At 45.1% G+C, this 55,853-nt stretch carries 60 protein-coding genes and 3 pseudogenes (1 of these 63 running past the window's edge); 35 read left to right on the top strand and 28 right to left on the bottom strand.

Going from position 1 to position 55,853, the window contains the following annotated elements; translation table 11 throughout:
* From AC0IYG_RS03675 to AC0IYG_RS03660, 4 genes are all read left to right on the top strand, one after another.
* A protein-coding gene (locus tag AC0IYG_RS03675) for a DMT family transporter (RefSeq protein ID WP_471709677.1) crosses the window boundary here: on the top strand, positions 1–606 show its 3' portion. Its footprint begins 333 nt before the window's first position; 606 of the gene's 939 nt are visible here — the last part of the coding sequence; its start codon lies off the left edge, out of view; it ends in the stop codon at positions 604–606.
* 101 nt (positions 607–707) lie between these two features.
* Complete coding sequence (locus AC0IYG_RS03670; protein ID WP_471709676.1) at positions 708–1,346, top strand: thioredoxin family protein; 639 nt, start codon at positions 708–710, stop codon at positions 1,344–1,346.
* Between the two features lie 28 nt (positions 1,347–1,374).
* Positions 1,375–1,572: a type II toxin-antitoxin system HicA family toxin gene (locus AC0IYG_RS03665; protein ID WP_471709675.1), complete on the top strand. Its 198-nt coding sequence runs from the start codon at positions 1,375–1,377 to the stop codon at positions 1,570–1,572.
* Positions 1,569–1,961: a helix-turn-helix domain-containing protein gene (locus AC0IYG_RS03660; RefSeq protein WP_471709673.1), complete on the top strand. Its 393-nt coding sequence runs from the start codon at positions 1,569–1,571 to the stop codon at positions 1,959–1,961. Before AC0IYG_RS03665 ends, AC0IYG_RS03660 begins: the two co-directional genes overlap by 4 nt.
* Positions 1,962–1,972: 11 nt before the next feature.
* Here AC0IYG_RS03660 and prfA read toward each other — a convergent pair whose 3' ends face one another.
* Positions 1,973–3,046: a peptide chain release factor 1 gene (prfA, locus tag AC0IYG_RS03655; protein WP_471709672.1), complete on the bottom strand. Its 1,074-nt coding sequence runs from the start codon at positions 3,044–3,046 to the stop codon at positions 1,973–1,975.
* A gap of 137 nt (positions 3,047–3,183) precedes the next feature.
* Here prfA and AC0IYG_RS03650 point away from each other — a divergent pair, with 137 nt between their 5' ends.
* The 4 genes from AC0IYG_RS03650 to AC0IYG_RS03635 are packed head-to-tail and all read left to right on the top strand — an operon-like array spanning position 3,184 to position 4,926.
* On the top strand, positions 3,184–3,765 hold the full coding sequence (locus AC0IYG_RS03650) for a hypothetical protein (RefSeq protein ID WP_471709671.1): 582 nt from the start codon (positions 3,184–3,186) through the stop codon (positions 3,763–3,765).
* A 45-nt stretch (positions 3,766–3,810) separates the two neighbouring features.
* Positions 3,811–4,008, top strand: coding sequence for a hypothetical protein (locus tag AC0IYG_RS03645; RefSeq protein WP_471709670.1), 198 nt, complete (start codon positions 3,811–3,813; stop codon positions 4,006–4,008).
* Positions 4,005–4,274, top strand: coding sequence for a type II toxin-antitoxin system RelE family toxin (locus AC0IYG_RS03640; RefSeq protein WP_471709669.1), 270 nt, complete (start codon positions 4,005–4,007; stop codon positions 4,272–4,274). The genes AC0IYG_RS03645 and AC0IYG_RS03640 overlap by 4 nt, the downstream gene beginning before the upstream one ends.
* 52 nt (positions 4,275–4,326) lie before the next feature.
* A complete protein-coding gene (locus AC0IYG_RS03635) occupies positions 4,327–4,926 on the top strand; it encodes a hypothetical protein (RefSeq protein WP_471709668.1) in 600 nt (199 codons plus the stop codon).
* Here the strand turns inward: AC0IYG_RS03635 and AC0IYG_RS03630 are convergent.
* Positions 4,921–6,441, bottom strand: a complete 1,521-nt coding sequence (locus AC0IYG_RS03630; protein ID WP_471709667.1) for a GH3 family acyl-acid amido synthetase — start codon at positions 6,439–6,441, stop codon at positions 4,921–4,923. The two genes, AC0IYG_RS03635 and AC0IYG_RS03630, sit on opposite strands and share 6 nt — an antisense overlap.
* 127 nt (positions 6,442–6,568) lie before the next feature.
* On the opposite strand from AC0IYG_RS03630, the gene AC0IYG_RS03625 reads away from it, so the two are divergent.
* The gene (locus AC0IYG_RS03625) at positions 6,569–7,474 is read left to right on the top strand and encodes an SAM hydrolase/SAM-dependent halogenase family protein (RefSeq protein ID WP_471709666.1); all 906 of its coding nucleotides are present in this window, start codon (positions 6,569–6,571) and stop codon (positions 7,472–7,474) included.
* 17 nt (positions 7,475–7,491) lie between these two features.
* On the opposite strand, the gene AC0IYG_RS03620 is transcribed toward AC0IYG_RS03625, so the two are convergent.
* Together AC0IYG_RS03620 and AC0IYG_RS03615 are read right to left on the bottom strand one after the other, a co-directional pair.
* A complete protein-coding gene (locus AC0IYG_RS03620) occupies positions 7,492–8,367 on the bottom strand; it encodes an aldo/keto reductase (protein WP_471709664.1) in 876 nt (291 codons plus the stop codon).
* A gap of 33 nt (positions 8,368–8,400) precedes the next feature.
* Entirely contained in the window at positions 8,401–8,757 is a 357-nt protein-coding gene (locus AC0IYG_RS03615; RefSeq protein WP_471709663.1) for a DNA gyrase inhibitor YacG, read from the bottom strand.
* A gap of 241 nt (positions 8,758–8,998) precedes the next feature.
* Here AC0IYG_RS03615 and AC0IYG_RS03610 point away from each other — a divergent pair, with 241 nt between their 5' ends.
* Positions 8,999–9,346, top strand: a complete 348-nt coding sequence (locus tag AC0IYG_RS03610) for a single-stranded DNA-binding protein (protein ID WP_471709662.1) — start codon at positions 8,999–9,001, stop codon at positions 9,344–9,346.
* Between the two features lie 48 nt (positions 9,347–9,394).
* On the opposite strand, the gene AC0IYG_RS03605 is transcribed toward AC0IYG_RS03610, so the two are convergent.
* The gene (locus AC0IYG_RS03605; RefSeq protein WP_471709661.1) at positions 9,395–10,879 is read right to left on the bottom strand and encodes a xylulokinase; all 1,485 of its coding nucleotides are present in this window, start codon (positions 10,877–10,879) and stop codon (positions 9,395–9,397) included.
* A 308-nt stretch (positions 10,880–11,187) separates the two neighbouring features.
* On the opposite strand from AC0IYG_RS03605, the pseudogene AC0IYG_RS03600 reads away from it, so the two are divergent.
* The 3 genes and pseudogenes from AC0IYG_RS03600 (at position 11,188) to AC0IYG_RS03590 (ending at position 14,162) form a co-directional block, all read left to right on the top strand.
* A pseudogene (locus tag AC0IYG_RS03600) lies at positions 11,188–12,652 on the top strand (M28 family peptidase).
* Between the two features lie 9 nt (positions 12,653–12,661).
* Positions 12,662–13,471 carry a 4-(cytidine 5'-diphospho)-2-C-methyl-D-erythritol kinase gene (gene ispE, locus AC0IYG_RS03595; RefSeq protein WP_471709660.1) on the top strand — a complete coding sequence of 270 codons (810 nt, stop codon included), beginning with the start codon at positions 12,662–12,664 and terminating at the stop codon, positions 13,469–13,471.
* A 79-nt stretch (positions 13,472–13,550) separates the two neighbouring features.
* Entirely contained in the window at positions 13,551–14,162 is a 612-nt protein-coding gene (locus AC0IYG_RS03590; RefSeq protein ID WP_471709659.1) for a cytochrome c oxidase subunit 3, read from the top strand.
* A 4-nt stretch (positions 14,163–14,166) separates the two neighbouring features.
* Here AC0IYG_RS03590 and AC0IYG_RS03585 read toward each other — a convergent pair whose 3' ends face one another.
* The 5 genes from AC0IYG_RS03585 to ettA all read right to left on the bottom strand — a co-directional run bounded on the left by AC0IYG_RS03585 (position 14,167) and on the right by ettA (position 20,753).
* Positions 14,167–15,378 (bottom strand): TCR/Tet family MFS transporter, encoded by a 1,212-nt coding sequence (locus tag AC0IYG_RS03585; protein ID WP_471709658.1) that lies wholly within the window; start codon positions 15,376–15,378, stop codon positions 14,167–14,169.
* Between the two features lie 74 nt (positions 15,379–15,452).
* Positions 15,453–17,024 carry an OmpA family protein gene (locus AC0IYG_RS03580; RefSeq protein ID WP_471709657.1) on the bottom strand — a complete coding sequence of 524 codons (1,572 nt, stop codon included), beginning with the start codon at positions 17,022–17,024 and terminating at the stop codon, positions 15,453–15,455.
* Between the two features lie 19 nt (positions 17,025–17,043).
* Entirely contained in the window at positions 17,044–17,640 is a 597-nt protein-coding gene (locus AC0IYG_RS03575) for an LOG family protein (RefSeq protein ID WP_471709656.1), read from the bottom strand.
* Between the two features lie 39 nt (positions 17,641–17,679).
* A complete protein-coding gene (locus AC0IYG_RS03570; protein WP_471709655.1) occupies positions 17,680–19,062 on the bottom strand; it encodes a UDP-N-acetylmuramate--L-alanine ligase in 1,383 nt (460 codons plus the stop codon).
* Between the two features lie 23 nt (positions 19,063–19,085).
* Positions 19,086–20,753 carry an energy-dependent translational throttle protein EttA gene (ettA, locus tag AC0IYG_RS03565; protein WP_471709654.1) on the bottom strand — a complete coding sequence of 556 codons (1,668 nt, stop codon included), beginning with the start codon at positions 20,751–20,753 and terminating at the stop codon, positions 19,086–19,088.
* Between the two features lie 70 nt (positions 20,754–20,823).
* Between ettA and AC0IYG_RS03560 the strand changes: the two genes are divergently transcribed.
* Positions 20,824–22,104 carry a DUF349 domain-containing protein gene (locus AC0IYG_RS03560; protein ID WP_471709653.1) on the top strand — a complete coding sequence of 427 codons (1,281 nt, stop codon included), beginning with the start codon at positions 20,824–20,826 and terminating at the stop codon, positions 22,102–22,104.
* Positions 22,105–22,122: 18 nt separating this feature from the next.
* On the opposite strand, the gene AC0IYG_RS03555 is transcribed toward AC0IYG_RS03560, so the two are convergent.
* Positions 22,123–23,151 carry a LacI family DNA-binding transcriptional regulator gene (locus AC0IYG_RS03555; RefSeq protein WP_471709652.1) on the bottom strand — a complete coding sequence of 343 codons (1,029 nt, stop codon included), beginning with the start codon at positions 23,149–23,151 and terminating at the stop codon, positions 22,123–22,125.
* A 277-nt stretch (positions 23,152–23,428) separates the two neighbouring features.
* Here AC0IYG_RS03555 and AC0IYG_RS03550 point away from each other — a divergent pair, with 277 nt between their 5' ends.
* The 5 genes from AC0IYG_RS03550 to AC0IYG_RS03530 all read left to right on the top strand — a co-directional run bounded on the left by AC0IYG_RS03550 (position 23,429) and on the right by AC0IYG_RS03530 (position 28,459).
* Entirely contained in the window at positions 23,429–24,040 is a 612-nt protein-coding gene (locus AC0IYG_RS03550; RefSeq protein WP_471709651.1) for an RNA polymerase sigma-70 factor, read from the top strand.
* Positions 24,041–24,049: 9 nt separating this feature from the next.
* Positions 24,050–25,246 carry a mannonate dehydratase gene (uxuA, locus tag AC0IYG_RS03545; RefSeq protein WP_471709650.1) on the top strand — a complete coding sequence of 399 codons (1,197 nt, stop codon included), beginning with the start codon at positions 24,050–24,052 and terminating at the stop codon, positions 25,244–25,246.
* Positions 25,246–26,670 carry a glucuronate isomerase gene (uxaC, locus tag AC0IYG_RS03540; RefSeq protein WP_471709649.1) on the top strand — a complete coding sequence of 475 codons (1,425 nt, stop codon included), beginning with the start codon at positions 25,246–25,248 and terminating at the stop codon, positions 26,668–26,670. Before uxuA ends, uxaC begins: the two co-directional genes overlap by 1 nt.
* Before the next feature lie 78 nt (positions 26,671–26,748).
* Positions 26,749–27,744, top strand: coding sequence for a PfkB family carbohydrate kinase (locus AC0IYG_RS03535; protein WP_471709648.1), 996 nt, complete (start codon positions 26,749–26,751; stop codon positions 27,742–27,744).
* Positions 27,745–27,793: 49 nt separating this feature from the next.
* Positions 27,794–28,459 (top strand): bifunctional 4-hydroxy-2-oxoglutarate aldolase/2-dehydro-3-deoxy-phosphogluconate aldolase, encoded by a 666-nt coding sequence (locus AC0IYG_RS03530; RefSeq protein WP_471709647.1) that lies wholly within the window; start codon positions 27,794–27,796, stop codon positions 28,457–28,459.
* 33 nt (positions 28,460–28,492) lie between these two features.
* Here AC0IYG_RS03530 and AC0IYG_RS03525 read toward each other — a convergent pair whose 3' ends face one another.
* Positions 28,493–29,644 (bottom strand): DUF748 domain-containing protein, encoded by a 1,152-nt coding sequence (locus AC0IYG_RS03525; RefSeq protein ID WP_471709646.1) that lies wholly within the window; start codon positions 29,642–29,644, stop codon positions 28,493–28,495.
* Positions 29,645–29,762: 118 nt separating this feature from the next.
* Between AC0IYG_RS03525 and AC0IYG_RS03520 the strand changes: the two genes are divergently transcribed.
* Positions 29,763–30,482, top strand: a complete 720-nt coding sequence (locus AC0IYG_RS03520; protein ID WP_471709645.1) for a DUF3784 domain-containing protein — start codon at positions 29,763–29,765, stop codon at positions 30,480–30,482.
* On the opposite strand, the gene AC0IYG_RS03515 is transcribed toward AC0IYG_RS03520, so the two are convergent.
* From AC0IYG_RS03515 to AC0IYG_RS03485, 7 genes are all read right to left on the bottom strand, one after another.
* Positions 30,475–32,001, bottom strand: coding sequence for a tagaturonate reductase (locus AC0IYG_RS03515; RefSeq protein WP_471709644.1), 1,527 nt, complete (start codon positions 31,999–32,001; stop codon positions 30,475–30,477). The genes AC0IYG_RS03520 and AC0IYG_RS03515 overlap by 8 nt on opposite strands.
* A 105-nt stretch (positions 32,002–32,106) precedes the next feature.
* Positions 32,107–34,638 carry an endopeptidase La gene (gene lon / locus AC0IYG_RS03510; RefSeq protein WP_471709643.1) on the bottom strand — a complete coding sequence of 844 codons (2,532 nt, stop codon included), beginning with the start codon at positions 34,636–34,638 and terminating at the stop codon, positions 32,107–32,109.
* 133 nt (positions 34,639–34,771) lie between these two features.
* Positions 34,772–35,221, bottom strand: coding sequence for a DUF6702 family protein (locus AC0IYG_RS03505; RefSeq protein ID WP_471709642.1), 450 nt, complete (start codon positions 35,219–35,221; stop codon positions 34,772–34,774).
* Positions 35,222–35,292: 71 nt separating this feature from the next.
* A complete protein-coding gene (gene rseP, locus AC0IYG_RS03500) occupies positions 35,293–36,609 on the bottom strand; it encodes an RIP metalloprotease RseP (protein WP_471709641.1) in 1,317 nt (438 codons plus the stop codon).
* Between the two features lie 151 nt (positions 36,610–36,760).
* Entirely contained in the window at positions 36,761–38,584 is a 1,824-nt protein-coding gene (locus tag AC0IYG_RS03495) for a MutS-related protein (protein ID WP_471709640.1), read from the bottom strand.
* A complete protein-coding gene (locus tag AC0IYG_RS03490) occupies positions 38,584–40,395 on the bottom strand; it encodes an ABC transporter ATP-binding protein (RefSeq protein WP_471709639.1) in 1,812 nt (603 codons plus the stop codon). The genes AC0IYG_RS03495 and AC0IYG_RS03490 overlap by 1 nt, the downstream gene beginning before the upstream one ends.
* A 92-nt stretch (positions 40,396–40,487) precedes the next feature.
* Positions 40,488–41,570 (bottom strand): acyltransferase family protein, encoded by a 1,083-nt coding sequence (locus AC0IYG_RS03485; RefSeq protein WP_471709638.1) that lies wholly within the window; start codon positions 41,568–41,570, stop codon positions 40,488–40,490.
* Between the two features lie 228 nt (positions 41,571–41,798).
* On the opposite strand from AC0IYG_RS03485, the gene AC0IYG_RS03480 reads away from it, so the two are divergent.
* From AC0IYG_RS03480 to AC0IYG_RS03460, 5 genes are read left to right on the top strand one after another with little or no spacing between them, the layout of a single operon-like run.
* The gene (locus tag AC0IYG_RS03480; RefSeq protein ID WP_471709636.1) at positions 41,799–42,368 is read left to right on the top strand and encodes an RNA polymerase sigma factor; all 570 of its coding nucleotides are present in this window, start codon (positions 41,799–41,801) and stop codon (positions 42,366–42,368) included.
* Positions 42,349–43,794 carry a porin family protein gene (locus tag AC0IYG_RS03475; RefSeq protein ID WP_471709635.1) on the top strand — a complete coding sequence of 482 codons (1,446 nt, stop codon included), beginning with the start codon at positions 42,349–42,351 and terminating at the stop codon, positions 43,792–43,794. The genes AC0IYG_RS03480 and AC0IYG_RS03475 overlap by 20 nt, the downstream gene beginning before the upstream one ends.
* Before the next feature lie 43 nt (positions 43,795–43,837).
* On the top strand, positions 43,838–44,350 hold the full coding sequence (locus AC0IYG_RS03470) for a QcrA and Rieske domain-containing protein (protein WP_471709634.1): 513 nt from the start codon (positions 43,838–43,840) through the stop codon (positions 44,348–44,350).
* Between the two features lie 16 nt (positions 44,351–44,366).
* The gene (locus tag AC0IYG_RS03465) at positions 44,367–45,254 is read left to right on the top strand and encodes a DUF5777 family beta-barrel protein (protein WP_471709633.1); all 888 of its coding nucleotides are present in this window, start codon (positions 44,367–44,369) and stop codon (positions 45,252–45,254) included.
* 10 nt (positions 45,255–45,264) lie between these two features.
* Positions 45,265–45,825, top strand: a complete 561-nt coding sequence (locus AC0IYG_RS03460) for a YceI family protein (protein ID WP_471709632.1) — start codon at positions 45,265–45,267, stop codon at positions 45,823–45,825.
* 13 nt (positions 45,826–45,838) lie between these two features.
* Here the strand turns inward: AC0IYG_RS03460 and AC0IYG_RS03455 are convergent, their stop codons facing one another.
* The 4 genes from AC0IYG_RS03455 to AC0IYG_RS03440 all read right to left on the bottom strand — a co-directional run bounded on the left by AC0IYG_RS03455 (position 45,839) and on the right by AC0IYG_RS03440 (position 48,713).
* On the bottom strand, positions 45,839–46,579 hold the full coding sequence (locus AC0IYG_RS03455) for a beta-galactosidase small subunit (protein ID WP_471709631.1): 741 nt from the start codon (positions 46,577–46,579) through the stop codon (positions 45,839–45,841).
* 131 nt (positions 46,580–46,710) lie between these two features.
* Positions 46,711–47,544: a beta-galactosidase domain 4-containing protein gene (locus AC0IYG_RS03450; RefSeq protein WP_471709630.1), complete on the bottom strand. Its 834-nt coding sequence runs from the start codon at positions 47,542–47,544 to the stop codon at positions 46,711–46,713.
* Complete coding sequence (locus tag AC0IYG_RS03445; RefSeq protein WP_471709629.1) at positions 47,534–47,971, bottom strand: glycoside hydrolase family 2 TIM barrel-domain containing protein; 438 nt, start codon at positions 47,969–47,971, stop codon at positions 47,534–47,536. The genes AC0IYG_RS03450 and AC0IYG_RS03445 overlap by 11 nt, the downstream gene beginning before the upstream one ends.
* Positions 47,972–48,017: 46 nt before the next feature.
* Positions 48,018–48,713: a sugar-binding domain-containing protein gene (locus AC0IYG_RS03440; RefSeq protein ID WP_471709628.1), complete on the bottom strand. Its 696-nt coding sequence runs from the start codon at positions 48,711–48,713 to the stop codon at positions 48,018–48,020.
* Positions 48,714–49,167: 454 nt separating this feature from the next.
* Here AC0IYG_RS03440 and AC0IYG_RS03435 point away from each other — a divergent pair, with 454 nt between their 5' ends.
* The gene (locus tag AC0IYG_RS03435) at positions 49,168–49,497 is read left to right on the top strand and encodes a type III pantothenate kinase (RefSeq protein WP_471709627.1); all 330 of its coding nucleotides are present in this window, start codon (positions 49,168–49,170) and stop codon (positions 49,495–49,497) included.
* 42 nt (positions 49,498–49,539) lie between these two features.
* Positions 49,540–49,863 (top strand): type III pantothenate kinase, encoded by a 324-nt coding sequence (locus AC0IYG_RS03430; RefSeq protein ID WP_471709626.1) that lies wholly within the window; start codon positions 49,540–49,542, stop codon positions 49,861–49,863.
* A gap of 64 nt (positions 49,864–49,927) precedes the next feature.
* Here AC0IYG_RS03430 and AC0IYG_RS03425 read toward each other — a convergent pair whose 3' ends face one another.
* Together AC0IYG_RS03425 and AC0IYG_RS03420 are read right to left on the bottom strand one after the other, a co-directional pair.
* Positions 49,928–50,077, bottom strand: a complete 150-nt coding sequence (locus AC0IYG_RS03425; RefSeq protein WP_471709625.1) for a gamma-glutamylcyclotransferase — start codon at positions 50,075–50,077, stop codon at positions 49,928–49,930.
* Positions 50,078–50,091: 14 nt separating this feature from the next.
* Positions 50,092–50,340 (bottom strand): gamma-glutamylcyclotransferase family protein, encoded by a 249-nt coding sequence (locus AC0IYG_RS03420; protein WP_471709624.1) that lies wholly within the window; start codon positions 50,338–50,340, stop codon positions 50,092–50,094.
* Positions 50,341–50,478: 138 nt separating this feature from the next.
* On the opposite strand from AC0IYG_RS03420, the pseudogene AC0IYG_RS03415 reads away from it, so the two are divergent.
* From AC0IYG_RS03415 to AC0IYG_RS03380, 8 genes and pseudogenes are all read left to right on the top strand, one after another.
* Positions 50,479–51,950: pseudogene (locus AC0IYG_RS03415) on the top strand (TonB-dependent receptor).
* A 109-nt stretch (positions 51,951–52,059) separates the two neighbouring features.
* Entirely contained in the window at positions 52,060–52,395 is a 336-nt protein-coding gene (locus AC0IYG_RS03410; RefSeq protein ID WP_471709623.1) for a hypothetical protein, read from the top strand.
* A complete protein-coding gene (locus tag AC0IYG_RS03405; protein WP_471709622.1) occupies positions 52,323–53,354 on the top strand; it encodes an Nramp family divalent metal transporter in 1,032 nt (343 codons plus the stop codon). The genes AC0IYG_RS03410 and AC0IYG_RS03405 overlap by 73 nt, the downstream gene beginning before the upstream one ends.
* Before the next feature lie 127 nt (positions 53,355–53,481).
* A complete protein-coding gene (locus AC0IYG_RS03400) occupies positions 53,482–53,703 on the top strand; it encodes a twin-arginine translocation signal domain-containing protein (protein WP_471709621.1) in 222 nt (73 codons plus the stop codon).
* Entirely contained in the window at positions 53,669–54,169 is a 501-nt protein-coding gene (locus AC0IYG_RS03395) for a Gfo/Idh/MocA family protein (RefSeq protein WP_471709619.1), read from the top strand. The genes AC0IYG_RS03400 and AC0IYG_RS03395 overlap by 35 nt, the downstream gene beginning before the upstream one ends.
* Positions 54,084–54,362: a hypothetical protein gene (locus tag AC0IYG_RS03390; protein WP_471709618.1), complete on the top strand. Its 279-nt coding sequence runs from the start codon at positions 54,084–54,086 to the stop codon at positions 54,360–54,362. The genes AC0IYG_RS03395 and AC0IYG_RS03390 overlap by 86 nt, the downstream gene beginning before the upstream one ends.
* A gap of 116 nt (positions 54,363–54,478) precedes the next feature.
* Positions 54,479–54,688 (top strand): hypothetical protein, encoded by a 210-nt coding sequence (locus AC0IYG_RS03385; protein ID WP_471709617.1) that lies wholly within the window; start codon positions 54,479–54,481, stop codon positions 54,686–54,688.
* Positions 54,661–54,789, top strand: a complete 129-nt coding sequence (locus AC0IYG_RS03380) for a hypothetical protein (protein ID WP_471709768.1) — start codon at positions 54,661–54,663, stop codon at positions 54,787–54,789. The genes AC0IYG_RS03385 and AC0IYG_RS03380 overlap by 28 nt, the downstream gene beginning before the upstream one ends.
* Before the next feature lie 219 nt (positions 54,790–55,008).
* Here AC0IYG_RS03380 and AC0IYG_RS03375 read toward each other — a convergent pair whose 3' ends face one another.
* From AC0IYG_RS03375 to AC0IYG_RS03365, 3 genes and pseudogenes are all read right to left on the bottom strand, one after another.
* A complete protein-coding gene (locus AC0IYG_RS03375; RefSeq protein WP_471709616.1) occupies positions 55,009–55,293 on the bottom strand; it encodes a Uma2 family endonuclease in 285 nt (94 codons plus the stop codon).
* Positions 55,274–55,408 (bottom strand): hypothetical protein, encoded by a 135-nt coding sequence (locus tag AC0IYG_RS03370; protein WP_471709773.1) that lies wholly within the window; start codon positions 55,406–55,408, stop codon positions 55,274–55,276. The genes AC0IYG_RS03375 and AC0IYG_RS03370 overlap by 20 nt, the downstream gene beginning before the upstream one ends.
* A 182-nt stretch (positions 55,409–55,590) precedes the next feature.
* Positions 55,591–55,853: pseudogene (locus tag AC0IYG_RS03365) on the bottom strand (acetyl-CoA carboxylase biotin carboxylase subunit); the annotation flags it as partial.

Genomic DNA, 55,853 nt, shown 5'->3' with positions numbered 1-55,853 from the left:
ATTTTCCTGGCATTGCTTTCCTGGCTGCTGATCGGTGAAACGCTCAATTCCCGGGAATGGGCGGCCATTTTTGTCGGATTTATGGGCATACTTTTCGTTTTCCGTCCCGACCTGTCCATTTCCTTACGCGACAATGCGCTAGGGCTTGGAAATGCATTGCTGACTGCTATTTCTTATTTGTCTATCAGGCAGTTAGGCATTGTTTACGACACGCGTGCGATCATTCTCTCGTTCATGCTGAGTGGCATTGTAATGCCCATTATTTCCATGCTCGTCGGAACTTATTATCCCATGGAACACCTCGATTTCCTCATCGGGACTTTTCGTTGGCCAACCGATGGATTTCAATGGCTGGGATTTTTAGCATTAGGATTAACAGCCTTGATGGGACAGCGAATGTTAACCCAATCTTTTACATTTGACAAAGCGGGCCGCGTGGCTGCGATTGGTTATTCCAATATTCTTTTCTCCGTTTTGATTGGTTTTTTGATGGGAGAAGCCATTCCATCGTTATCCATGCTAACCGGCATGATCCTGATTGTAGCGGGAGGAATAATGGTTTCTTTTGCCAAAAAGACGGTGATCGTCGCTGATAAAGCGGAGTAAGGTTCAACATTCTGCTGCTTATGGTTTCAGATTAGGCTGAAATTTTTGAGCTTACGATTAATTTTAGAGAAATGCTGTTTTAGTTAAACAAGCGAAAGGCTATGAAAAAATCGATTCTGACCTGCACCATTGTCCTGATCACATTCGCGCTCATCACCGGATTTCGTTCAGACACCACTTCACGCGCAGAAGGCATTCAATGGATGACGATTGAGGAAGCGTATGCCAAAATCCAGCACGAGCCAAGGAAAGTCATGATTGATGTTTACACCGACTGGTGCGGCTGGTGCAAAGTGATGGATCGCGAAACTTTCAAAAATAGAGCGGTCGTCGATTATGTCAATCGTAAATATTATGCAGTAAAACTCGACGCTGAACAAAAGAAGGCAATCACGTTGGGCAACAAAAAATTCGAATTTCAGCCCGAAGGCAATCGAGGCATACATCAGCTCGCATTGGCATTAACCAATAACCAGCCCAGCTATCCCACGACCGTTTTTCTTGATGACAAGTTCAATATGATCCAGCCTCTTCCAGGTTACATGAAAGCAAAAGAATTCCATCAGGTTATCACCTTCATCGGCGAAGATTACCACAAAAAAGAAGCCTTCGACACCTACAGGCCAAAACCTACAATTCGTTGTTTGCAGCGAAGTAAAGGCTTTTACACTTTATTTACTCAGTTCCATCAAAGTAAAATTAACTTTTTCAGGAGCCAATTGGTAATGATTTCCAATTGACTTCTGGTAATATATTTATTACTTTTGCATGAAGTCAACTGAGTTGTTCAGGCTGTTTGTAAAAGACGGCTGGTTTGAAATAAGACAAAGTGGAAGCCATAAAATCGTGGGACATCCTGAGAAGGGAGGACAGTTAATAGTGCCTTTTCATGGCAGTAAGGAAGTGAAAAAGGGTTTGCTGAATGCATTATTGAAGAAAGCCGAAATAAAAACGAACAAGCGATGAAAAAGCCTTTGATTACAATGGAGATCGTGAAGGAGGATGTTGGCTATAGCGCATTTACTTCTTTCAGAAAGAAATTTATCGGCACGCAAGGCGATGATTTTGAGGAGCTGAAAAAAAATATTGTAGAAGCCGTCAACCTCGCCTTTCAAAAGGAAAATCTGACTTACTCAATCCAAGAAATCGATTTGAAACCGGACTTGCAAAGTTTTTTCGCGTTTTATAAAGTGCTTAATGTAAAGGCATTGAGTGAGCGCATTGGGATGAACCAAAGTTTGCTTGCACAATACATTAGCGGCACCAGAAAACCTTCTGCCACCCAAACGAAGCGAATTCTTTCGGGCGTGCAGCAAGTTGGCAAAGAGTTAGCCTCGATACAGTTTCTAATTTAATTCGAAAGGATTTAAACCGTTTCCCCTTCCTGCATTCTTTCTGCGTTTTCGGCGATGCGCAATCTTTCGATGAATTCGCCAATGTCGCCTTCCATTACTGCGGGAAGGTTATAGACTGTGTAGCCAATGCGGTGATCTGTGATGCGGCTTTGCGGATAATTGTAAGTGCGGATCTTATCGGAGCGGTCACCGCTTCCTACCATTGATTTTCTTTGAGAACTGATGGCATCATTGTGCTCTTTCAGCTTAATTTCATACAATCTCGAACGCAAAACGCTCAATGCGCGGTCCTTATTTTTTAGCTGTGAACGCTCATCCTGGCAACTTACAACCAGTCCCGAAGGAATGTGTGTCAATCGAACAGCAGAATAAGTCGTGTTAACCGACTGTCCACCTGCACCGGATGACTGGAATGTGTCAACCCGGACATCATTCATATTAATCTGAACATCAACCTCTTCTGCTTCTGGCAAAACCGCCACAGATGCAGCCGAGGTGTGAATCCGTCCTTGCGATTCGGTCTGTGGAACGCGCTGGACGCGGTGCACACCCGATTCGAATTTCATTTTTCCGTAAACATCCTCGCCTTCAACTTTGCAGATAATCTCTTTGTAACCGCCGTTTGTCCCTTCCGTAAAGTCCATAATCGATGAACGCCAGCCCATTTTTTCAAAAAAGCGCTGATACATCCGGAACAAATCGCCCGCAAAAATCGCAGCTTCATCTCCGCCGGTTCCGCCTCTTACTTCAAGGATAATGTTGCGGCTGTCATTTGGATCTTTTGGAATAAGCAGTTCTTTGATTTCCTGTTCAAGCTTTTCCAGTTTGGGAGTCAGATCGTCCAGCTCCTCTTTTGCCATTTCGCGCAGTTCCTCGTCCTTTTCAGTCGCGATCAGTTCCTTGGTTCCGGCAATGTCTTTTTGCAGCTTCAATAAAATGCCATATTGTTCCACAATCCGTCCCAGATCTTTGTATTCCTTACTTATTTTGGAATAGCGGCCAGAGTCCGAAACGATTTCCGGTTGTATAATTTGTTGCGAAACTTCTTCGAAACGTTCTTTTATAGCTTCTAATTTATCGATCATCTTTATTGAATATCTTTGGCACCACGTATTCGGGGCACAAAGATACGCATTTTAGATAAATGAAGGTTTTGAGATAAGAGTGCCTTTGTGAATTACAAACCTTTGAAATCTGTTGAATTGATATAAACTGAATGGAAATGAAACGAATGTTGTGTTGCGTGGTGCTGACCCTGATAATGGCCGGGTGTGATATGGGTAACCGCGTTGAAAATACGAAGGCTTTGTCCAATGAAATAAAAGCGTCGCAGATCAAGCGGGTAACTCATACGCAGCTGATTTATTCGGCTGATGCATGGGGAAAAAAGATCGCGCAGATTGCTGAAAAGTCTTTAACCAGTGAATTGGAAAAGCATCCTGAAAAGGCAGGTGAAGTGTGTAAAAATCTGGGAGAAATTCCGGTAATCGCAGCGCTGCAAAAGGAATACGGCGTAAAAGTTGAATTGCTGGGCATCGACGATCTCAAAAATCAGCAGCTTGCCGCGAAGGAGCGCGAAGTGTTGGATGCGTATTTATACAGTGCCAAAAACAAAGCCGCAGCGAGTGACAATCTCCAGCAATTAAGCGATACATTGCTCGTGTACAACGCCCCCGTCCCTTCCGAAAGCCTTATTTGCAAATCATGCATGCCCAACGCCGAAACCTCATTCGCAGTTTGGAGACTTTTATTCAATAAAAAGGACATTATCAGAAAGCTGGACGCGAAGCAGTTGAAGGATTGATATCTTCGTTTAAACACTTATTTTTAGCATAACTAAAAAGGTTTTATGGAAACGATTGTAATTCAAAGCGATTCTAAAACGATTAAAATGTTGAAGAATCTGGCAGAAAGAATGGGTGAAAAGGCCACTATTTTTTCTGAGGCCCAAATGGAAGATTTTGCTTTCGGTCAAATGATGAAGAAGGCAAAGACGGGTAAATCAGTAAGCCGCGATGCTGTTATGAAAGAACTTCGTGACAAATGAGGGTCGTTTTTGACAAGTTTTTTATTAAAAGCATCCGAAAATTAAAAGATACGGTTACGAAGAAAAAACTTGAAGAGGTCATTATTAAAGTCGAACAAGCGCAAACGGTTCGTGAGATTCCTAATCTGAAAAAGATGCAAGGGTTTGACAATTACTATCGGATACGACTTGGCGATTATCGCGTTGGCTTCGAAGTTGAAGAAAAAGACACCGTTCGATTCATTATTATCTCGCATAGGCAAAGCATATATGATGAGTTTCCTTAAAGAACGGAATGATCTTTTTAGGAATGAGAATTAATTAAATGTTAAACGTGCAATGCAAGCTTCAAAAAACCCGGATAGTGACCTCAGTGCTTTTAAGACTAATAAGACGATTCCGAAAGTGATTGAGAATGAGGTTTTGAAGGCTTTGTCGTTTTATCCGGAGTTGAAAGAGACGCAGATTGACTTTGTTTTTAAGCGAAATATCAAGCGCTCCGTGATGCAGGCCCAGCCCAAAATAAGCACAATGTTCGGGACAAACAGGGGCTATAATATCAACATTAGTGCACTTTTCAAGCTAACCACAACAGCGATTCCAATTCACCAGATTCCGGCCGACATTATGGTCGGGTGGATAGGGCACGAGCTGGGGCATATTATGGATTATGAAAACCGGAGCGTGACGGGTATGATGCGGTTTGGAATCGGTTACTTGCTTTCTTCAACCTACATTAAGCAAGCCGAACGCGTGGCGGACACATTTGCTGTGAACCACGGATTAGGAAGCTATATTGTTAAAACAAAGCACTTTATCCTTAATCACGCGAGCCTTTCTGAGAAGTATAAAAACAAAATCGCCAGGCTCTATCTTTCGCCTGACGATATTATGGAACAAGTCCGGAAATTGGAAGCTGCGCAGCAGCAAAACCTATAAGCTCTTGTCAACAAAAGCTGCGAATTCCAGGAAATCTTCTTCCTTCATCACTCTTGGAATTTTCACTTGTCCGCCCAGTTTCTTGGTTTCTTCGCTCCATTTATAAAATATTTCCTCCGGGATCAGCACGGTTTCAACGCCTTTAAGCGCCCGTCCTCTTGCCACATTGTAGTTCTTGTTGTTTTCGCGAAGCGTCTTATCAAGGGACTCGGCAACTTTTGCGTTGTCCGGAAATTTGTCACAGCTCAAAAACCACTTATGGATATATTCCTCTCCCCGGTGAACGGCTGCGACGATGAATTCTTTGATCACCACATCATATTCATGCTCAATCACACGCAATGCATCATTCATCTGATTGACAGAAAGTTGTGAACCGACAACATTCAGAAAATGCTTTGTCCGACCTGTGATCTTGATCTCGGCTCTTGCTTTATCAGTAATTTTTACCGTGTCGCCGATCATGTAACGCCACGCGCCGGAAACGGTGGAAATCAGCAGCACATACTCGACATCTTCCTCAGCATTGGCAAGGGAAAGGACTTTCGCTCCGGCTTTTACCAAGCCATTTTCATCCACATGATCACCGTCAAAAGGCACAAATTCGTAAAAAATGCCATTATCCGGAAAAAGGGCCATTGAAGTCGTATCCGGGCGTTTTTGAATCGCTATAAAGCCTTCCGAAGCAAGGTAAGTGTCAATGTAAATGAGCGGGTGAGCCAGTAATTGTTCGAGACTTTTTTTGTAAGGTTCGAAAGCGACGCCGCCGGTTGTGTAAACCATCAGATTGGGCCAGATGTCATGAATGTTGTTCAGCTTGTTATAGCTTATAATTTCTTTCAACATTAATTCAACCCACGAAGGAATTCCTGAAATGCATCCAATGTCCCATTTTGGGGCTTCTTCGGCTATTTTCCTGACGCGCTGATCCCAGTCCGCGATGTCTGCAATTTCTTTTCCGGGCTTGTAAAATCCACCGAACCATGTTGGCAAATTGCTCGCGCTGATCCCGCTGATCTCACCTTCCTGATGATCGTCTTTTTGAATCAAAGAAGTGCTGCTGCCGAGCATTAAAATTTGTTTGGTAAAAAAATCACCCGGCAGATTGAACGCATTAATGTTCGTTATTTCCGAAATTCCCGCCTTACGGATTGCAGTGAGCATATCTTCGGTAACCGGAATGTATTTGCTGTTGCTTGTGGTCCCGCTGCTTAATGCGAAATATTGCTGTCCGCCCGGCCAGGTAACATTCTGGTGGCCTTCCAATAAATAATGCCACCATTCTGCAAACATTTTGTCATAATCATGAACCGGAACTTTCTCCTGAAATGCGGAGATGATATCTTCGTTTTTCAACATTTCCGAAAAGCCGTAAGCCTTTCCGAACGCGGTGAGTTTTGCCGTTTCCAGCAGTTTTTGTAAAACTTCTTTTTGTGCTTCAACAGGATCAGGATCAGAAGTAATCAGCCCTGTAAAATCAATTGCCTTTTTGATAAGTTCTCCAATAACTGCCATTCGTTGTTTGTGCTTTGTGGATGTAATGAATGTTCTTTCAGCTGCATTTTAAAAACCCATGCCACCCAGTAAATTTGTATTTTTCATATCTTCCGCGATGACTTCTATGCCTTTAAATAAATTCAAGATGAATCGTTTTTTATCCAAACTAGTGATTGCATTGTTGCTGGTTTTCAAACTGCATATCAGCGCATTTGCACAAAACAACATTCTGGTTTTTCAGTCCGATTTCGGTTTGAAAGACGGAGCCGTTTCAGCGATGAAAGGCGTCGCTTCCGGCGTTTCTCCTAACTTGAAATTATACGATGTCACGCACGAAATCCCGGCTTATAACATTTGGGAAGCAGCTTATCGGTTAGTGCAAACAGCCCCTTACTGGCCAGCAGGAACGGTTTTCGTTTCGGTCGTAGATCCGGGAGTTGGCACTGATCGAAAATCGGTGGTTATGAAATCAAAGTCAGGACATTATTTCGTGACACCGGATAACGGAACGCTTACACTCGTGGCAGAGCAGCTCGGAATTCAGGAAGTGCGGGAGATTGATGAGGCTGTTAACCGGCGCAAAAATTCAAATGAATCTTACACTTTCCACGGCCGTGACGTTTATGCATTTACCGCAGCGCGTTTGGCGGCTAAGGTCATTGCATTTGAGCAAGTTGGGAAAAAGCTTCCCGAAGCAATTGTTTCAATTCCTTATCAGAAATCATCATTTGAAAATGGTCATGTTAAGGGCGGAATTCCGATCCTAGACATTCAATATGGCAATGTTTGGACAAACATTGGAAAAGAGGTTTTTAACAAACTAAATGTAAAGACCGGAGACGATGTCCAGGTGCAGGTTTTTAATCAAAAACAGAAAGTATACGAAGGAAAAGTGCGTTATGTAAACACTTTTGGAGATGTGAAAGAAGGCGAAGACGTTGGTTATTTCAACAGTCTGCTCAACTTTTCGCTCGGCATTAATATGGGAAGCTTTGCTGAGAAATATAAGGTGCAAAGCGGAAATGAGTGGAGTATCGTCCTGACAAAATAGGACGATACTCGCGATAATTATTGGCTTACAACCTGGTAGATTTCGTACCAGTCTTCATGATTTAATTTAATATCCGATGCGCTGGCGCCGTTCCTGATCCTGGTTTCAGAAAGTGATCCGATAATAGGCAATGTGCCCAGTTTCATCAGCCAGGCCACAGCAGTCTGCTCAATGTTCGCATCATATTTCTTGCTGACCTCTTCCAGCTTCGCTCTCAAACGAACGGCTTTTTCATCAGTTCCATTTAATATTTTGCCACCTGCAAGCGGTGCCCACGCCAATGGTTTGCTGAAACTTTGTTTGATAAAATCGATCCGACCATCTTCAATCGCCGTCGTGTTCATCAAATTCAGCTCAATGTGATTGGTTACAATCGGAATCCGCAGGTAAGAAGCCAGCAACTGATGCTGAAATACAGTAAAGTTTGCAACGCCGATATGCTTGGTTTTTCCTGATTTAACAATCTCCGCAAGCGCAGTCGCCGTTTCCTCGGGATCAGAAAGGAAGTCGCTTTGGTGCAGCAGAAAAATGTCCAGATAATCTGTTTTAAGCCTTTTTAAAGAGCCGTTAATGCTGTTTACAATATGATCTCTGGACGTGTCATAGTAAGTCAGCGACTTATTAGTTGACTTCCTGATGCCGCATTTGCTGAATAAAACAATGTCCTCCCTTTTGAAAGATTTGGTCTGGATTACTTTACCAAAATGCTCTTCAATGGCCGTGTTACCATAAACATCCGCGTGGTCGAAGGTGTTAATGCCCAGTTCCAGGCAAAGATTGACGGTTTTTTCAATTTGAGATGTGGTTTGAGAACCTTCATCCGTCCATCTCCAGAAACCATAAATCGCTTCGGATACTTTGGGGCCAGAATCACTTAGACTAACTTTTTTCATTGGGTGGATTTTTGAATGCTGGTGCAAAAATATCTATTTATCCAGACGTTTATCTTTTACGATCAGATAAAAATCGTTTTCCAGTTCCAGATAGCCATAATCATAAACAAAATGATAAATGCTTCCCTTTTGCGTGGGACGGCGGCTGGTAATGAGACTAAAATCAAAGCCCTTGCCAATCAGCGTGCTTTTTGTTGTCTTCGATTTTTCTTCCGGACATAATTCTTCCAGGATCCGGCGGTTTTTCCGAAGCTGGTTGTTCATGTTCCTGATCAAATTATAAGAATCTGAATTTAACCGGTTATTGTAGCTGTTCCGGCACATATCCGAGCAGAATTTCTTGTCTACCCGTCCCATCAGTGGTTTCCCGCATTCCAGGCAATTTTTCATTGTTCAAAGTTTAATCTACGCCAGTAGGAGCAGATGAGTGTGTATACGTAATCTCGGCTTGCAATATAGCAAAATTCCAATTCTTAGCATTAACAACTTATTTTCCATTTGCAAACGGCTGCAAACGTTTTTACCTGACTGTAAATAGTTAATAACCGACTCGTTAATCGGCAATCATTCACATTTGTATCGTCGGTTGAGGGCAATCGACATTAAATGAACATTCACTATAAAAAAGCAAATGATGAATTCAGTAAAATTGATTGGACACGTTGGACGTGAGGTGGTTGTAAGAGAGTTCGAGGGTGGGAGAGCAGTTACATTTTCGCTGGCAACCAACGAAACTTACACGAATAGAAATAAGGAAGAGATCAAATCCACGGACTGGCATTCCATCATTGCGTGGGGAGCATTGGGCGAGCGTTGCGAAGCGCTATTGGACAAAGGCAAGCTCGTGCAGGTGGAAGGAAAGCTGAGTTACCGCCAGTATGTCAACAAGGAAAGTCAGAATGTAAGGGTTGCGGAAATCCAGGCATTTAAAGTCGATGAAGTTGCCAAGAATGGGGCGATCATTTCTGAACGTGCATAAAAAGTTTCGGTCTTAATAATTACCTGACTATTAAGACCGAAAACACTTTTATAAGCTTTTTTCTAACGCATCTTTCCAGTTGCCGTATGCCTCTTTGGTTGTTTCAATCAAAGCTGCATCCGGTTCAATGGTGCGCAATGCAGATAGTCCGACAAATGCTTCTGACCTGTTTTTGTAATAACCAAGACCGAAGCCTGCTGCGCGGGCAGCGCCTTGTGCACCGTCTGTATTGTATAACTCGACGGTTGCGCCAGATACATTGGCAAAGGTTTCACGGAAGACAGGGCTTAGGAACATGTTTGCTTCGCCTGCGCGGATATTTTTCAACGAAACACCAACGGTTTCCATGATTTCCATTCCGTAATACAATGCAAACACAATGCCTTCCTGTGCAGCGCGGGTGTAATGGTTCAGGCCGTGGCGGCTGAATTGTAAGCCTTTGAATGTGCTTCCCGGATCCTGGTTTTCAAGCATACGCTCAGCGCCGTTGCCAAAAGGAAGACAATATAAGCCGTCGGCTCCAACAGGTGCTTGTGACGCCAGCTGGTTCATTTCCGGATAAGAAACATTGCCCTGGAATAATGAGTTTCTGAGCCACCCGTTTAGGCTGCCTGTGCCATTTACGCACAGCAAAACTCCATAACGTGAAGCCTTGGAAATGGGATTAACGTGCAGAAAGGTGTTAACACGTGATTTTGCATCGAATTTAACCTGATCGCTTACGCCGTAAACGACGCCCGAAGTTCCGGCTGTTGCTGCCACTTCTCCGGGTTCTAGCACATTAAGCGAAAATGCATTATTAGGCTGATCACCAGCTCGATATGTTACCGGAATGCCAGCCCGCAGGCCGAGTGCCTCTGCTGCCAAAGCGGTAACTTTGCCTTGCTCAGAGAATGTAGGCAATACCTCCGGCAAAATGTCAGGGCTAAATCCGAAATAATCAAAAAGGAAATCCGCTGGGCGTTCATTTACAAAATCCCAGAAAATTCCTTCTGACAATCCGGAAGGCGTTGTAACCACTTCGCCAGTCATGCGGGCAGCCAGGTAATCGCCGGGAAGCATAAACTTATGGACTTTTGCGTATACATCGGGCTCATTTTCTTTAACCCAACCCAATTTTGAAGCAGTGAAATTGCCCGGAGAATTAAGCAAATGCGGAAGGACATATTCTTCGCCGATTGCCTCCATTGCCTTGTTGCCAACTTCCACTGCCCGGCTGTCGCACCAGATAATCGAAGGTCGCAACACATTCAAATCTTTATCAACCACAACCAAACCATGCATTTGATAAGAAATCCCGATTGCACCCACATCTTCGGGAGAAATGCCAGCTTTTTGAATCACGGCCTTAGAAGCCAGACATGCATTTTGCCACCAAAGTTCTGGTTGCTGCTCCGCATAGCCCGGCTTGGGCGCTGCAATGGTCATTTCCCGCTCAGGATAAAATGCAGAGGCAGCGACTGCGCCGGAATCTGCGTGGATCAAACATGCTTTAACGGACGAACTGCCTAAATCAAATCCAAGGAAATACATTGTTATTATATGTGATTAAGATTACGGTAATATCAGATACTGGAAGGAAAAGTACAAAATTGCTGCTTAAAAAAGGAAAAACAACATTTTAAGTGTAAATGTTACACTTAAAATATATTTCTGTCGAATTACTTTTAAGTTGAGAAATAAAAAAGAAATTTAGTACCGGAAAATTCACTATTTTAAGGAAGATATTGAAGTTGGGAATCTATTTGTTGTTGAATGTGTGTTAAGCATGCGCAACCTCATGTCGATCATCCGGTTCGAGGTGTAATTTTAAGAAAACGCAGCATCCTTTAAGGGGTATTATGAAAAAAATTGTACAAGTTGTTTTGATTGGTGGCTTTATTGTATTGTTCGCCGGATTCCACCCTATTGACAAAAAATGGGAAAAACCCTTCTCCCGGCTTGATAATGAAATTAGAAAAAACGGCAAAGCTTATCAAACGCTTGGTGACGCAACAAAAAGCATCGGACACCGATTAACAGGAAGTGTTAATGGTGAAAAAGCCGAAGAATATGCGTTTCAACTCCTCAAAAGTTACGGATTTACGGACGTTGCTTTCCAACCCTTCGAAGTTGAAGCCTGGATGCGCGACACGGTAACATTATCCATAGCGCCGGGCAGCAGCGACAATTTCAGGGAAGTTCCGGTTGTTTCGCTTGCACATTCTCCCGTTGAATCCAACCTGCAAGGTGAAATCGTGGATGTAGGAAATGGGCTGGAAGAGGATTTCGAGATGATTAAGGAGAAAGTGAAGGGTAAAATAGCCTTAGCCAACATTAATCTGGTAGGCGCTCCTGGTAAGAAAAATCTTCACCGATCAGAAAAGACAGCATTGGCAATCAAGTACGGCGCAACTGGCGTGATCATGGTTAATGGTGCTCCGGGAAAAATTTTGCTGACCGGAACCGCTTCTGTTACAGGCGCAATTATTGCTATCCCGGCCGTTTTGCATTTCCAATGACAGCGGTTTGGAACTTCGTAAATGGCTTAAAGAAGAAGGCCCGCTTGAAGCGCACATTGATATGCACAACATTTCCAAGCCCATTAAAGCAAGAAATGTGATTGCAACATTGAAAGGAAAAACAGACGAAACTGTAATCATAGGGGGGCATTTGGACTCTTGGGATCTTGCAACTGGCGCTATTGATAATGGAATCGGGTCTTTCGCTGTGATGGATGTTGCAAGAGCATTTAAAGCATTGAAAGTGAAACCTGAACGTACAATTCAGTTTGTGCTTTTCATGGGCGAAGAGCAAGGTTTGTTAGGTTCAAAGCATTTTGTCAGCGAAATGAAAAAATCAGGTAACATTAACAAGATCAGTTACATGATGAACCTTGATATGACCAATGATCCGAAAGGCGTTAATGCCTTTGGCAGAGAAGAAATGAGCGAATTTTTCGCAGGTGTGGGAAGTGCGATTCACAGTGTTGACCCAAATTTTAAAAATGAGTCGACCAACCGCGCGGGCTTGCATAGCGATCACCAGCCATTTATGCTGGAAGGCGTTCCTATTGCCGGTTTGTCAGGCCATTTGGATCCGAATGTGTTGCAATGTTACCATGCAGATTGTGACGATTTCAGTCTGGTGAATAAAGACCAGTTTCAAAATACCGTGCGGATCGCGTCCATGTATTTGTATGCGCTTGCTAATGCCGATAAAATTGCCGTGTCTAAGCTTTCTGATGCCAAAACCCGCGACTTCCTCATTTCACAGGGACTGAAAGAAGAGTTGGTGATTGGTCAGGAATGGCGGTGGGAACAATAAGCTTTTAAAATGATCGTATTTCCAAACGCAAAAATAAACATTGGCCTCAACGTTACTGAAAAGCGGCCCGATGGTTTTCACAATATAGAATCTTGCTTTTACCCCGTTGGCTGGTCGGACGCGCTTGAAATTACATTGGATAGTGTGTTCTCCTTCGAGTCTGACGGCATTGTAATCCCGGGAAATAATGCTGACAACCTGTGTACAAAAGCATATCGTATGCTTTCGGCAGATTACGATTTGCCACCGGTCAAAATGCATTTGCTGAAAGCAATTCCCATTGGCGCGGGACTTGGCGGCGGATCAGCAGATGCGGCTTTTGCGATCAAAGCATTGAACCAGCAGTTTGACCTGAAAATTTCTTTTGAAAAACAGCTGGATTACGCACGTAGATTAGGAAGTGATTGTGCTTTTTTCATTCGCAACGAGCCTGCGTTCTGTTATGAAAAAGGCGATGTGTTTGAACCTATTGATCTGAGCCTGAAAGGAAAGTGGATTGTGCTCGTGAATCCGGGCTTACATATTTCCACGGTTGAAGCATATGCTGGCGTCGTGCCGAAACGAAGTGAGGAAGATTTGCGTAATCTTCTAAAACAGCCAGTTGAAAATTGGAAGAATGGCGTAAAAAACGATTTTGAAGCAACGCTTTTTGTAAAATATCCTCTTTTAGAAGAGATCAAAACGGAGCTTTATCAACAAGGTGCATTGTACGCTGCGATGAGCGGTTCAGGATCAACATTATTTGGGATCTTTAACAAGGAAACGGATCTGAAAAAGCCCTTCTCACGTTTTAATGTTTGGCAGGGTCTTTTACAGTAAATTATTTTTAGGTGACTGAGCGCCTGCAAATTGTCGCTATATTCACTTCTTGCTTTAAGCTTTTGGAAAAGAAACGGTAATGAGTCCTAAACAAACAACCAAATCGAAGGAAAATCCTTTCACCAAGCGGCGCGAACCCTTAGGTTTCATGCTGTGGCTGGGTGTGATTGGCAGTTCGTTGCTCTTTACTTCGATCTTTATCATTTTCCTCACACGCATGCACCGCGAAACCGGGCATATGATCGTGCTCCCGGACATGTTCTGGCTGAGCACATTGGTGATCCTTTTCAGCAGTATAACATTGCATGAAGCCAATCTTGCTTTTAACAGTGAGCGGTTTTTACATTATCGCGTTTTCTTAGGCGCAACGCTGCTTTTAGGCGTAACATTTATTCTATTGCAAATAGGCGGCTGGGCTGAAATGCACAATGCAGGCTTGTTTAAAGGTGTAAAGACTTCCGGCGGGTTGGTGTATTTGCTAACAGGCCTTCACCTTATTCACATTGTGGGAGGTGTAATTTATCTGGCCATACTTTTCCAGAAAGCGATTAAAAACAGATCTTACATTGACTCATTCGTCTACAGTGTCAATGCGCCTAACAAGCTTCGGATAACATTACTAACAAGATACTGGCACTTCACCGGCGCACTTTGGCTGGTTGTTTTCCTATTCCTGATCATTCTTTACTAATCACTCAGAAGTTGCGTTTAAGGCTTCTTCTTGCCAGAAATGTGCTGATGATCGTCAGAATTGCCGCCATGATCATGGGCGCTCCGGGCAAATAGATTTTCGCCGAAGGTTGCGTAAAAACCGAAAATAGATTGGTCATCAAAGGTGGCCCTATAATCGAAGTGAGGCTTTGCAAGCTTGTTAAAGCGCCCTGAATTTCTCCTTGCTCATTGGGCAAAACCTGTGTTGAAATGATTCCCTGCAATGCCGGGCCAGCAATGCTCCCCAATATATACGGGACCATAAAGGCATACATCATCCATCCTTCCGTAGCCAGTGCATACAATACAAACCCCACCGCATACATTAACAAGCCAACATAAACACTTCGTTTCTGGCCTAATTTGGGCAAAATAAGCCTGATCAAATAGCCTTGGACAAATGCACTCAAAACGCCCACTGCGCCCAAAGAATAACCAATATGCGCTTCGTCCCAATTGAATTTTTCAATTACATAAAACGACCAGTTGCTTTGTACGGCATGCAAAGCGACATAAAGCAAACCTAATGAAATGATCAGGCCATAAATGATGGGATAACGTTTCAGGTTTTTTAAAGATCCGATCGGATTCGCCCTGGACCATTCAAACGGTCTGCGGTTTTCGGGAGCAAGCGATTCAGGCAGAATGAAATAGCCGTACAAGCAATTGATCAGGGAAAATGCAGCCGCAGCCATAAACGGAACCCTGGCACCATATTGACCCAATAATCCGCCCAAAACTGGTCCGATAATGAATCCGAGACCAAATGCAGCGCCTAGCAAGCCAAAATTCTGAGCGCGTTTTTCCGGTGTGCTGATGTCGGCAATGTATGCCGCTCCGGTCGTAAAGCTGGCACCCATAATCCCCGCAATAATGCGCCCTACATACAACCAGCCCAATGTTGGCGCAAATGCAAGAAAGATATAATCAATGCCGAAGCCGAAAAGTGAAGCCAATAACACGGGTCGCCGGCCGAACCGGTCGCTTATGCCGCCTATGATGGGTGCGCAGAGGAATTGCATCGATGCATATGCGAACAAAAGCCATCCGCCGTCCCGCGAAGCGTCACTAATGCTGTCGCCTGTGAGTTCGCTGATCAGTTTTGGCATCACGGGAATGATAATGCCGAGTCCGATTACATCAATAAGTAAGGTTACGAATATAAAACCAAGTGCAGGAGAACGTTTGGCGGTCATGAGAAAGAGCGTTGAAATCCAAAAGTACGCTTTAAATTTTGGTGCCCGCGCAGGTTCTCATTTTGTTAATGAGACTATTTTTTTAATATTTTAAATTCCACCCGCCGGTTGAGCTGCTGACCTTCCGGCGTGTCGTTTTTAGCAACAGGAACCGTTTCTCCATAACCTTTGCTTTCCACCCGGTCCGGCTCAATTCCTTTGCCGATCAGATATTCCCGGACAGAATCAGCCCGATCCTGCGAGAGTTTAATATTGAATTCTGCGCTACCGGTGTTGTCTGTATGTCCGCCCAATTCGATTGCCAGCGTCTTGTTTTCAGTCATGGAAATGGCAATACGGTCGAGTTCCGGGAAGGATTCCGTGCTTAATGCAGACTTTCCCGTTGCGAAGAAAATGTTATTAAGCCGCACAATCTGGCCTTCTTCGATCGGGATCAATTTGAGCGATTTGTTTGTGATTTCTTTATAGCTCTTGTTGGCGGTGGAATCCGTCAAATCCACGTTTTCACCTTCGGCAATGAAGTTGGGCGCAACGGCCCGCATGCTGTATTTCTGTCCATAGGGCAATATGATCTTATATTCTCCAGTCGTGGGATTGGTTGTGGCCGTTCCTACTTCTTCGCCATCTGCCAGGTTTTCATAAATGATGGTCGCTTCCACCGGTTTTCCGGTTTTTGAGTCAATCACCTTGCCGCTAATCATCACCACTGGATCAGAAACAGGCACATTGGCAATCGGCGCCTCGGCCGTGTCGCCCGGAACGTCCTTGGGTTTCAGGTTATAACGCACCACATCGCCTTTGCCTTCTGCGCCTTTGAAAGACACCATATAAGAATAATCTCCCAAGGCAGAAATGGTGTAATAAGCGTCATAACCATCAGAATTCACGGCTGGGCCCAAGTTTACAGGCCGGCTCCAGCGTTTCCAGGTTTTATCAATCCGCTTGCTATAATAAATGTCATTGCTGCCCTGACCGCCTTTTCGATCGCTTGAAAAATACAGCGTAACGCCGTCAGGAGCCAGAAAAGGCGTTGTTTCGGTGAATTCTTCAGAATTGATTTCCTGTCCAAGGTTCATTGGCTTGGACCAGGTGCCATCTTTTGCCTTAAAGCTCACATAAATGTCATCGACCTTGCTGTTTTTCTTCTCGCTGAATGACATAACGAGCGTTTTTCCGTCCGTTGAAAGATAGCCGCAGTCAAACTGCCCTTTGCTGATCTTCGCATAACCTGGAATTTCAAGCTTATTAGGCGCAGACCAGCCTCGGGCTGTCTTTTTACTCGTCGAAAAACCGCGCGTTTCATAAACGCCATTTTTGTATGAACCCTTGATCAGCAATGTGTTGCCATCGGGTGTAATGCTGTAAAGGCTGTTATAGTCCTCTTTATTAAGCGGCGGCGGAAGGCGGCGGGCGGGAGTCCAATTATCATTTTTCAACTCAGAAAACCAGATGTCCTGGCTGCCTTTGGTGCCGTGCGTATTTTGCGGATGGCTTACCCTTGAAAAGTAAATGGTCTTGCCATCGGGCGCAATAATCGGATTAATTTCATTGTATTCAGTGTTTACTGTCTTTCCAAGATTTTCCAGTTGCGCATACGCGCCGAAGGAAACGGATGAAAACAGCATGGCCAGTAATAAAATGCGCATCGTTTTTTTGGAAGGGTAATTAATTCTTGTCTACATATAACGACATATCCAGAGGCTTATTTTCTGATGCTTGTAGACGGAAAGCTTCCATTTTTTCCAAAAGGCCTACTACATTGTCGGCCACCACCAAAAGTTGCAGATTATCCGGACGTAAAAAGCCTTCTTCAACCATTTTATCTAATTGCAAAAGCAGGAGATCGTAAAATCCGTTCACATTCAGCAAGCCAACCGGTCCGTTGAAAATCCTTAACTGCGACCACGTCAATATTTCAAACAACTCATCAAAAGTGCCATAACCGCCCGGAAGTGCAATAACGCCGTCGGTTAAGGAAGCCATTTTGGCTTTTCGCTCGTGCATGGTTTCTGTGAAGTGCAGCTCGGTCAGCGTTTTATGCGCCACTTCCAGCTTTGCGAGGAAGTTGGGGATTATGCCTGTAACATTGCCATTGTTTTCCATGGCTCCGTCTGCCACACGACCCATCAGCCCCATGTTTCCGCCGCCGTAGATCAGTCGTATGTTTCGTTTTGCCAATTCGGCGCCTAATGCGTAAGCAGTTTCGGCATAAACCGGCTTTTTGCCGGGATTTGAGCCGCAGTAAACAACAATTGATTGCATAAAATCAAATTCAAAATATAGTGTAAATGTATTAGTCTGTTAATCAAGCAACTTTGCTGCGAGTGCTTTCAAATCTGTGTCACCGAAAGTTCCGGAGCTCATCAGCAGCAGATTCGCATTTTCCCAGGTTCGTGTTTTCAGAAATTGCACCATTTGCGCTGAATCGGTAAAAACCTTCAAATCTTCCCGCTTAAAAGCTGTGCGGATATCTTCTTCGGAGATGGGTTCCAGCCGCTTATGTTCAACGGTTAATGGATTGTAATAAACCACTGCAACGTCTGCCGCTTTTAATTTTCTGCGATATTGACTTAAAAACGCCTTATTCAAGCTGCTGAATGTATGCAGCTCGGCACAGGCAACCAATGTGCGTTCAGGATATTGTTCTTTCAGCGCAGCAGTTGTAGCTTCCACTTTGGAAGGAGCGTGGGCGAAATCACGGTAAATGTTTACGGTTTCATTTTTACCCAGCAATTCTAATCGCTTGCTTGCTCCTTTGAATGTTTGAATGGCTTCGTAAAACTGCTCATCTGTAATGCCCAGGCGTTCGCAAACGGCATAAGCACCACTTATATTCTTCATGTTATGATTTCCAAAAACCAGCACCGGCACTTCCTTTCCTTCCGATGTGATAAGGATCGTTTTGCCGTCTTCAATTTTGTAGGGATGCGCGTGGTAAGGCTTGCTCACAACATCCGGACGCTCTTTTTGACCAATCACATCCAGCATATCATCGGTTTCGTCGAAGATAATCCCGCCCGCTTTTGGCAAAGAATCAGCCAGTAGTTCAAACTGCTTTACATACGATTCCCAGGTTGGAAACACATTGAAATGATCCCACGCAATGCCGCTGATCAATGCAATGTGCGGCTGGTAATGCATGAATTTTGGCGTCGGGTCCAAAGGTGAAGTGAAATATTCGTCTCCTTCGATCACAATAAGGGGCGCTTCCTCGGAAAGCTTCACCATGTTATCAAAACCCTCGATCTGCGCACCAACCAGATAGTTGAAAACACGCTTGTTATAATTCAAAACGTGCAAAATCATGGAAGTAATGGTCGTTTTTCCATGACTTCCTGCAATGACAACGCGTTGTTTATTCTGGCTTTGTTCAAAAATATATTCAGGATAAGAATACACTTTAATCCCCAGTTCCTTTGCTTTGGCCAGCTCAGGATTGTCTTGCCGCGCATGCATGCCCAAAATCACAGCTGAAAGGTCAGCTGTGATTTTTTCGGGAAACCAGCCCGTTACTGCCGGAAGCAAGTCATATTTTGCGAGGCGGCTTGCCGATGGCTCATAAATTTCGTCATCCGAACCCGTTACGAGAAATCCTTTTAAATGAAGCGCAATGGCAAGATTGTGCATGACGCTTCCACCAATTGATATGAAATGTATTTTATCCAAAGATGAAATCTGACTCATTGATAATGATTAACTGTTTTTGACTAAGCCAATTTTTTGTATTTGATCCGCTTTGGCGTCGCGTCCGAGCCCAGGCGCTTTTTACGGTTTTCCTCGTATTCAGAGAAGTTTCCTTCAAACCAATAAACCTGAGAATCACCTTCAAAAGCAAGAATATGCGTTGCAACGCGATCCAGGAACCACCGGTCGTGGGAAATGATCACCGCGCAGCCTGCAAAGTTCTCTAAACCTTCTTCTAGCGCTCGTAATGTGTTGATATCCAAATCGTTGGTAGGCTCATCGAGTAAAAGCAAGTTTCCGCCTTCCTTCAATGTCATAGCCAAATGCACTCGGTTTCTTTCTCCACCAGACAGGTTACCCACTTTCTTTTCCTGGTCACCGCCGCCGAAGTTGAAACGGCTCACATAAGCCCTTGCATTGGATTGCTTACCTGCGATCATGATCCAGTCATTTCCGTCTGCAATGCTTTGGTAAACGGTTTTGGCAGGATCCAGATTATCGTGTTCCTGATCCACGTAAGCCAGTTCAACCGTGTCACCCACGTCAAAATGTCCTTCCAATGGTTTCAGCTGGCCTGTTATGAGTTTAAAAAGCGTGGTCTTACCCGCACCGTTTGGTCCGATGATGCCGACAATGCCGTTTGGAGGCAATGCAAAGTTCAGGTTTTCATATAAAAGCCTGTCTCCAAAGCCCATTGACACATTATGCGCTTCAATAACCTTGTTTCCAAGACGAGGTCCAGCCGGGATAAAGATCTCCAATTTTTCCTCTTTCTCGCGACCCTCTTCCCCCAATAAGCGCTCGTAAGCACCCAAACGCGCTTTGGATTTCGCCTGACGCCCTTTCGCGCCCATGCGCACCCATTCCAGCTCGCGCTGCAATGTTTTCTGGCGTTTTGACTCTGTTTTCTCTTCTTTTTTCAGGCGTTCCTGCTTTTGTTCAAGCCAGGAAGTGTAATTTCCTTTCCACGGAATGCCTTCGCCGCGATCCAGTTCCAGGATCCAGCCAGCCACATTATCAAGGAAGTAACGATCGTGGGTTACGGCGATAACGGTTCCTTTATATTGTCTCAAATGCTCTTCCAGCCACAAAACTGACTCAGCATCCAAGTGGTTGGTTGGCTCATCCAAAAGCAAAACATCAGGCTGGCGAAGCAAAAGGCGGCATAGTGCAACCCTGCGTTTTTCACCACCCGAAAGTGTCGAAACCAGCGCATCAGAAGGCGGGCAACGCAATGCGTCCATCGCAACTTCCAGGCGGTTATCCAAATTCCAAGCGTCCGTCGTGTCGAGTTTTTCCTGCACTTCTCCCTGACGTTCAAGGAGTTTATCAAAGTCTGCGTCCTCTTCACCGAAGGCTTCGTTGATCTGTTCAAATTCCTTTAAAAGGTCAACGATTTCCTGAACGCCTTCTTCTACAACTTCTCTTACAGTCTTCGTTGGGTCTAGTTTCGGCTCTTGTTCAAGCATGCCCGCTGAATAACCGGGAGAAAAAACCACGTCTCCCTGGATATCCTTATCAATTCCTGCTATAACGCGCAAAAGCGTCGATTTACCTGATCCGTTTAAACCTAAAACCCCGATTTTTGCACCATAAAAAAAGGATAAATAGATGTTTTTAATGATATGCCGGTTTGGGGGAATGATTTTGTTAACCCCCGACATTGAGAAAATAATGGTTTCGTTACTCATTTTTTGTTTAATTTGTGCGTAACAAATATCGTTATTATCCCTACACTTAGCAGATAAAAAAATTGAAAGAATGGAAAATGCCACATTGAATGATGAATACGGCTATGTTAAAGACAGCAAAGTATTTTTAAAGGGGTATTTGGATTTCCCCGACCGGCAAATTGGAGAAGTAAAGAGAACTGAGCAGGAAGCGATTGATTACTTTAAGAATCGTTTTAATATCGTTCTGAACAAAGTGGAGCAGTTGGAACAAGAAATAGATGAGGCACTTAACAAGGGTTCTTATCTTACCAAGCTGATCCAGCTTCAACGTAAGCTTAAAGGTTTTGATGCACTTGGGGACTTTGTTCCGTTGCTGCAAAGACTGGAAGAAAAAGAGGAATATCTGAAAGGTTTGATCGAAGTTAACCAACTTAAAAACCTGGAAATCAAGCGGGCTTTGATTGAAGATGTGAAGGTTGCAGCTGCTATTGAAGATTACACTGCGGCAACTGACCAGATTCAGGAAATTAAAGCCAAATGGATCCGCACAGGTCCGGTGGAGAAAGAATATCAGGAAGAAGTTGAGACTACATTTCAGCAAATCCTGGACGATTTCTTCCAACGCCGCCGCGACTATTTCGACGAACAGAATAAAATCAACCAGTATCGCATTGAAGAATATGAGAAGCTGATCAAGATCACGAAAACATTGAGTTATTCGCGTGATCTGGATGATGCATATCAGAAAGCAAGAGACGTGCGCAATGCCTGGAATAATATAGGGGAAGTGCCGCCAAAGCGCTTTTTCAAGGTTAATAAGGCTTACAGGCACTTTTTGAAATTGTTTTATGACAAATACAATCTTGCAAAAGGCATTGAACCGAAAGTTCGTGTTGACCCAAGGATCGTAGAACAACAAAAATTGCTGCAACAAGCTGAAACATTGCTTCGCGCGCCAGACATTATCGAAGCTTCGCAGGAAGCAAAAGTCCTTTTGAGCAAATGGAAAGAGATCAAAATTCCTTTCAAAATGGCTGATAAGGAGCTTGCCGAGCGTTTCAGAATGGTTTGCGACAAGATATTTGAGCTTAGTTATCTTGCCCGCGTGATCAGCCGTAAATATCCTGCATTTGAACTAAAAAGCCCGGAAGAGCAGCTTAGAACGAAATACAGAGAACTTGAATGGCTTGCAAAACGCGAAAAAAGCGATCTGGAATTTGCGATACTTGAATTCGACAGGACTGCAACCGGCGATCCTGAACAAGACAAGCAAGCAGCAGGCCGCATCAATATTCAAAAGCGGAAGGTGCAGATGAAAGAAAAGATCCTTTCAGAATTCGAAAGAAAATTGAAAACCATTACGGGTTAGTCAAATAAGGGCTAACGCTTATTTAGCGACCCGCATTGAAGACTGATTAATAACAAGATTTGAAGGCAATACCCTGGTCTCATATTCGGCCGGGGTATTTTTGCTTTCTATCAAATCCAAAAGCAGCGACGTCGCTTGCTGGCCCATTTCAAAAGAAGGCTGCGTAACCGAACTTACCGGCGGATCAAGCAAAGAAGACATCGCCAGATCGCAAAATCCCACCACGGCAACATCGTCAGGCATGCGGTAACCGAGCTGCCGCAATGCCCAGTGAATGCCCATCGTAATGCGGTCGCTGGCGCCGAAAATGGCATCCGGGCGCTCGCGTAAGGCCATGAGCTGATAAGTGCGTTCCGTTCCGCCGGACTGTGTGATTTCGCTGTGCAGGACCCACTCTTCCTTAAAATCAATGTCGTATTTTCGCAAAGCATCCTTATAACCTTCGAGGCGAAATCGCGTAATGGAAACCGGCTTTGGCCCCGCAATGTGGGCAATGCGGCGGCAGCCTCTTTTAATCAAATGTTCAGTTGCCTCGAAAGCACCCTTGTAATCATCCACACGCACTTTATGCGTCTGCATGGCATCGCTCACCCGATCAAAAAACACAACCGGAATGCCTTGTTCCTGCAAAGAAACGAAATGATCAATGTTCTCAGACTGGCTGGAAATGGCCACAACCAAACCATCGACCCGGCGAGAAGCAATGTGCCTGGATGCGGAACGCTCCCGCTCCAATTGCTCATGACTTTGGTAAATCATGGTGTGATAACCGCGGCTGTAAGCAATGTCCTCCACGCCGCCAATGGCTGAGGAATAAAACCGGTTCGCAATGTCGGGAACGATCACACCAATGGTCTGTGTGCGGTTTTTGAGCAAACTGATCGCAATGGGATTGGGATAGTAATTAAGCTTTTCGGCCAATGCTATCACCTTGTTTTTCGTATCCTCACTGATCTCGCTGCTGTCCCGCAACGCTCTGGAAACAGTTGATTTGGAAACATTCAGTTGCTTCGCAATTTCCTTAATTGTGATCGAAACCTTTTTCATCGATTTTTATGGGAATAATACAATCTTAACATTTTGTATAAAGAATGCATTAATGCGTGATTGTTGCACAAATTAGTAAAACAGTGGTTAGTTCCGGGAAAAATTACGCAAACGGGAACGGTTCCGGGAACGGTTGCGTAGATTTATTGATTTTTTTCAAGATTAATTTTTGTGTATCAACGAATCAATGTTTAAACTAGGTTCAGTGTTGACGATGCTAGCGCACCTCACACCACTACTAATCCTGGAAATTTTCTATAATTAACCTAGTTCATTAATGGAAGCAAAATCATTTACCGCAACATTGCCGCCTGTCCATTCCCAGAAAAGTGCTTTGGAAAGTTTATTTGGCAGAGTGGTGGCAACGGGAGATTACCATGCTTTTCGCGAATTGTTCACCCATCATTACCGGGCACTTTGTAATTACGCCATGCGTGTAGTAGTAACCCGTGAGATTGCGGAGGAAGTGGTTTCAGATGTCTTTGTAAAACTTTGGAAAAATCGGGAGCAGATTGAGGTGCATACTTCTTTTCAGGCTTACATTTACAGGGCAGTCCGCAACCAGGCACTGGATTATCTGAAACTCAGGATACACAGGCAAAATGAGCGTGAATCGCTGGATTCGGTGCAATGGAACATGACGCATGCGGATCATTTCTCGCCCGTCGAGGAATTGTCGTTCAATGAATTTTTTGAACATGTTGAAGGCTGCATCCAGGCATTGCCACGCCAGTGCCAGCTGATTTTTCGTCTGAGCAGGGAAGAAGGGTTGCGTTACCGCGACATTGCAGAGAAGCTCGAAATTTCAGTCAAAACAGTGGAAACACAAATGAGCAGAGCATTAAAAGTGCTCCGGGAACGCGTTCCTGAGCATAGGTTAGTAGCATAATTACGAACAATGGCATTAGAACAAACATGGCGCTGGTTTGGGCCGAATGATCCGGTTTCGCTGCAGGATATCCGCCAGGCCGGAGCAACAGGAATTGTAACTGCATTACACCACATCCGCAACGGAGAAGTTTGGGAAATAGCAGAAATCCAGGCAAGAAAAGAAATGATCGAACAAGCCGGCCTCACCTGGTCGGTGGTCGAAAGCGTTCCTGTGCATGAAGCGATTAAAACGCGGACCGGGAATTTTGAGACTTATATCAAAAATTACCAGCAAACATTAATCAACCTCGGTGCATGCGGCATCGACACGGTTTGCTACAATTTCATGCCCATTCTGGACTGGACACGCACCGATCTGGACGCGCCTATGAAGGATGGTTCAACCGGTTTGCGATTTGACGCAGCCCAGTTCGCAGCGTTTGATCTGTATCTTTTGAAAAGACCGGAAGCAGCAGACGATTACACGGACGAGCAAAAGCAAAAAGCCAAAAATTGGCTGGATAATGCTGAGGAAGCGCAGGTTAATAAGCTAGTTAGAAACATTATAGCCGGCTTGCCTGGCTCGGAAGAAAGCTTCACCATTGAAGAGTTCAGGACTGCATTAAGCGCTTATGCACAAGTGGGCGACCTGGAATTGCGGACACATTTATACCAGTTTATCCAGGCCATTGCACCTGTTGCAGAGCAGGCAGGGGTTCGGCTGGCGATCCATCCGGATGATCCTCCTTATCCGATTTTGGGCCTTCCAAGAGTTGTAAGCACTGAAAATGATGCATTGTTATTATTGGAAGCCTACGATCACGAGGCAAATGGCATCTGCTTTTGCACCGGCTCCTATGGCGTAAGGCCTGACAATGATCTCAGCGGAATGGTCGACAGGCTGGGTAACCGCATCCATTTCATCCATTTGCGGGCGACAAAAAGAGAGCACGACGGAAGCTTTTATGAAGCCGACCACCTCGATGGCGATGTAGACATGTATAATGTTATGAAAGCATTGCTAACCGAGCAGAAACGCAGAATTGAGGCGGGAAGAACAGATTTAAGAATGCCATTCCGACCGGATCACGGCCACAGAATGCTCGACGATCTTTCCGGCACAAAAAGGACAAATCCGGGTTATACAGCCATTGGCCGCCTGCGTGGACTGGCTGAGCTGCGCGGATTGGAATATGCAATTGAGAGAAGCTATCCGAACATATAATGACAACAATCGCTACTGCACAAAAAACATTCATATCCGACGATTTTTTGCTTCGTTCGGAGACTGCCCGCACGCTGTATCATGAGTTTGCGAAAGAAATGCCGATCATCGATTATCACTGCCACCTTCCTCCGGATCAGATTGCGGCGGATAAGCAGTTTGAAAATTTGACACAGATCTGGCTTTACGGCGATCATTACAAATGGCGCGCAATGCGGGCAAATGGCATTAATGAGCGTTTTTGTACAGGCGATGCCAGCGATTGGGAGAAATTTGAACAATGGGCAATTACGGTTCCTTACACGATGCGTAACCCGCTGTATCACTGGACACACCTGGAACTGCTGCGTTATTTTGACATTGATATTTTATTAAATAAAGATTCAGCAAGAGAAATTTATGACGAATGTTCGGCGAAATTGAAGCAGCCGGATTTTTCTGTTAAAAATCTGCTGAAACGCATGAATGTGAAGGTAATCTGCACCACGGACGATCCTACCGACTCGCTGTCGGACCATCAGGCGATTAAAGACAGTGGTTTTGATATTAAAGTTTTGCCAACATTCCGGCCCGACAAGGCCATGTTGCTGATTGATTCCCCGGAAGAATTTAACCGATATCTGACCAAACTAGCGGAATCTTCGGGCTTGGGTGAGATCGATTCTTATGAAAGTCTGCTGGCTGCATTGCAAAACCGCCATGACTTTTTTGCGTCCATGGGCGGTAAACTTTCTGATCACGGATTAGAGCATATTTACGCATCTTTTGACGAAGAGGCTGCAAAACAAGCATTCGCAGTTGCCCGAAACGGTCAGCTTCCCAGCGATGCACAACGTGAAGCATTTAAATCAATGGTGCTTTTTGAAACGGCTAAAATGGATCATGCCAAATCGTGGACGCAGCAGTTTCACCTGGGTGCATTGCGCAATAACAACGCGCGTATGCTTCGCGAGCTCGGTCCGGACACGGGCTGGGATTCCATTGGCGATTACAGTCAGGCGCAGGCCATGTCTAAGTTTTTTAATAAACTGGATTCCACGAATCAGCTGGCGAAAACCATTCTTTACAACCTCAATCCCGCGGATAATGAAGTGCTTGCAACCATGACCGGGAATTACAATGATGGCACCGTTGCCGGTAAAATGCAATTTGGATCCGGATGGTGGTATCTTGATCAGAAAGATGGCATGGAACGGCAAATGAATGCATTGTCGAACATGGGTTTACTGAGCCGTTTTGTGGGAATGCTAACGGACTCGCGCAGCTTCCTTTCTTACCCACGCCACGAATATTTCCGCCGTATCCTTTGTAATATAATCGGGAATGATGTTGAAAATGGCGAGCTTCCGAATGACATGCCATGGCTTGGCAAGCTCGTTGAGGACATTTCTTATCGGAATGCAAGTAATTATTTCGGATTTTAGCTACGTTTACATATCCATTAATTCATCAAATTCCAGGCCTGGTTGAGATTTTCTTTTGCCAGGCCCACCGTTCCGGATATGGCTCAAATAGTTTCTTTTGGAGAAGTCCTCATGCGGCTTTCTACACCTGGTTTTTCCCGTTTTGAACAAGCCCGTCAATTAAATGTCACTTACGCAGGCGGCGAAGCAAATGTTTCGACAGCCCTCGCTTACTGGGGACATCATACTGCGCACGTAACCCGCTTTCCCGATTCGCCGATTGGCCGTGCAGCAGCGCAATATCTGCATTTCCATGGCGTAGATGTGTCTCATATCATTTACGGCGGCCCTCGAATGGCCGTTTATTTCCTGGAAACGGGTGCCGCGCTGAGAGGCAGTCAGATTGTTTATGACCGTGCGAATTCCTCGCTTGCGGAGATCGATCCGGCAGAAATTGATTGGGACAGCATTCTGAAAGATGCAAAGTGGTTTCATTGGGCAGGCATTACGCCCGCACTTTCGCAGGGAGCAGCTGACGCACTTTTGGCAGGAATAAAAACAGCAAGAAAATATGGGTTAACCGTCTCCGGAGACATTTTTTACCGGGCAAATCTCTGGAAATATGGTAAAAAACCTTCCGAGATCTTACCTGAGCTGACCGCAGGAACGGATATTGTTATCGCGAACAGTGAAAATATAAAGGAGATTTTCGGCATTGGAGGAAACGATTTTGTAGAATCCTGTGTCAACTTTCAGAAGGAATATCCTCAGGTCAAAACAATTGTAGACACAAAACGGACTTCCATAAGCGCTTCTCACAATCTGTTAAGGGCATATTTATGGAATGGGACTGAATTGCTGGAGACGGCTGACACGGAAATTAATCCAATCATCGACAGGGTAGGAGGCGGAGACGCATTCATTGCCGGATTGATTCATGGGTTAATTACTTTCGACGACCAGCAAAAAGCGCTGGAATTCGGCGTGGCGGCTTCGGCATTGAAGCACACAATTGAAGGCGACGCATTGATCTCGACCATTCAGGAAGTGGAGGCGATCAGGCAGGGTGAGACTTCGGGCAGGATCAAACGTTGATCCGCCAATTTTCACAAAATCACGATTACTGATTCCAAAAAGACATATCATGGACAGGGAAACGACATTGACACTATTAAACAAAGTCGGCGTGCTGCCGCTGTTTTATCATAGTGATATAGAAATTGCAAAAGAAGTGATTAACGCGAGTTACCGCGGCGGAGCACGTGCATTTGAATTTACCAACCGCGGCGACAGTGCATTCACTGTTTTTACTGAGCTTGTTGCTTACACAAAAGAAAGTCTTCCAGGCCTTTCGATGGGCATAGGGACCATTTATGATGTCGAAACGGCTCAAAAATTCATTGGTGCCGGTGCCGATTTCGTCGTTACTCCCTGCCTGAATCCCGCAGTGGGGCTGGCTTGTGCGGCAGCAAACATTCCCTGGATTCCGGGTGTGTCGACATTGACTGAAATTTATAATGCACAGCAGGCCGGCGCTGAGGTCGTGAAGTTATTCCCGGGCGACGTGGTAGGTTCGAAGTTCATCAGAGCGATTCGCGGACCGATGCCTAATGTGAAAATTATGGTAACCGGAGGCGTTCAGCCAACAGCAGAAAGCATTAACGAATGGTTTGGTGCAGGCGCTTATGCCGTTGGTTTAGGCTCAAATCTGTTTCCAAAAGAAGTTATTGCGGAAGGCAATTATTCGTGGATCGAGCAGAAAGTTGCGGAGAGCATTGCCTTGGTTGCAGAGTTCCGTAAGGTCTCGTAATACATTTGACATTCAACTTCTTGAAAGCGGGACCTAATCTCTTTTACGTTCCGCTTTTTTGCGTTCACGCTTTTTCTTGCGCTCTTCGCGTTTCTCCTTCCGCTTCTCTTTGCGTTCTTTTCTGACTTCTTTAATGGTTTCTTTGACACTCATGGAAGGGTCATACTCAGCTTTAAAAGCCTCTACATACGCATTACGGAGCACATTGATGATGATTGGCCAGAGATCCGTTGTAATGTCACCGACAGTTCCTTTCAGCGGAATGCGCGTCGCCACCTGATCCTTTTTCTTATTTTCCAAAACGAAAGCACCGCCTTCTGCCAGCAGTTCCCGGAAAAACTGGCTCACATTGCGGTTTTCTTCCTTCATTTTAAAAATCTGCATGTCCTTGGTCAGCGGCTTAAGATAACCTTCGAGGTTGCCATCGACCATTTTCATCTCGCTCACCAGGCTCATTGTGCCTTTTTCAAAATCAATGTCTCCATACCGGCGGGAAAGACTGTTAAGCTTCACCAATTGCAGATTATCGAGTTTGAGATTATAATCGAAGTCGGGAATTTTTTTTAAAAGCAGCATATCGGCTGTGAAAAGCATTGTGCCGCCAAAGCCAGGCATATCGCCGGTTGCCTTAACAGGCGAGGGCAGCGATTTCCCTTTTTGCTCTATGTTCCGGATATTGGTGATTTCGAGTTGAAAATTGTTGAGTGTAAGATCTGTTTTCGGCTGGCTTACAATGCTGGTAAGGTCTACTTTTCCATTAATGACCTGAAAACGGTTTATTTCAATGGGTAAAAGATCTTTAATCACTTGCGTCCAGTCGTTTTCCGCACCCGTCTGACTTGCTTGCTCATTGCTGCTGAATGCGAAATTGATCTCGGGATTACGGCAAACGACTTCGCTAACCAACTTTCCTTTCATCAATGATTCCCATTGCACCGATAGATCCATTTCAGGAATCAGGATAAACGGTTCTTTTATTTTGCCATTCACCTTTCTGATATTCATGCCTTCAATCTGATAGGCGCCGCGGATCAGATGAATGTCCACATCATCTATATGACCCGTGTAACCGTCCATATCGGCAAGGACTTTGTTGACATAACGAACTACGAAATAGGGGAGTAAGAGCCGGGCTACGATTAAAATAATGACGATACTGAGGAGTATTTTTACGGATCTTTTCACGTTTTATGGATGTATTCGGAAACACACTTTTTTGCAAGTTTGAACGAGTCAAAATCGTGCCAATGCAAGTGTTCACCCCGGAGCAAAAAGCGTTTTACCCTCTTAATCATAAAGACTTATGTTAATTGCCGCAATCATTTTATCAGTCGTTTTTACCTCGTTGGGCTTTCTGGTTACAGCGAGCAATGCCAAATATATTCTCTCCGGCTACAACACTATGTCCGAGGCGGACCGGGCGAAGATGGATATCAATGCGTATATCCGGTTCTTCCGAAAATTCCATGTCGTTCTGGGCATCACATTACTGGTCGGCTTTTTCATTATCAAGCTGCTCAATAACAACTGGGCGGGATCTTTCATCATTATTTATCCGCTCCTGGCTTATGTTTATCTCGTGGCAAAAGGCAGCACATTTTATCGCGGAACAAATGGTCAGCGCTCTGCAACCTATGTGATTATGGCCATTTTGCTGGTCATCACCGTTGGGATCGGGATGCAGCTTTATTCCAGTCTGCAAAACAGTGAGCTGGTTCTTTCCGGTAATGCGCTTGAAATCAAAGGTATGTACGGCATGAAACTGAGCAAAAGCGATATTTCAAAAGTTGAGCTGGTTCCAGCACTTCCGCCTATTTCTTACAAATCCAATGGTTTTGCAGCTGGCGATTTCGCTAAGGGCAATTTTGTGACGGAAGACGGCCGTTCTGTGAAGCTTTTTGTCAATAAAAAAACAAATCCGTTTCTGTTTATTACAACAAAAACGGATCGGATCTATTATAGCTCAGACGCGGTTGCCTCGCAAAAGCTTTATGACAAGTTAAAGCTTTGGAATGCTAACTAATGTCAATTTTAGCTGTGTCTGCACCGGGCACAATGCGCAGACTGTCAATCACTTCCTGATCTGCCATGTGTGATTTCACAGCTTCTGAAAATCCTGGTAACAAGGTAAGATCGGTGTCCCAAAGCGAATCGTCGGCCATTACTCTTTCTGCAAGATCCAAGGGTGAAGCGGCTGTTTTCCACATTTCATCAAAATAAGCAGCTGAATCGCAGCGGATTGAGTAAGGCTGGCCATCACGGTCTCCGTAATAATTGCCGTCGCGATGCACAACGGGTCTCACAAATTTCAGGAATGCGGCAAAACCTTTGGCAAAAAGCTCCGGCACCTGATCTGAATTTTTATAATGATTAAGCAATGTTGGAATGTTCCGCATGCGCATTTTGGCCGTGTATTGCACCGTAATGTCAATGAGCTGGTGACGGATAAAGGGATTGCGGAAACGGTCTAAAACCTGGTTGCCGAATTCCTCCGCGCGCGCCGGATCCACTGCATAGGGAATCGCGGGAGCCAGTTCTTTCAACATTACATCCTGGATGTAGGAAGCCGTTTCCGGGTTCTCCATGCTTTCCCGCACCGTATCCAGGCCATGCAGGAAACAAAGTCCGCAGGCGAGCGTGTGCGTGCCATTAAGCAGCCTTAGTTTCAATTCTCTGTAAAGATCAATATCGGGTTCAATGATCACGCCCTTGTCTGCCTCCGCAAAAGTCAGAACGGATCTGACATGCGCGCTTCCTTCGATGGCCCACAGTCTATAAACCTCTGAAACAATCAGCAAATCATCCTGGTAACCCTGCTTTTCCGAGATTAACGCCACGGTTTCAGCGTCCGGCTTGCCGGGCACAATGCGGTCAACCAGTGAGCTGCAAAAGTGATTGTGCTCTTCAAGCCACTGGACAAATTTTTCGTCCAGATTATGCCTTTTGGCTTGTTCTAAAACAATGTCACGCAACTTTTGCCCGCTATTAACGATAAGCTCAGTTGGAATAATCACCATCCCTGACTCTGCACTTCCACCAAATGCATTGAAGCGCTCATATAAATAAGCCGTCAGTTTTCCAGGATAGGAAGCGGGGGGACTTGCGAAAATATCGTCATCCGTCAGTTGAATGCCGACTTCTGTTGTATTGGAAATAACAATGCGTAATTCTGAATTATGTGCGCATTGCAGGATCTCAGCCCAATTGTTATTTGCCGAAATGGTGCGGCTGATGGCGCTGTTGATCACCAATTCATCCACCTGCGCTCCGTTCTCAATGCCGCGGATGCTGTGTGAAAAAATGTTTTGCTGAGCTGCAAATGCATCTGTCCCACCCGTGTTTGTAGACTTTACAACCACGATCCTTCCGTTGAAAATCCCTTGCTGATTCGCCTTATTTACAAAATAATCGGGCAAGCCGCGCAGCAGCACGCCGGTGCCAAACTGAATGATCTTTTCAGGCAATGCGAGCAGATTTTGATGATTTGGCAACAGTTCGGGACGCTGGTCCAGAAGTTCGGGGGAAAGCTGCGGTAGGGACATTTTAGTAATGAATAGTTGTTAATATCAGGACGTGATTTTAAATCAAAAACCCCTAAGCAAAAAAGACGCCGGAAGGCGTCTTTTTTGCACTGAAACATTAATATTTTATTGAAAACGGCTCCTAAACGTCCACAGTCGCGTATCCGCTTTCTTCTTTTTCTTTTTCTCTTCAGGGAAGATGAAGTTTGTGGCATTTTTTACCTTTTCAGGGAGCAAAGCGTATTCCAGCACTTCATCAATCTGATCCACATAATGGAACGACAAGTCCTTAATGTAGTTAGCAGGTACCTCCTCCACATCTTTGCGATTCTTCACACAAAGGATAATCTCCTTCACACCCGCGCGACGGGCTGCCAAAATTTTCTCCTTAACACCGCCAACAGGCAAAACTTTTCCTCTTAATGTAATCTCACCCGTCATGGCAATGAAAGGTTTCACCCTGCGCTGCGTGAATATCGACGCCATCGAAGTCACCATTGTTACACCCGCAGACGGTCCGTCTTTCGGCACAGCACCCGCCGGAACGTGCACATGCAGGTCGTAATGGTTGAAGATCCTGTAATCGATGCCTAAGCGGTCTGCATTGGCTTTCAGATAAGATAATGCGGCCACCGCCGATTCCTTCATCACGTCGCCAAGCTGTCCGGATAATGTCAGATTTCCTTTTCCGCGGCTGAGGCTGGTTTCTATAAAAAGAATCTCACCGCCCACCGAAGTCCAGGCGAGGCCTGTGACAACGCCGGCAAAGTCATTGTCCTGATAAAGATCTTTGTCAAAAATCTCTGCACCCAGATATTTTTCAATCTGCTCAGACTTGATCGTTTTCGGATATTCCTGCTCCATAGCAACCGATTTCGCGATTTTACGAACAACCGAACCAATCTTCTGCTCCAAATTCCGAACGCCGGATTCTCTGGTGTAACCTTCAATGATCTTCGTCAGCGCAACATCGTCAATTTTAATGTCCGTTGATTTCAGTCCGTGGTCCTTGCGTTGTTTCGGAACAAGATAACGTTTAGCGATCTGTAATTTTTCTTCGATCGTGTAACCCGTCATTTCAATGATCTCCATCCGGTCACGCAATGCAGGGTGGATCGTGTCCAGTGCATTGGCCGTAGCCACGAACAAAACTTTCGAAAGATCGTATTCGACTTCGAGATAATTATCTGTAAATGAGGAATTTTGTTCCGGATCAAGCACTTCAAGCAAAGCCGAAGAAGGATCGCCGCGATAGTCGGAGCTTACTTTATCAATCTCATCCAGAATAAAGACAGGATTGGCATAACCCGCTTTTTTAATGTTCTGAATGATTTTTCCCGGCATAGCGCCGATATATGTTTTTCTGTGACCGCGAATCTCAGCCTCATCATGCACGCCGCCGAGCGCCATTCTGATATATTCACGATTCAATGCTTTTGCAATGGATTTTCCCAAAGAGGTTTTACCAACCCCCGGAGGGCCATAAAGACAAAGAATAGGTGCTTTCAGGTTACCTTTTAGCTTCAAAACAGCCAGATATTCAATGATCCTTTCTTTTACTTTTTCCAAACCAAAATGATCTGCGTCCAGCACTTTTTGCGCACGAACCAGGTCAAAGTTGTCTTTGGTATATTGCCCCCAAGGCAGATCAACAAGCGTTTCCAGGTAATTCATAGTCACCGGATATTCTGGTGCCATGGGATTAATGCGTTGCAGCTTAGCCAATTCCTTTTCAAAATGACTGCGAACAGAATCCGACCATTTTTTCTGACTTGCTTTCAAACGGATCTCATCCAGATCGCGCTCAGGGCTGTCCATGCCGAGCTCATCGTGCAGGACTTTGATTTGTTGTCTTAGGAAATAATCGCGTTGCTGCTGGTCGATGTCGGAGCTCGCTTTCGTCTGGATTTCTCTTTTCAGTTCCAGCATTTCAATCTCACGCATCATATACTGAAGCAGCAATGTTGCCTGCTTATGGCCGTTTCTTTCTTCAAGAAGCTTCTGCTTATCAGCAACTTCCACATTAATGTTTGAAGAAAGGAAATGGATCAGGAAAATTGGACTTTCAATGTTATCGAGTGCAATGCGTGCCTCTTGCGGAATTTCCGGGTTAAGGCGCATAATCTTGTGCGCACCATCACGTAACGATTGCAAAAGTGCCTTCGACTCTTTCTTAGTCGGACCCACGAATGAGTCGTCAATTGCCTTTACTTCGGCTGTCAGATAAGGCTCTTCGTGCAGAATGGTTTTGATCTCAAAACGCTGTCTTCCCTGCACAATGATCGTCACATTCCCATCGGGCAAGGTGATCATTTTCAAGATCTGAGCAACGGTTCCGACATTGTAAAGATCCTCAGCCGTAGGGTCTTCCTTGTTAGGAATTGCCTGTGTTACAGCTCCTAATATGCGTTGATTGATATCAGAGTTCCTGTAAATTTTCTTCACTAACCGAATGGCTTTTTGACGCACAACGGTTACGGGTATTACCATTCCGGGGAAAAGCACTGTTTGCCTGATAGGCAGTATCGCAAGTTCTTCAGGGAGTTCAAATGGCTCGTCGGAGCCATCGGGGCCACCAAGAGGGACAATTTCAAGGCTATCCATATCCGAATCGGACATGAGGAGCCGACTATATAAGTCAGAAGGTTCAAATTTCATAGGCATTCTGTCAAAATGACAGATAATCTTTTCCCAATATATAAATAATGACTTTCAAAAGAAAGGGATAATAAAACAAAAAGGCCATGCCAATCAAGGCTCTGTCAGGCTTTTTTTAGTGACCAAAATGCGGTCAAAGAATGTGTACAGCTTGTCCCTTTTTAAACAGAAATGTGCGCTTTTCCGTTGCGTTTTTGATGTTCGTCATGTTAACCTGATCATCAAAAACTTCCATAAGTGTGCTGTTTTGCAGTTTATACCCATTCAGGGAGCCCTGAAATGGAATTTCAAGATAAACCCAGGTTGCATCCTCCTCTTGCTCTTTCCCTACATACTTCATTGCCACCGGCTTTTTCTGACCGTCCATCAGCACAAACGATTTTTGAATGTATCGCTCGACCAACGGATCATTTTTGTCATCATTTTTTATAACAACGCGCTGTTTGTCATTTCCTTGTGATAACCCTCTTTCAAGATCATCGGTGAACATGCGAATGCTGACTTCGAAGCTCTTAATTGCAGGATTATACTGCATCTGCGTGACGCTCACATGATAGTCGTGAACGGACGATGACAGTGCCAATAAGCAAAAAAAGAAGGAAAGGAAAGAGCGCTAAACTCTTTCTGCTTTCCTTCTTTTGACTAAAAAATAATTTAAAATACTGCTTTCCAAACATCATTAAATATCGCAAAAGCCATCAGGCCAAGTAAAAGCACCATGCCGACTTTCTGAGCATTTTCAAGGAATCTATCGGAAGGCTTACGTCCTGAAATGATCTCGTAAGAAAGAATCACCGCATGTCCGCCGTCCAATGCCGGAATAGGCAGCGCGTTCATGAATGCTAGCACCATAGAAAGCAATCCTGTCAAATACCAGAAACGGCTCCAATCCCAAACGCCACCAAACATCCGGGCAATGCCGATCGGTCCGCTCAGTGCTTTTGAGGCAGAAACTTCCCCTCTGAATATCTTACCAAAACCTTTAATGTTATTGTAAACAACCGCGAATGCATCGCCTGTTCCAACAGAAATTGCCTGTGGCAAAGAATATTCAATGGCTGTATAATTCAGCAGACTTTCAGGATAAAAACCCAACGTTCCATCTTCGTCAACAGTCGCATTCAATGTCTTTTGTTCTGCGCCGCGTTCAACAATAATGTCTGCTTTTTTACCCTTCAAACTTTGCAGCTGACCTTGCAATTCATGAAAAAACTGGATCGGCTGGCCATTGATGGAAACCACTTTGTCGCCGGTTTGCAAACCTGCCTTCTGAGCGGGTGATGCCGGAACCACTTCTCCGATCTTAAACGGTTCAAGCGGACGTATAAAGCTTCTTTTCTCCTCAGGATCAGATAGTTTTTCGATAAAGTTATTTGGAATATCGATCTCAACTTCTTTGCCTGCGCGATCAACAGTGTAAGAGCTGTTACTTCCCAGCAAAACTTCCGAACTGCCTAATTCGTCGAAATTCGTGAACGGTTTGCCATTAACCCTTACAATTTTATCGCCCGTTTGCAGGCCGATTTCCTTTGCAAGATCGCCTGCTACAATGCCGTATTTGTTAACTTCTGTGCTGGAAAGATATTTGTCTCCCTGATTGTAGGCAATGACGATAAATATGAAAATACCGACAATCACATTGACAATAATCCCGCCTAACATCACGACCAAACGCTGCCACGCTGGTTTTGAACGGAATTCGTAAGGCTGAGGCTCTTTACTCATTGCCTCGGTGTCCATGGATTCGTCTATCATTCCGGAAATTTTCACGAAACCGCCCAGTGGGATCGCGCCAATGCCATATTCTGTTTCTCCTTTTTGAAAGCTGAATATCTTCGGAGGAAAACCAATGAAGTATTTTTCAACTCGCATCCCAAACATTTTCGCAGCAAACATATGCCCCCATTCGTGCAACCCTACCAAAATTGATAAGCCCAGAATGAGCTGTCCTGCCATTATTAATACTTCCATTCAGGTTTCAGTAATCGTTATTTGTTATTAATTAAAGTACTAAATCTAATTATTAAAATCCTTAATCCACTATACGAACTAAGAAACGTAATTGTACTCTGTAAAGTTACGCAAATATGACCATAACATTATTAACGCCGCTTTTCGGTGTCTAAACGGCATTTTTATTTGTGAGATCAATGTCGATGCCCATCATACGCATTAACTCGGAAGCGTTGAAACTCTTGCAGATTCCCTGGTGCAGCCTGTAATCAAACAGCAGCTGGCCATTTTCGACGTCGGACCTGAAATGGAAGTTGTGGACATAATTTTCGGTCGCGCCCCACTCGCCAAGTTCAAGATCGTGCGTTGAGACGAGCCCTGAGGCCTTTTTCATGTGTAATTGCCTGATCAATGCTTCGGCTCCGCGATGCCGGTCGGACGAATTGGTGCCTTTCAGGATTTCATCGAGCAAATAGAAAACCGGCGCAGCATTGTTTTCATCGGCCAGTTCGAGGAGCTTTCGCAGCCTTTTTAATTCCGCATAAAAGGACGACGTGCTCTCTTCAAGCGAATCCTGCGTGCGCATGCTACTGAAAACACGAACGGGCGAACCGGTAAAATGCTTTGCACTCACCACAGCGCCTGTTTGCGCAAGCACAAAATTCAATCCGATAGTCCTTAAAAATGTGCTTTTCCCGGACATATTGGATCCTGTCACCAAAATGGTGTGACCCGTCCCGGAAACTTCAAAATCGTTGCTGATCCGGCGATCGGCCGGAATGAGCGGATGGCCCATTTCCACTGTTTTCACCTGAAATTCCGGTGACTCAATTACATTCGGCGCAATGTAATCGGGATTAGCAAAGGCGTGTCCGCCGAGGCTGTTCATTGCTTCTGCATCAGCCAGCACGTCCAGCCAGTCGGCCAGTTTATCGTGGTAATTTTGCTTCCAGGTTTCGAGTGCAGCCAGACAATGAATGTCCCAGAGCGTTGGTATGCCTACAAAAAGCGAGAAAAAGATATTATTCCGGAAATCGAGGCGGTCAAAAACGTTCCCAACTTGTTTTAATGCATCTGACGAATGTTCAATCCGTGCCTTGCGGCTAAGCCACCATTGCGCCTGATATGGAAATGTCTGCGCTATTTCCAGGATTTCGCCATATGAAACCAATGTTTTTCCTAATGCCGCCGTCTTGTTCGTGACGGAATCAACATATGCTTTGAAACGACCGATCAGCACAGCATTTATCGCAACACATAGTAACAAAGGCCAGGCGGGCACAACAGAAAACAAAAACAGCAGCGCAACAAGGACAGTCACAACGCTGAACCAGCGTAAAGGCAGCAATCGTGCTAAATCCTTATCCATGAATTCAGTTGACCATTTCCGGAAATCGCCCACCTGGGCTGGAGCGTGCTCGTGCAGCAATGCCGTGGCTTCTAATGTCTGGATGAGTTCGGGATGCTTGCTGAATTCTGCTGCTGCTGCCTGACGCAGTTTAATTTCATTGACATCCGCATGATTTTTGAGCCAGTTTGCAAGACGCTGGCTTCCCTCTCCGGTGCGAGCCCTGTTAAGCAATTTATACAGCGAATAGTCACCAAATATGTCCAAATCGCTTCCGAATGCGTGTTCTTTTTCCTGGAATTGCAATCCGGAATCTGTTCTTGTAAACCGAAATGAAAGTCTGTCGAGCTCGTCTGTGTTGATAATGCCGAGGTTACGCTGAAAATCACGCAGCTTACGTGCGGCTTGCTGCCGGCGCATGGAAATCAGGAAAACAATGAGTAAACCAAGTGCTGCTAAACCCCAAAGTGGCTGACTTTGATTATTCCAAAGCCATAGGAAAAAAATCATTGCAAAGAAAACGGCCAATCTTGCTATGGCAAGCTGATTGAAATTTTGCAATGCTGCCGCTTCGGCAATGGCCGCTTTGTCTTTTTCAGTTTCAAAAAATACTTTCGAAGATTTTTGGGTCGTGCTGGTTTCCATCAATTGCTTTCTGCTGTTTCAAATTGCAATTTGATCAGATTTGCGTACAAACCATTGTCCATAACCGTTAATTGCTGATGCGTTCCCGATTCTGCAATGCGGCCTTCCCGGATCACGTAGATCATATCCACCTTTCTGATCGTTGCCAAACGGTGCGCTATGACGATCGTGGTGCGGTTTTTCATTAATTCATCCAATGCGATCTGCACCAGTTTTTCGGATTCTGCGTCCAGTGAACTCGTCGCTTCGTCGAGGACCAGAATTTTTGGATCTTTTAAAATTGCCCTCGCAATTGCAATGCGCTGGCGCTGACCGCCCGAAAGCTTAATGCCGCGTTCACCTACGATCGTATCAAATTTTTCAGGGAAGGTTTCGATAAATTCAAGGGCGTGGGCACGCTTGGCGGCATCGTAAATTTCTTCACGCGAAGCGGCCGGTCTTCCGTAAGAGATGTTTTCATAAATGGTGCCTCCAAAAAGCATCACTTCCTGCGGCACAATGGCAATGTTCTTGCGCAATTCCGTGAGTCCGAATGCGTTCAACGGCTTGCCGTCGATCAGGATATTGCCCATTTGGTGATCATAAAAGCGCATGAGCAACTGGATAATCGTCGATTTTCCTGCTCCGCTATAACCTACCAAAGCAATCTTCTCACCAGCGCGAATGTTGAACGAAATGCCTTTCAGCACGGGCAAGTCCGGGCGGGACGGATATGAGAAATGCACGTCTTCATAGGCAATGTTTCCTTCAATCGGACTTGCCGGAACGGTCCGGGCTGTTTCAAGATCCAGTTCAGGCTTTTCTTCCAAAATCTCGAAAATCCTCTCAGAAGCTCCGATAACGCGGTTAATCTGCGCATACAGATCGCCCATGCCGCTGATGGAAGCGCCTATGAACGTGGTGTAAAGAATGAATGTGAACAGATCTGAAAGTCCAAATTCACCCGCCTGCACCAGTCCGGCACCATACCAGATCACTCCGACAATGCCGCCAAAAAGCGCGAAAATGACAAAGGATACGAAGCCACCCCGAAATGCAGCGGCGTAAAGCGAAAGATCAACAACTTGCTTCAAAATTGCCTGATAACGGTTTACTTCCAGCGGCTCGTTGGTGAACGCTTTCACCACATTAACCGACTGCAATGTTTCCTCCACAACAACATTCGCTGCCGCCAACTGATCCTGCACTTTTTTGGAAAGCCTGCGCTGATGGCGGCCGAAAAACACAGAAGCAATCACCAGAACGGGAAATGTCGCGAGCATAAAAAGGGTTAGTTTCCAGGAAGTGTAAAAAAGGATGGAAACGCCGACGATCAATGTCGCAACCTGTCTGAAAACCTCGGCTAATGTGAAAGAGAGCAAGCCTTGGAGTTGCGAAACGTCGGATGTAATGCGGCTTGTAAGCTCACCCACGCGCCTTTGTTCTAAAAAAGAAATGGGTAAGGTGATGATTTTGGTAAAAACATCTGACCTGATATTGGTCATGGCCAGCTCACTCACTTTTGTAAACAAATAGACCCTGAAATAGGAGAACACGGCCTGACAAATCAGCACCAGAAATAGAAAAAGAGTGATTTGATTGATTGTATAGGGTGACTTTCCTTCGATGACTTCGATAATGCTTCCGACCAATTTGGGAAAAGCGAGCGAGGTTGCTGTGGAAAGTGCAAGAAATATAAGCCCGATGATAAATGTAAGCCGGTAAGGTTGGAGATATTTGAGCAGATCAAGCGTGGTTTTAAGCCCTTGCCAGCTTATTTTCCGCACCGCAAATGGTGATGCCTGATCGGGATTCGTGTCACTGTTAGCCATTAAGATTTGATATAGTGCATATTGAAACGCATATTTTGGGAATAATATTCAAATATGCGCGATTAGGCTGCAAATGCAAGTGAGATGAGAAACTATTGCACGGCAATTTTCTCTGATGAAGGCTTGCGCGAATTCTGCTGCCGGTTTTTGTAACGATTGCGGATGAATGCATTAGCGGGAACTTCCACGAATTTATTTACCAGATAAGCCACAAAAATCACGAATGCGACCGTGATCAGTAAGGCTGGATAAATGTTCATTTTCAAGTTATCCGTGAGCACCAGAAGCAAACGCACACCAACATATTGGTGGATCAGATAAAGGCAATAGGAGATTTTGCCCAAAAAAATCAATGGTGCTTTTTTGAGAAATGAAAGTTTGCCAAAAATCGTGAGCGCAAACACAATGTGAAAAAAGGCTAGAATCGCATAATGCTCATTTGCGACGACATGGAATTGCGTCCTGCCGCCAAAATTGTGCAAGTAACAGGCTGCTAAAAAGCTCAAAAAGATCAGGAATGAATTGCGGGCAATGTGATTTCCATTTTTGATCAAATAGAAAAGAATGCCTGAAAAGAATAGTGGAAAGTGGTTTAGTAACTCAACTTTCCGTGAAAGATATTCGTGCAGAACGGGATATCGGGGTGAAAATATGTGATAAAGCAGGATCAAAATGGTGCATAGGGAGCCAATTTGAACAATGTTCTTGACTTTGCCGGTTACGAGCAGCATCAGTATCCAGAAATAGAAAACGAGTTCGACCAGTAAAGTCCAATAAGATTGATCAAGAAATTCTTCACCAAATAATATGGACGCCATGGTCATATTTGCAAGAATCCGCGGCAGGCTCAGCAGTTCCGGCTCGAAAACGAACATGACCATTGTCGTGATCAGCATACAGCACCAGAATGCGGGATATAATCTTGCAAATCGGGAGACGACAAAATCAGGCCACTTCTTAACCCTTGAAATGGTGAGAAAGATGACGAAGCCGCTGATGATGAAAAAAATGTCAACGCCCGTAACACCAAATCTGAACTCCCAGCCGAGTAATGCGCTGTTTGAATTAAGGGTAAAATGGAACAAGACCACCATCACGGCTGCTATTCCGCGAAGTGCATCCAGTTCGAGAAAACGCTGATCAGTAGAATTTACCGGCGTAGACGATTGATTCATTTAAAGTGTATGAGAGTAAGCGCGAGTATGACCTTGACGAATTAATGAAATATCAAATGGAAAAAAATCCCACATGTTGCGGCATCATTGCGAAGAGAAATCCCTTCGCCTGATCTGGCGTTATCGAAACATTATCAAATAGTTAGAAAAAATAATTAAAAACTTGCAAACTTGTAAGCAACCGTGAATTTGCTTTCAGCGTACTGGTTATAAAAAAGAGCAAATAGCATGCCCGAGTATACCTCCGCAGTTCTTCTTGAACTACTCGACGGCTGTTTAAAGAAAAACCGCCGCAGTCAGGAGCTGTTGTATAAACAGTTTTACGGCTATGCTATGAGTATATGTTTACGCTATACGCGCAGCAGGGAAGAGGCAAAAGAAATACTCAACGATGGATTTTATAAGGTTTTTACAAAGCTGGAAAGTTTTGATTCAAACCGTTCATTTAAAACATGGTTGAGCAGAGTTATGATTAACACGGCACTGGATCATTACAGACAGGAGATTCGGAGGGATGTTTTTGACGATGTGGAGGTTGCGGACAACGTGACCGTGGACGAGACGGTGATCAGCAAACTCGCTCATGAAGAACTGATGGAGCTGATCCAGAAACTAACGCCGTCTTACCGGCTTGTTTTTAGTTTATATGTTATTGACGGCTATACACACGAGGAGATTGCAGACCAGCTGAATATTTCGGTGGGAGCGTCAAAGTCTAATTTGTCGCGTGCAAGAGAAAAATTGAGAGACATGTTATCCAAAATAAATATTGGCGATTATGACAGAGTTACCAGATGACGAACTGGATAAGCTCTTCAGAAAGTCATCAGAAGAGCTTGATCCACAATTTGATCCGGAAGATTGGAGTAGTTTAAAAAAGCGGTTAGACCAGCACGACGGAAGAACATTAGGCGGCTGGCTGAAAAAATGGTGGCCTTTGGGCGCACTCGCGTTGCTGATCCCGATCGGCTTTGCAGTTTATTTTATGAACCAAAGCACTGTTTCTGAAAATAAATCAAAGCAAAACATAGCATTAACAAACAAAGCAAAAACGCAAGAGTCAGCGACATTAACCTACTCTGACAAGGAAAACGATACAAAAAAATCAGAACAAAAGCCTGAGCCAGCGGCTCTTCCTGTTTCTAGGGAAGAAGACAAACCAGAAGAAAAGCCGGAGCCAGCGGCTCCTCCTGTTTCTAGGGACGAATACAAACCGGAACAAAAGCAGGAGCCAGCGGTTCCTCCTGTTTTCGGGAATGGAGAGAAACCTTTGGCCAAATCAAACATTACCGATTACCAAAGCAGGAAAATATTGCCCCGGAGCCAGTCTAAGACAGGCGGAGTGTACTTAGAGCCTAACCGCTCAAAGCAGGAGGGAGGCGACGGGGCATTTTCCATTAACAACATTGCAGCAAACAATGTAAAAGAGCAAGTGCAGGGAAATATTGCTGTTAATGAGCAGGTTAACGATCCAAAAGTGAGTGAGGAGCAAACCCGTCTGCTCATTTTCGCAGCCATGCTTTCGAGCAGAATGTCGAATTGGAATAACCAGCCAGAAATCCCTTCGGTAACATTCGCAGCGCCAGAAGTTGATGAGGAGGAACCTGCGAAGCCAGAAAAAGTGGTGGAGGATTATGCCAAATGGGCCGTCAGGCTTGGATATTCGCCGGATTTGTCAACAGTTGGATTTAAGAATTACAGCAAACCGGGAGCAGCTTTCTCACTTTTGATAGAATATGGCTTATCGTCCAGGCTTTATTTGCAAACGGGTGTTGTGCGGAGCGTAAAGGATTATTACGCACATGCCAAGGAATACAAAGTGCCGGAATACGTGACAAAATTAAACACGCCATACGGGGTGGATGGAGAATGCACGATGATCGAGATTCCGTTAGGCTTTCGCTACAATGTGATCAATAACGCTCATTCTAAGTTGTTTTTGGGGTCTGGCGTTTCATCTTACTATGCACAAAAAGAGAAATACGAGTATCGTTATGCCAAATATGTTAAGTATCAGAAGGAATACTGGCAGGGCAAAACTGGCTGGTTCCTGCTAAGTCATATCAATGCATCCGTCGGTTACGAACGCAGCATTACTCAAAAATTATCGCTTGTCGCTGAGCCTTATATCCGGATTCCGGTGAAGGGAGTCGGTTACGGGAAAGTGAATCTTACGACAGTTGGAATGTGGATATCATTGCGCTATACACCCACCTTCAAATAGTGCCCGAGCCCGAATTGTATCTACTAATTTAATTTAATTCACTATGGAGATCGTTAAACAAGACAAAATGAAAAGGGGTGAATTCCTGAGAAGCCTCGGGTTGAGCACTTCCACACTAATGGCGTTTTACTGCCTGGGAACAACCATGACGGCCTGCGGTTCGAGTGATAACAAAGAACCCGAGCCAGAGCCAAATCCAGGCGGCGGATCTGCAACAGGTGTTACCGGAACCACGACCGGAAATGCAGTTAACTTCACGATTGACCTTACCAATGCCGGAAATTCGGATTTGAAAAAAACAGGGGGCTTCAAGACTTATGGTGATGTGATTGTGGCTCAGACCAACAGCAGTGCCTTTGTAGCATTGTCCAAACAATGCACCCACGAAGGAACTACAATCGGTTTCCGTGCTTCACAAAACGACTTCCTTTGTCCAACACACGGTTCGCAATTTTCACTAACAGGATCCGTAGAAGAAGGCCCGGCAACTTCCGCGCTGAAAGTTTTCAAAACCACGCTTTCCACCGACGGAAATACATTAACAGTTACGGCTTAACCTGCCAAAAAATACAATGAAATTACTCCGCCTAATGCTCATGTTGACTTGTTCAACAACGGTTCTCTATGCCCAGGACGACCTGCTTAGCGAACTTTCCAAGCAGGATAGCATGGTTACCGTGCCTGTTTCTGCAACATTTAAATCGACCCGCGTGGTGAATGGACATTCTGTTGAAACCATGAAAAAGAAGCACATGGATTTCCGGATATCCCACCGCTTTGGCCGGCTTAACTCCGGTGCTTATCAGTTTTTCGGACTGGATCAGGCAACGATGCGCATGGGCTTCGAATATGGCCTGACCGACGATTTTATGATCGGTGTGGGCAGAAGCACTTCGCAGAAGGTGTATGATTTTTTTGGAAAGCTAAAAGTGCTCAAACAAAGTGATGGAGCGAAGAACATTCCCGTTTCTGTAACGCTTTTTGGCGGAACCGGCATTACAACGGTCAATCGGGAGCTGGAATTCCAGGATAAGCTTTATTATACAGCTCAGATCCTGGTTGCGCGCAAGTTTGGCGAAAGGCTTTCCTTGCAGCTTTCACCCACATTTCTCCACCGTAACAAACCGGAAATACTAGGAGACGAAAAAGTGCTGCTTGCACTCGGGATTGGCGGAAGGTTTAAGCTTTCAAAACGCGTTTCGCTTAACGGAGAGTATTTTTATACAGCCCGCGAGAAAAACACAGTCAATGCGCCATATTATGACTCCATGTCGTTTGGTGTGGACATTGAAACGGGTGGCCACGTTTTTCAGCTGCATTTTACCAATTCGCTGGGGATGATCGAGAAGCAATTTATTGGTGAGACAACCGGCACCTGGGGCAAGGGCGACATTCATTACGGGTTCAACCTTTCCCGCACATTCAGCTTCGATAAGAAGAATAAGAAAGTAGCAAACTGATCCAAAAACTATGAAACTGCAACTATTATGCATGGTTCTCGTAACCATGCTGAGTGCCGCATTGCCTTCCCGCAACATTATGGCGCAGGGGATGTATTCGACTTCGGCTGGTAACACAAAGTTTTCATCCGAAACGCCTTTGGAAAATATCAATGCTGAAAACAAGAAGTGCCAGGCGATCCTGAACACAGCCAACAGCGAGCTGGCGATCCGGATGAACATGCGGGACTTTGTTTTTCCCAACAAGCTGATGCAGGAGCATTTCAATGAAAACTACATTGAGTCAAGCAAATATCCGACGGCGACATTCAGCGGAAAGGTTACAAACCCGCCGGATTACACAAAAGATGGCCAATACGACGTTTCTGCCACTGGAAAGTTTACCATTCATGGCGTTACCAAAGAGCGCACCATTAAAGGCAAAATGAAGATAGAAGGCGGCAAAATCACCATTAATTCAGATTTTGAAGTGCCGCTAACCGATCACAAAATAGAAGTGCCGCAGGTTGTTTTTGTAAAAATAGCGCAGGTGATCAGCGTGAAAGCACAATATGTTTTGGCTCCGAAATGAACATCGGAAAATGCTATCTTCTTCTGCGACGGGACGATTTCTTACGCTTATAAGTTGGCTTTTTCCGGACCGGAGCCTTTCTGACAACGGCTTTCTTAACCGGCTGGACAATTTCCTCTGCCAAATCCTCCTCTGCAACCGCTGAGGCATCATCAGCGATGCTTGTCGTGAGGTTGGAAGCAGATTCATTTCCGGTGTAAGGAAGCTTATAAGCTGCAAGCTGTTCAATGTTGGACGTGTTGTCGATTGGCCGCAACCGGAAGGCATAGGAATAAGTTTTGGCAGTGGTGTCTTTGCCAACTCCGACTTGCGCAAGGTCAATGTTAACGACCGTTTCAGTGCCGCGGACAAGTGTGGCGCCTCGTTTTTTGGCGGCCAACAATTGCTTGTCCGTATAGTCATGCACGTTAAAATAAAAACTGGAATCGCTCACGGCCAATAATCCAACTCCTTCCTGGTTGCTAACCGACGCCCAGCGCACATTGGTTTTGTTTCCGTTCTCCTGCGGCGCAATGTACGGCACATGCTGTTCGGCCACGGTGCCGCTGTAAATACCGACTTTGCCGCTTGTTTTTCTGTCGGCATAAGTTTCATGCGGGCCGTTTCCATACCATTGCGTTTTGTTAAAGGCAGCAGGCATCCGGAATTGTGTTCCTACTTTTGGCAATGCAGGCCAGGAGCCGCTTGGCGTGAATGTGTTTTTTAAGTGAATGTCGCCCGTTGCGTAGACGACATATTCTGTGGTTACGGCCATTTCGCCTGTTTTACTTTTCAGCGTTTTTCGAAATGGTCACGCGGTAAGCCGCGGAAGTGAGTCGCTGGGTTTTCATTTCAGCGTTGGTCGTTTCTAATGTGTCCAATCCTGCTTCGCGCCATTGCGATGCGTTACTTTTCGCACCAGTCTACTTCATCTTTTTCAGTTGGAACGCGCCAGAAATTGGCATACGGGCCTGTTTGAATCATTTCTTCCTTTTTATTTTTGAAAGAAATGATCCCCTCATTTTTATCAATAGTCACACCAAAATCAGATCCGTTAATGGCCACACGCCCCGAGCTGATCTGAGCAACGCGAAGTGGTTTTTCATTGTAAAGGCTGAGAAGCGGCTGGCTTTGCTGAGTTTTCAGGACGGGAATCTGCTGCCACGCAACTTCATGGCCTTTGGGCGCCCAGGTTGTGCCGTCTTTCAGGCGCACGCTAATGTTCAGGAAATATTCAGCATTCGGTTTCTGCGATGCGGGCAACTCATACGGAATTGTAATCTGCTGCCGCTGTTTTGGAGATGCATTCAGATTGTTGATCACACCCGGTTTGCCAATAACCTTCCCATTTTCCTGAATAGACCAAGCCAAATCAAAAACATTTAAAGGCAAAAAGTCATATTGATTCAGAATGCTGATGGTCTTTTCGCCAGCGCGTAATGTGTCGGGCGACTCGAATTTTATAGCTTGATAAACTTTCTTAGCCTCGGACAATCCTGGAAGAGGAACGCCATCGGGGCTAACGAGGCCATTTCCTGGATTAGCAGCGTCAGTTTGGTCAGCATATTTCCAATATGGCGTTCCGTCGGATTTTTTGAGCTTTAATGCGCTTTTTGTCCAGATTGGCCCAAAACCATTTTGAATGTTCGGATGCTTGTCGATCGGGCGTGTGGGGTCCGCGAGGTTCATGTAGTCGGCCATGTCAGCAAAATGTTTCCCTGTTCTGGCCTCATTTCCCAATGACCAGCAGGATCACCGAAGGATGGTTTTTATCACGCTCAACCATTGCATTGCTTCTCGCCAGAAACGCAGCACGCCATTGCGGCATATCGGCGAGAATGATCTTGCCCGGCAATTCATGGCTGTCGATATTGGCTTCATCGAGCACATAAATGCCATATTGGTCACAAAGCGCATACCATTCCGAAGCATTGGGATAATGCGAGGTGCGGACGGCATTAATGTTGTGCTGCTTCATCCATGTAATGTCCCGGATCATCGATTCTCGGCTGATCGTATGTGCCGTTTCCGAATCGAATTCCTGCCTGTTAACGCCTCTGATCGTGATCGCTTTGCCGTTAACGAGCAATTGGTTGCCCTTCATTTTTACTTCCCGGAAACCGACGGGCTGGCTCGTCACTTCAAGCACTTTCCCGTCCGAATTCATCAGCTGAACGGTTAATGTGTACGAATAAGGCGTTTCAGCCGTCCATTTACAGGATTAGGAATGGGAATGTCCACGCGAACTGCACCTTCTTTTGCAGGATCAAGCGTTCCACCATCTGGCTCACGGGAGTTACTACAACGGATTTGTTGGCGTCATAAAGTGTGAACAGCACCTGATGTGCGTGAATGGCCTGCGGCAGGTAATTTTTTACAAAAGCGCTGAGCTTCAATGTTGCATGCTCATAGTTGGCATCAAGCAATGTGCGTACGGAATAATCAGTTAGCACAACCTTTGGCCTGATCAAAAGGTTAACATCTCTGAAAATCCCCGACAAACGCCAGTAATCATGATTTTCCAAAAAGCTGCCGTCCGACCAGCTGATGACCTGAACGGCCAGATGATTAAGTCCTTGTTTTACATCTTCCGTCACGTACCGAAATTCAAAAGGCGTCATGCCATCTTCATGGTAACCGATCGCAACGCCATTAAGCCAAACATAACAAGCGGACTGAACGCCGGCGAATTGCAGAAACACTTCCTTGCTGTTCACATCTTCTGACACGGTGAAAGTGGTGCGATACATGCCGACTGCATTCGTGTCAGCAGTAATGCGCGGCGGTGCGGCTTTGAAGGGATTGTTATTGTTGGTGAAAAGGGGATGGTCATACTTGCGGCCTTCTTTCGCTCCGACTGCTTGCCAGTTTGAAGGAACAGGAATGTTCTCCCAATTGGCATCCTGCATGTGTTGGATCGAAGAAATTGGGCAATGCTTTGGAAGGATTGGCGGCCCATTTGAATTTCCAGCTTCCATTCAGCGAGCGTGCGGATGAAGCTTTCTTGTCGGAAATTAGAGCGCTCTTTTCGTCGGGGTAGGGAGTGAAATCTGCCCTTGGTTTTTCTGTATTAATGCTGAAAACCTGCGGGTCCTGCCATTCAGGAATGGTTTGGGCATTGGAAACGGAGACTTTTAAAAGAAAGAGGGTGCTAAAAATGGTCCAGCCAATAACGATTGAAGCGGTGCATATGAAATTTGGTAACGATGTATTCGATAGATAGGGAATTGTGCCGGAGCCGGTGTCTTCGATTTTTTGCTAAAATTATAGATTATCAAAAAAGAAACGGGCGTAAATCAATATTGGAATGAAGTTTTATTTGAATAATGCCTTTAATTTGCCGCCAGATGTAAACTTTTTGTTATGCTTTTAGCCGTTGATGTCGGGAATACGGACACCGTTTTTGGACTTTACCAATCGGGCGACTGGGAATATATCTGGCGCATGCGATCGCTTGTTCAGGAGAATGAGTCGCATTATGAGTCACGGCTGAGGCTGCACTTTTTGGAAGCCGGACTTTGGTTTGGTGATGTTGACACCGTTGTGCTGAGCAGCGTTGTGCCTGCGCTCACACCCATTATTCAAAAAATGCTCCGGTCGATGTTTGGCGACGACGTCATCGTTGTCGGGCCCGACGTTTTTCCGGTCTTTCCATTGCTATTGACCATCCGCATGAGATCGGCGCAGATCTGATCGCGAATGCGGTGGCGGTTATAACGCGTTATCAGCAAAATTGTGTTGTCGTCGATTTCGGCACAGCGTATTGGTACGTTTACAACAGTTTCAAAAGACCGGAAAATTCTGGGTGTTGCCATTTTGCCGGGCCTGCTTACGGCGGTGAAAGCGCTTTTTGCCAACACAGCCCAGCTTCCCGAAGTGCCTCTTGTTTTACCAAAAACAGCCATTGGGAAAAATACGACGGAGGCGATTCAAGCTGGTATTCTGCTTGGTTATGAAGGGCTTGTCAAATCGCTTTTGCTCAGGATCAAAGAGGAATTGGGAGGCGAATGCGTTGCCCGTTGCAACGGGCGGGCTGTCTTCAATCATCGAAACACTTGAAGAAGAATTCGTTGAGATTGATCCGAGACTCACATTAGACGGACTTCGCATCATTGGCGAGCAACTAAACGCTTAACCATTTGAAACGACCGTCCGGGATCAATGTTAAATCCGTAACGGGCTGATTATAAAGATAAACCCAGCATTCTACGGTTTCATTTTTTTCATTCGTTACGCAAATGGTTTTGCGGCGATATAAGCTTGCCTTTCTCATCTTCAAAAACGTCCTCAGTAATCATCCAATTCCTGCATCAGCGCTTCAAAATCTGAAAGTTTGTAAATTTCTCCATGCGCTTTCGAGAAGGAATTCGCATCAAAAATAGCGCCCGGATACCAGGAAATGAGATAAAGCAAGCCCGGAAAATGGCCTTGCCCTTCATAGGTGGAATGATTATGGAGATGCTCGGCAAACGAGTTGTCAAAGCCCTGCATCAATGTGCCATAAGTGAACAAATAAGTCGCGTCTGCATCCATCATAATGAATTAACATTAGCCTTCAGGCGGGTACAATAATTATAGAACTTTTCCCTTTTACTACTTGAAGTCAGTCAGCCATAATCGACTGTTAACTGTATTTTTCTTATATTTACACATATAGCTTTTCATCTTACTAATATACAGTTATGTACAGAAAAGAATCTTGGTACAAAACAAAAAGCGCTAAGGATCAACCTGGATGCGCAGATTTACGGGTCTTTTGCGGAAATAGGGGCGGGTCAGAGAAACAGCGGCTTACTTTTTTAAGGCAGGCGGGGCATCGGGAACAGTGGCGAAGACAATGTCTGCCTATGATATGACTTTCAGTGATGCAATATATGGAACGGAAGAGGGCGGCAGATACGTGGTGGAATCCCGGCTGATGAAAAATGCTTAACCGGGAATATAATCTCGTGGAAAAGCGCCTTCTAGAGAAAAGAGGTGAAGAAAGCCAGTTTTTTGCGTTTGCTAACACGGTTGTTGCGCTTAATTTTCAGAAAACAAATGAGTCGCACGGCTGGATTGGATTGCAGTTTCAGCTTACACCGATGGGCCCCACGAATTATGTCGTGATCCACGTGCGGATGCGCGACGATGAGAATATTTTGCAGCAGCAGGCTTTGGGAATTATTGGGGTTAATCTCATGTACGGCTGTTTTTTCTATTACAAATCGCCGGAAGTCCTGCTTTTATCGCTCATGGACGACCTCACGACGGACCGCATTGAAATTGATATGGTGCGTTTCAGCGGACCGGATTTTTCGAAAGTGGATAACCGTTTGATGAGTTTAAGGCTTGTGAAAAACGGTTTTACGGATGCAGCTTTGTTCGGCAGCGATGGCGGCGTTTTGCAGCCTTCCGAAGCATTGTACAAAAAGCACATTCTCATGATGCGTGGCCGGTTAAGGCCGATTACCAATGTCCACATTGACCTGATCAGCAATGGCCAGAAGCAGTTTTTGGATGAAGAAGATGTGGACGAATCTAAAGTCGGTCCTATCTCCGAGTCGACATTGCATAACCTCAAAAGCGGCGACCGGGACATTGACGAAAAGGACTTTTTGGACCGTGTGGATATTCTTTGCTCGCTGGGTCACATGGTAATGATCTCCAATCACCACGAATATTACCGCTTAGTCGCTTATCTTTCGCGGCTTACAAAGTTGAAAGCCGGACTCTTGCTCGGAAGTCCGAGTTTGCAGGATATTTTTGAAGAAAAACATTATCAATCGCTTCAGGGCGGGATTTGGAATCCTTCGCGACGCTGTTCAGCAGGAAAGTTAAGCTCTTTATTTATCCAACATTACAGCCGGATGGCTCGGTTTACAGCTGCGCCAATTTCGTTGTTCCTGGATCATTTGAGGCCATTATTCCAATATCTGGTCATTAATGATAAGATTGAGGACATTGTGAATTATAACAAAGAGCACATGCACATTACGACCGACAGCGTGCTTGAAAAGATCAAACGCGGTGAACCCGGTTGGGAAAAGCTTGTGCCAGAGAATGTTGCGAAAATAATTAAAGAAAAATCATTGTTTGGTCTGCCTAATGAAGATAATTATGAGGACACGGTCAAGCAGATCCATCAGGCCGTTGGTAATCTTTGATTTATCTTATTAATCGTTTAAATAACAAAATGAAAGTAGTCCTGCTCGTCGCATTGCTTTTCAGAAGAAAGCTTCAAGATGAGCAGGATTCTCTCTCCTCCTTCCACATTTGCAGGAAGACTTAAATATCTCGGTCCAGGGCTTTATACTTTCCGCAGCGATCGTAGGTTCGGGCGAGCTCATCGCCACCACTGCATTAGGCGCAAAAGCCGGTTTCATTACTTTCTGGGTCATTATTGTGAGTTGCCTGGTCAAAGTGGCTTTGCAGCTGGAATTTGGCAAAAACGCCATTTACACAGGCACGTTCATGATGCATAATTTGAACCAGTTGCCGGGCCGCAAGTGGGGAAAGGCACATTGGAGCATTTGGTTATGGCTTTCTTTACAAGGCTTGAAATTGCTGCCCACGTCGGCGGGATTGTGGGCGGCGTGGCCATTGTGCTGAATATGGCGTGGCCGGTTATTCCGGTTAATATTTGGGCGATTATTTCGGTGTTAATCACATCTTTTCTCGTTTACCGCGGACATTACGGGTTTGTTGAAAAAGGCTCGCTCGTGATGATCATTCTTTTCACCGGCGTTATTCTCGTATCGTTGATTTTGCTGCAAGGCACACCCTATGCCATCCATTTGGACCAGATTAAAGAAGGTTTGCAGTTTTCGTTACCTACGAGCCTGGTTGCGATTGCTTTTGGTGCATTCGGGATCACCGGTGTAGGCGGTGACGAGATCATGTATTACAATTATTGGTGCATTGAAAAGGGTTATGCAGCCTACACAGGCCCAAATGACGGAACGCGGGAATGGTCGGAACGCGCAAAAGGCTGGTTCGATGTGATGTATCTCGATGCTGTTTTGTCGATGGTTGTTTATACAGTCGTGACCGCGGCTTTTTACTTGCTCGGCGCAGCGGTTTTGCATGGCAGCGGCAGTGTGCCGGAAGGTTATGAAATGATTGAAGTTTTGTCCCGGATTTTCACAGAAACACTTGGTCCGTGGGCTAAAAACCTGTTTTTGGTCGGGGCATTCTTTGTGCTTTATTCAACACTTTTTACTGCAACAGCAAGCTGGGCGAGGGTCTGGGGCGATGCATTTGGTCAGTTAGGCTGGATGAAATTTGACTCGCCAGATGCACAGCGGAGGAGCATTGGAATTTTATCATGGATCTTGCCCGCAGCTTGGTGCATTTTATTTTTATTTTTCCAATCACCTGTTGCCATGGTTCTGCTGGGTGGCATTGCAACCTCGATATTGCTGCTGTTAATCGTCTATGTCTCACTTGTTTTCCGATTTAAAGAACTGCCTGCTGCCCTCAAACCGACCTTGACTTATGACGTTTTCTTTTGGCTCAGCGTCCTGTCCATATTAACGGTTAGCGCTTATGGCGTGATTAAAATCCTTTGATGGTGAATAGTACTAAATCAAAGATTAATGGTATTATTTAATAAAGGTTACTAAGGGAACATTCATAAATAATCGTCTCATTCATATAGTCTTAACTGGTTTCATTGCCATCCTAAATCTCCTGAGTATGAATAATTCAAACGAAGTTTCGCGCAGGGACTTTATCAAAAATTCAACCGGCGCAGCGGTTGCGCTGTCCATTCCTTACATTATTCCGGCAAATGCTTTTGGTGCCAATGACCGCGTGCGTGTTGCTGTGCTCGGCGTTAATGGTCGTGGTCAAAGCCATATCAGCGGTTTTAATGCTTTGAGCAATGTGGAAGGTGGCCACATTATGCGACCCGGATAACAACATTCTGCAACAGCGGGCGAAGGAATTCGAGGAGAAAATGGGTAAGAAGGTGAAGACGGAAAATGATCTCCGAAAAGTGTTTGAGGACAAATCCATTGATGCCGTAAGCATTGCAACGCCCAATCACTGGCATGCATTAGCGGCGATATGGGCATGTCAGGCAGGGAAAGATGTGTATGTCGAAAAGCCGGGATCGCATAATCTTGCGGAAGGGCGAAAACTTGTGGAAGCGGCGCACAAATACAGGCGTGTTGTGCAGCATGGCGTTCAGTTACGCAGTTCAGAGGCTTTGAAAGAAGCAGTGAAGCATTTGCGCGATGGGTTGATTGGGAATGTTTATATGGCAAGAGGTCTGGTTTACAAATGGCGGCCGGACGTTGGCGACAAAGGCGCTTCGCCCATTCCAGAAGGACTTAATTACGACCTTTTGGACCGGTCCGGCGGAAATGAAGCCCTTCTCTAAAAATTATGTGCATTATGATTGGCACTGGCATTGGAACTATGGAAACGGAGACATTGGAAATCAGGGGATTCACGAAACGGATATGTGTATGTGGGGACTGGGCGTTGATAGTTTTCCAGAAAAAATCACGTCATCCGGCGGCAAGTTTTTATGGAACAACGCCAAGGAAACGCCCGAAGTCCTGACGTCTTGATTTGTTTATCCCAAGGAAAAAAAGATCATTGAATTTGAAGTGCGTCCGTGGATGACGAATGATGAAGGAGGCACCGGCATGGGAATATATTCTATGGTTCCGAGGGTTATATGGTCGTGAAAGGCTATGATTTTTACGAAACATTTTTGGGCAAAGAAAAGAAACAGGGCCAACGCGTAAAGCCGGCGGAGATCATTACAAAAACTGTCGTCGACGCTGTAATCGCAAAAGACCCCAAACTCCTGAACGGCCCCGTAGAAACCGCCCACCTTTCCTCCGGTCTCGCCACCCTGGAAACATCGCCTACCGCACCGGCAGAGCCTTAACCTTCGATCCGAAAACTGAAAAGTTTGTAAATGATGACGATGCTAATAAATATCTGACAAGGAAATATCGCGCCCCATATTCGTTGCCGGCAACGGTTTAGGGGATTATTTTATATTTTTGAAAAGCCTGGTGAGAGCCGGGCTTTTTCATTTAAAAACCTGTTCAGCTATTTGTTTAAACACTTTTTCCAGGTTGATTTTAAAGTCGGGAAATATTGAGGATTGCAAAACTTTGATCGCAGGTTTCAGACCAATAAAACTTCCATTTTCATCGAGCACATATACAAATACAGCACTCTCTGCGGGTTCTACCAGCCAGTCTATTCCCTAACTCCTGACTCCTGATACAACTCAAATTTATCATCCATCTCCTTTCTCGAATTTCCAGGAGACAAAATTTCAATTACCAAGTCTGGCGCTCCCAAACAGCCTCTTTCATCAAGTTTAGTCTTGTCACAGACTACACAAAGATCAGGCTGAACCACTGTGTAAATGTCGTTGCTCGCAAGTTTTGATTTTTCAGAACTAAACAAGCGTACGTCAAACGGAGCACTAAATAAATCGCAAGCCCGGTCAGATAGGAAGTTAAAGATAGCGCCCTGCAATTGAGTTGAAATCCGCTGATGTGTAACATTCGGTGCAGGAGGACGTTTTGAAGATCTTGCCTTTGATCAGCTCGATTCGCTCTTCTGCGCCCCCGCCACAGCACATAGTCTGCATATGTGAACGTGCCGTTAGGATCTAGTTGATTAATATCTGTTATCACTGCTGCCATGACATCTCGTTTTTTGTAAAACTACAAATTTTTAGCTAACGAGGCTCAGCCTGATGAGCGAATGTCCTACAAGCAAAAACGGCCAGCAAACTAGTTCCAGCCGTTCCGTGAAGAAAATTTAAGCCGCTTAGAACGTAGAAAAGTCAAATGTCTCCAAATATTTCGTTGTGAAATTTCCGGATTTGAAGCCGGGGTCATCCATCAACTTGATATGGAATGGAATCGTTATCTTCATTCCTTCGATGACAAATTCCTGCAATGCACGCTTCATACGGGTGATTACTCTTCGCGTGACTGGCCGCTAACGATCAGCTTGGCAATCATCGAATCGTAATTTGGCGGGATTGTGTAGCCGCTGTAAACGTGGCTATCGATCCGAACACCGTGTAG

The sequence above is a fragment of the Dyadobacter sp. AC419 genome (genome assembly GCF_979253085.1).
Note: the sequence above shows the minus strand (reverse complement) of the source record. Positions and strands in the feature narration are given on the sequence as shown.

Bases quoted from the DNA above. Each gene is read 5' to 3' on its own strand.
- AC0IYG_RS03495 (WP_471709640.1), bottom strand. From the start codon at position 38,584: ATGGAAACCAGCACGACCCAAAAATCTTCGAAAGTATTTTTTGAAACT.
- AC0IYG_RS03475 (WP_471709635.1), top strand. From the start codon at position 42,349: ATGACAGAGTTACCAGATGACGAACTGGATAAGCTCTTCAGAAAGTCA.
- AC0IYG_RS03425 (WP_471709625.1), bottom strand. From the start codon at position 50,077: ATGAGAAAGGCAAGCTTATATCGCCGCAAAACCATTTGCGTAACGAAT.
- uxaC (WP_471709649.1), top strand. From the start codon at position 25,246: ATGACAACAATCGCTACTGCACAAAAAACATTCATATCCGACGATTTT.
- AC0IYG_RS03630 (WP_471709667.1), bottom strand. From the start codon at position 6,441: ATGGCAGTTATTGGAGAACTTATCAAAAAGGCAATTGATTTTACAGGG.
- AC0IYG_RS03460 (WP_471709632.1), top strand. From the start codon at position 45,265: ATGAAACTGCAACTATTATGCATGGTTCTCGTAACCATGCTGAGTGCC.
- AC0IYG_RS03575 (WP_471709656.1), bottom strand. From the start codon at position 17,640: ATGCAATCAATTGTTGTTTACTGCGGCTCAAATCCCGGCAAAAAGCCG.
- AC0IYG_RS03620 (WP_471709664.1), bottom strand. From the start codon at position 8,367: ATGAAAAAAGTTAGTCTAAGTGATTCTGGCCCCAAAGTATCCGAAGCG.
- uxuA (WP_471709650.1), top strand. From the start codon at position 24,050: ATGGCATTAGAACAAACATGGCGCTGGTTTGGGCCGAATGATCCGGTT.
- AC0IYG_RS03485 (WP_471709638.1), bottom strand. From the start codon at position 41,570: ATGAATCAATCGTCTACGCCGGTAAATTCTACTGATCAGCGTTTTCTC.
- AC0IYG_RS03640 (WP_471709669.1), top strand. From the start codon at position 4,005: ATGAGGGTCGTTTTTGACAAGTTTTTTATTAAAAGCATCCGAAAATTA.
- AC0IYG_RS03665 (WP_471709675.1), top strand. From the start codon at position 1,375: ATGAAGTCAACTGAGTTGTTCAGGCTGTTTGTAAAAGACGGCTGGTTT.
- AC0IYG_RS03615 (WP_471709663.1), bottom strand. From the start codon at position 8,757: ATGAAAAATTGCCTGGAATGCGGGAAACCACTGATGGGACGGGTAGAC.
- AC0IYG_RS03610 (WP_471709662.1), top strand. From the start codon at position 8,999: ATGATGAATTCAGTAAAATTGATTGGACACGTTGGACGTGAGGTGGTT.
- AC0IYG_RS03490 (WP_471709639.1), bottom strand. From the start codon at position 40,395: ATGGCTAACAGTGACACGAATCCCGATCAGGCATCACCATTTGCGGTG.
- AC0IYG_RS03555 (WP_471709652.1), bottom strand. From the start codon at position 23,151: ATGAAAAAGGTTTCGATCACAATTAAGGAAATTGCGAAGCAACTGAAT.
- AC0IYG_RS03405 (WP_471709622.1), top strand. From the start codon at position 52,323: ATGGCTTTCTTTACAAGGCTTGAAATTGCTGCCCACGTCGGCGGGATT.
- AC0IYG_RS03395 (WP_471709619.1), top strand. From the start codon at position 53,669: ATGTGGAAGGTGGCCACATTATGCGACCCGGATAACAACATTCTGCAA.
- AC0IYG_RS03560 (WP_471709653.1), top strand. From the start codon at position 20,824: ATGGAAAATGCCACATTGAATGATGAATACGGCTATGTTAAAGACAGC.
- ispE (WP_471709660.1), top strand. From the start codon at position 12,662: ATGATCGTATTTCCAAACGCAAAAATAAACATTGGCCTCAACGTTACT.
- AC0IYG_RS03570 (WP_471709655.1), bottom strand. From the start codon at position 19,062: ATGAGTCAGATTTCATCTTTGGATAAAATACATTTCATATCAATTGGT.
- prfA (WP_471709672.1), bottom strand. From the start codon at position 3,046: ATGATCGATAAATTAGAAGCTATAAAAGAACGTTTCGAAGAAGTTTCG.
- AC0IYG_RS03535 (WP_471709648.1), top strand. From the start codon at position 26,749: ATGGCTCAAATAGTTTCTTTTGGAGAAGTCCTCATGCGGCTTTCTACA.
- AC0IYG_RS03445 (WP_471709629.1), bottom strand. From the start codon at position 47,971: ATGAATTCGGACGGGAAAGTGCTTGAAGTGACGAGCCAGCCCGTCGGT.
- ettA (WP_471709654.1), bottom strand. From the start codon at position 20,753: ATGAGTAACGAAACCATTATTTTCTCAATGTCGGGGGTTAACAAAATC.
- AC0IYG_RS03605 (WP_471709661.1), bottom strand. From the start codon at position 10,879: ATGTATTTCCTTGGATTTGATTTAGGCAGTTCGTCCGTTAAAGCATGT.
- AC0IYG_RS03530 (WP_471709647.1), top strand. From the start codon at position 27,794: ATGGACAGGGAAACGACATTGACACTATTAAACAAAGTCGGCGTGCTG.
- AC0IYG_RS03465 (WP_471709633.1), top strand. From the start codon at position 44,367: ATGAAATTACTCCGCCTAATGCTCATGTTGACTTGTTCAACAACGGTT.
- AC0IYG_RS03420 (WP_471709624.1), bottom strand. From the start codon at position 50,340: ATGATGGATGCAGACGCGACTTATTTGTTCACTTATGGCACATTGATG.
- AC0IYG_RS03440 (WP_471709628.1), bottom strand. From the start codon at position 48,713: ATGCAGGATGCCAATTGGGAGAACATTCCTGTTCCTTCAAACTGGCAA.
- AC0IYG_RS03670 (WP_471709676.1), top strand. From the start codon at position 708: ATGAAAAAATCGATTCTGACCTGCACCATTGTCCTGATCACATTCGCG.
- AC0IYG_RS03370 (WP_471709773.1), bottom strand. From the start codon at position 55,408: ATGCAGACTATGTGCTGTGGCGGGGGCGCAGAAGAGCGAATCGAGCTG.
- AC0IYG_RS03515 (WP_471709644.1), bottom strand. From the start codon at position 32,001: ATGTCCCTACCGCAGCTTTCCCCCGAACTTCTGGACCAGCGTCCCGAA.
- AC0IYG_RS03435 (WP_471709627.1), top strand. From the start codon at position 49,168: ATGCTTTTAGCCGTTGATGTCGGGAATACGGACACCGTTTTTGGACTT.
- AC0IYG_RS03550 (WP_471709651.1), top strand. From the start codon at position 23,429: ATGGAAGCAAAATCATTTACCGCAACATTGCCGCCTGTCCATTCCCAG.
- AC0IYG_RS03520 (WP_471709645.1), top strand. From the start codon at position 29,763: ATGTTAATTGCCGCAATCATTTTATCAGTCGTTTTTACCTCGTTGGGC.
- lon (WP_471709643.1), bottom strand. From the start codon at position 34,638: ATGAAATTTGAACCTTCTGACTTATATAGTCGGCTCCTCATGTCCGAT.
- AC0IYG_RS03645 (WP_471709670.1), top strand. From the start codon at position 3,811: ATGGAAACGATTGTAATTCAAAGCGATTCTAAAACGATTAAAATGTTG.
- AC0IYG_RS03455 (WP_471709631.1), bottom strand. From the start codon at position 46,579: ATGGCCGTAACCACAGAATATGTCGTCTACGCAACGGGCGACATTCAC.
- AC0IYG_RS03580 (WP_471709657.1), bottom strand. From the start codon at position 17,024: ATGCGCATTTTATTACTGGCCATGCTGTTTTCATCCGTTTCCTTCGGC.
- AC0IYG_RS03585 (WP_471709658.1), bottom strand. From the start codon at position 15,378: ATGACCGCCAAACGTTCTCCTGCACTTGGTTTTATATTCGTAACCTTA.
- AC0IYG_RS03480 (WP_471709636.1), top strand. From the start codon at position 41,799: ATGCCCGAGTATACCTCCGCAGTTCTTCTTGAACTACTCGACGGCTGT.
- rseP (WP_471709641.1), bottom strand. From the start codon at position 36,609: ATGGAAGTATTAATAATGGCAGGACAGCTCATTCTGGGCTTATCAATT.
- AC0IYG_RS03660 (WP_471709673.1), top strand. From the start codon at position 1,569: ATGAAAAAGCCTTTGATTACAATGGAGATCGTGAAGGAGGATGTTGGC.
- AC0IYG_RS03625 (WP_471709666.1), top strand. From the start codon at position 6,569: ATGAATCGTTTTTTATCCAAACTAGTGATTGCATTGTTGCTGGTTTTC.
- AC0IYG_RS03590 (WP_471709659.1), top strand. From the start codon at position 13,551: ATGAGTCCTAAACAAACAACCAAATCGAAGGAAAATCCTTTCACCAAG.
- AC0IYG_RS03400 (WP_471709621.1), top strand. From the start codon at position 53,482: ATGAATAATTCAAACGAAGTTTCGCGCAGGGACTTTATCAAAAATTCA.
- AC0IYG_RS03650 (WP_471709671.1), top strand. From the start codon at position 3,184: ATGAAACGAATGTTGTGTTGCGTGGTGCTGACCCTGATAATGGCCGGG.
- AC0IYG_RS03470 (WP_471709634.1), top strand. From the start codon at position 43,838: ATGGAGATCGTTAAACAAGACAAAATGAAAAGGGGTGAATTCCTGAGA.
- AC0IYG_RS03635 (WP_471709668.1), top strand. From the start codon at position 4,327: ATGCAAGCTTCAAAAAACCCGGATAGTGACCTCAGTGCTTTTAAGACT.